This window comes from Rhodococcus opacus (assembly GCF_012396235.1).
Lineage (GTDB): Bacteria > Actinomycetota > Actinomycetes > Mycobacteriales > Mycobacteriaceae > Rhodococcus_F > Rhodococcus_F opacus.
This window is the reverse complement of record NZ_JAAXPA010000013.1, coordinates 1-57406: the sequence shown is the minus strand read 5'-3', so window position 1 is coordinate 57406 and position 57406 is coordinate 1. Positions and strand designations below refer to the sequence as shown.

At 67.7% G+C, this 57406-nt stretch carries 51 protein-coding genes and 2 riboswitches (1 of these 53 cut by a window edge); of the genes, 31 read left to right on the top strand and 20 right to left on the bottom strand.

What is annotated here, in order from left to right; translation table 11 throughout:
- A protein-coding gene (locus HGB39_RS18785; protein WP_064080136.1) for an AraC family transcriptional regulator crosses the window boundary here: on the top strand, positions 1 to 801 show its 3' portion. The gene continues 237 nt to the left of window position 1, outside the view; 801 of the gene's 1038 nt are visible here — the last part of the coding sequence; its start codon lies off the left edge, out of view; it ends in the stop codon at positions 799 to 801.
- A 7-nt stretch (positions 802 to 808) separates the two neighbouring features.
- Here the strand turns inward: HGB39_RS18785 and HGB39_RS18780 are convergent, their stop codons facing one another.
- The 3 genes from HGB39_RS18780 to HGB39_RS18770 form a co-directional block, all read right to left on the bottom strand.
- A complete protein-coding gene (locus tag HGB39_RS18780) occupies positions 809 to 1234 on the bottom strand; it encodes a VOC family protein (RefSeq protein ID WP_005255234.1) in 426 nt (141 codons plus the stop codon).
- A gap of 63 nt (positions 1235 to 1297) precedes the next feature.
- On the bottom strand, positions 1298 to 2341 hold the full coding sequence (locus HGB39_RS18775) for a zinc-binding dehydrogenase (protein WP_005571812.1): 1044 nt from the start codon (positions 2339 to 2341) through the stop codon (positions 1298 to 1300).
- A 79-nt stretch (positions 2342 to 2420) separates the two neighbouring features.
- The gene (locus HGB39_RS18770; RefSeq protein ID WP_005255230.1) at positions 2421 to 3068 is read right to left on the bottom strand and encodes a LysE family translocator; all 648 of its coding nucleotides are present in this window, start codon (positions 3066 to 3068) and stop codon (positions 2421 to 2423) included.
- A 145-nt stretch (positions 3069 to 3213) separates the two neighbouring features.
- On the opposite strand from HGB39_RS18770, the gene thpD reads away from it, so the two are divergent.
- From thpD to HGB39_RS18755, 3 genes are all read left to right on the top strand, one after another.
- On the top strand, positions 3214 to 4125 hold the full coding sequence (gene thpD / locus HGB39_RS18765) for an ectoine hydroxylase (RefSeq protein ID WP_005571809.1): 912 nt from the start codon (positions 3214 to 3216) through the stop codon (positions 4123 to 4125).
- A 169-nt stretch (positions 4126 to 4294) separates the two neighbouring features.
- The gene (locus HGB39_RS18760; protein WP_005571807.1) at positions 4295 to 6445 is read left to right on the top strand and encodes an MMPL family transporter; all 2151 of its coding nucleotides are present in this window, start codon (positions 4295 to 4297) and stop codon (positions 6443 to 6445) included.
- Positions 6446 to 6617: 172 nt separating this feature from the next.
- Positions 6618 to 7265: an alpha-ketoglutarate-dependent dioxygenase AlkB gene (locus HGB39_RS18755; RefSeq protein WP_005571806.1), complete on the top strand. Its 648-nt coding sequence runs from the start codon at positions 6618 to 6620 to the stop codon at positions 7263 to 7265.
- Here the strand turns inward: HGB39_RS18755 and HGB39_RS18750 are convergent, their stop codons facing one another.
- Entirely contained in the window at positions 7266 to 8354 is a 1089-nt protein-coding gene (locus HGB39_RS18750) for a 3-deoxy-7-phosphoheptulonate synthase (RefSeq protein ID WP_005571805.1), read from the bottom strand.
- Between the two features lie 282 nt (positions 8355 to 8636).
- On the opposite strand from HGB39_RS18750, the gene HGB39_RS18745 reads away from it, so the two are divergent.
- From HGB39_RS18745 to metE, 5 genes are all read left to right on the top strand, one after another.
- Positions 8637 to 9584, top strand: a complete 948-nt coding sequence (locus HGB39_RS18745; RefSeq protein ID WP_005571804.1) for an ABC transporter ATP-binding protein — start codon at positions 8637 to 8639, stop codon at positions 9582 to 9584.
- Positions 9584 to 10360, top strand: a complete 777-nt coding sequence (locus tag HGB39_RS18740) for an ABC transporter permease (protein WP_005571803.1) — start codon at positions 9584 to 9586, stop codon at positions 10358 to 10360. Before HGB39_RS18745 ends, HGB39_RS18740 begins: the two co-directional genes overlap by 1 nt.
- A gap of 19 nt (positions 10361 to 10379) precedes the next feature.
- On the top strand, positions 10380 to 11495 hold the full coding sequence (locus HGB39_RS39905; RefSeq protein WP_240482884.1) for a sensor histidine kinase: 1116 nt from the start codon (positions 10380 to 10382) through the stop codon (positions 11493 to 11495).
- On the top strand, positions 11492 to 12100 hold the full coding sequence (locus HGB39_RS18730; RefSeq protein WP_005255215.1) for a response regulator transcription factor: 609 nt from the start codon (positions 11492 to 11494) through the stop codon (positions 12098 to 12100). The genes HGB39_RS39905 and HGB39_RS18730 overlap by 4 nt, the downstream gene beginning before the upstream one ends.
- Positions 12101 to 12224: 124 nt before the next feature.
- Positions 12225 to 12432, top strand: a riboswitch (cobalamin riboswitch).
- Between the two features lie 127 nt (positions 12433 to 12559).
- On the top strand, positions 12560 to 14821 hold the full coding sequence (gene metE / locus HGB39_RS18725; protein ID WP_005571801.1) for a 5-methyltetrahydropteroyltriglutamate--homocysteine S-methyltransferase: 2262 nt from the start codon (positions 12560 to 12562) through the stop codon (positions 14819 to 14821).
- Positions 14822 to 14864: 43 nt separating this feature from the next.
- Here metE and HGB39_RS18720 read toward each other — a convergent pair whose 3' ends face one another.
- Positions 14865 to 15872, bottom strand: coding sequence for a helix-turn-helix transcriptional regulator (locus HGB39_RS18720; RefSeq protein WP_005571800.1), 1008 nt, complete (start codon positions 15870 to 15872; stop codon positions 14865 to 14867).
- 122 nt (positions 15873 to 15994) lie between these two features.
- Here HGB39_RS18720 and HGB39_RS18715 point away from each other — a divergent pair, with 122 nt between their 5' ends.
- From HGB39_RS18715 to HGB39_RS18695, 5 genes are read left to right on the top strand one after another with little or no spacing between them, the layout of a single operon-like run.
- Positions 15995 to 17434: a GntP family permease gene (locus HGB39_RS18715; RefSeq protein ID WP_005571798.1), complete on the top strand. Its 1440-nt coding sequence runs from the start codon at positions 15995 to 15997 to the stop codon at positions 17432 to 17434.
- 25 nt (positions 17435 to 17459) lie between these two features.
- Positions 17460 to 18713: a CaiB/BaiF CoA transferase family protein gene (locus HGB39_RS18710; protein ID WP_005255202.1), complete on the top strand. Its 1254-nt coding sequence runs from the start codon at positions 17460 to 17462 to the stop codon at positions 18711 to 18713.
- Complete coding sequence (locus tag HGB39_RS18705; RefSeq protein ID WP_005255200.1) at positions 18710 to 19648, top strand: hydroxymethylglutaryl-CoA lyase-like TIM-barrel protein; 939 nt, start codon at positions 18710 to 18712, stop codon at positions 19646 to 19648. The genes HGB39_RS18710 and HGB39_RS18705 overlap by 4 nt, the downstream gene beginning before the upstream one ends.
- The gene (locus tag HGB39_RS18700; RefSeq protein ID WP_005255198.1) at positions 19645 to 20640 is read left to right on the top strand and encodes a 2-hydroxyacid dehydrogenase; all 996 of its coding nucleotides are present in this window, start codon (positions 19645 to 19647) and stop codon (positions 20638 to 20640) included. Before HGB39_RS18705 ends, HGB39_RS18700 begins: the two co-directional genes overlap by 4 nt.
- On the top strand, positions 20637 to 21629 hold the full coding sequence (locus tag HGB39_RS18695; RefSeq protein WP_005571795.1) for a glycerate kinase: 993 nt from the start codon (positions 20637 to 20639) through the stop codon (positions 21627 to 21629). Before HGB39_RS18700 ends, HGB39_RS18695 begins: the two co-directional genes overlap by 4 nt.
- Here HGB39_RS18695 and HGB39_RS18690 read toward each other — a convergent pair.
- Entirely contained in the window at positions 21595 to 22380 is a 786-nt protein-coding gene (locus HGB39_RS18690) for an IclR family transcriptional regulator (RefSeq protein ID WP_005571793.1), read from the bottom strand. The two genes, HGB39_RS18695 and HGB39_RS18690, sit on opposite strands and share 35 nt — an antisense overlap.
- Positions 22381 to 22703: 323 nt before the next feature.
- Here HGB39_RS18690 and HGB39_RS18685 point away from each other — a divergent pair, with 323 nt between their 5' ends.
- Positions 22704 to 23171 (top strand): DIP1984 family protein, encoded by a 468-nt coding sequence (locus HGB39_RS18685; protein WP_005571792.1) that lies wholly within the window; start codon positions 22704 to 22706, stop codon positions 23169 to 23171.
- 262 nt (positions 23172 to 23433) lie between these two features.
- On the opposite strand, the gene HGB39_RS18680 is transcribed toward HGB39_RS18685, so the two are convergent.
- Both HGB39_RS18680 and HGB39_RS38185 read right to left on the bottom strand, forming a co-directional pair.
- Positions 23434 to 25860 carry an ATP-dependent Clp protease ATP-binding subunit gene (locus HGB39_RS18680; protein ID WP_043792739.1) on the bottom strand — a complete coding sequence of 809 codons (2427 nt, stop codon included), beginning with the start codon at positions 25858 to 25860 and terminating at the stop codon, positions 23434 to 23436.
- Positions 25861 to 26011: 151 nt separating this feature from the next.
- Positions 26012 to 26476, bottom strand: coding sequence for an arginase family protein (locus HGB39_RS38185; RefSeq protein ID WP_052024054.1), 465 nt, complete (start codon positions 26474 to 26476; stop codon positions 26012 to 26014).
- 319 nt (positions 26477 to 26795) lie between these two features.
- On the opposite strand from HGB39_RS38185, the gene HGB39_RS18670 reads away from it, so the two are divergent.
- On the top strand, positions 26796 to 28820 hold the full coding sequence (locus HGB39_RS18670; RefSeq protein ID WP_043792744.1) for an APC family permease: 2025 nt from the start codon (positions 26796 to 26798) through the stop codon (positions 28818 to 28820).
- On the opposite strand, the gene HGB39_RS18665 is transcribed toward HGB39_RS18670, so the two are convergent.
- Complete coding sequence (locus HGB39_RS18665) at positions 28789 to 30405, bottom strand: FAD-dependent monooxygenase (protein ID WP_005571788.1); 1617 nt, start codon at positions 30403 to 30405, stop codon at positions 28789 to 28791. The genes HGB39_RS18670 and HGB39_RS18665 overlap by 32 nt on opposite strands.
- Before the next feature lie 91 nt (positions 30406 to 30496).
- On the bottom strand, positions 30497 to 31261 hold the full coding sequence (locus HGB39_RS18660; RefSeq protein WP_005571787.1) for an ABC transporter permease: 765 nt from the start codon (positions 31259 to 31261) through the stop codon (positions 30497 to 30499).
- Positions 31262 to 31397: 136 nt separating this feature from the next.
- Between HGB39_RS18660 and HGB39_RS18655 the strand changes: the two genes are divergently transcribed.
- Positions 31398 to 33719: an ATP-binding cassette domain-containing protein gene (locus HGB39_RS18655; RefSeq protein ID WP_064080139.1), complete on the top strand. Its 2322-nt coding sequence runs from the start codon at positions 31398 to 31400 to the stop codon at positions 33717 to 33719.
- Between the two features lie 18 nt (positions 33720 to 33737).
- Here the strand turns inward: HGB39_RS18655 and HGB39_RS18650 are convergent, their stop codons facing one another.
- Positions 33738 to 34325 (bottom strand): carboxymuconolactone decarboxylase family protein, encoded by a 588-nt coding sequence (locus HGB39_RS18650; protein ID WP_005572703.1) that lies wholly within the window; start codon positions 34323 to 34325, stop codon positions 33738 to 33740.
- Between the two features lie 243 nt (positions 34326 to 34568).
- Between HGB39_RS18650 and HGB39_RS18645 the strand changes: the two genes are divergently transcribed.
- Both HGB39_RS18645 and HGB39_RS18640 read left to right on the top strand, forming a co-directional pair.
- Positions 34569 to 35504 carry an alpha/beta hydrolase gene (locus HGB39_RS18645; protein ID WP_005572704.1) on the top strand — a complete coding sequence of 312 codons (936 nt, stop codon included), beginning with the start codon at positions 34569 to 34571 and terminating at the stop codon, positions 35502 to 35504.
- A 6-nt stretch (positions 35505 to 35510) separates the two neighbouring features.
- Entirely contained in the window at positions 35511 to 37010 is a 1500-nt protein-coding gene (locus HGB39_RS18640; RefSeq protein WP_005572705.1) for an FAD-dependent oxidoreductase, read from the top strand.
- Positions 37011 to 37031: 21 nt separating this feature from the next.
- Here the strand turns inward: HGB39_RS18640 and HGB39_RS18635 are convergent, their stop codons facing one another.
- Positions 37032 to 37955: a LysR family transcriptional regulator gene (locus HGB39_RS18635; protein ID WP_005572706.1), complete on the bottom strand. Its 924-nt coding sequence runs from the start codon at positions 37953 to 37955 to the stop codon at positions 37032 to 37034.
- Positions 37956 to 38048: 93 nt separating this feature from the next.
- Here HGB39_RS18635 and HGB39_RS18630 point away from each other — a divergent pair, with 93 nt between their 5' ends.
- The 4 genes from HGB39_RS18630 (at position 38049) to HGB39_RS18615 (ending at position 42675) form a co-directional block, all read left to right on the top strand.
- Positions 38049 to 39413: an amidohydrolase family protein gene (locus HGB39_RS18630; protein ID WP_005572707.1), complete on the top strand. Its 1365-nt coding sequence runs from the start codon at positions 38049 to 38051 to the stop codon at positions 39411 to 39413.
- 146 nt (positions 39414 to 39559) lie between these two features.
- Positions 39560 to 40816, top strand: a complete 1257-nt coding sequence (locus HGB39_RS18625; protein ID WP_005572708.1) for an MFS transporter — start codon at positions 39560 to 39562, stop codon at positions 40814 to 40816.
- Positions 40817 to 40854: 38 nt separating this feature from the next.
- The gene (locus HGB39_RS18620) at positions 40855 to 41736 is read left to right on the top strand and encodes a fumarylacetoacetate hydrolase family protein (protein WP_005572709.1); all 882 of its coding nucleotides are present in this window, start codon (positions 40855 to 40857) and stop codon (positions 41734 to 41736) included.
- A gap of 12 nt (positions 41737 to 41748) precedes the next feature.
- Positions 41749 to 42675 (top strand): VOC family protein, encoded by a 927-nt coding sequence (locus HGB39_RS18615; RefSeq protein ID WP_005572710.1) that lies wholly within the window; start codon positions 41749 to 41751, stop codon positions 42673 to 42675.
- 27 nt (positions 42676 to 42702) lie between these two features.
- On the opposite strand, the gene HGB39_RS18610 is transcribed toward HGB39_RS18615, so the two are convergent.
- Positions 42703 to 42924: a hypothetical protein gene (locus tag HGB39_RS18610; protein ID WP_005255171.1), complete on the bottom strand. Its 222-nt coding sequence runs from the start codon at positions 42922 to 42924 to the stop codon at positions 42703 to 42705.
- 272 nt (positions 42925 to 43196) lie between these two features.
- Here HGB39_RS18610 and HGB39_RS18605 point away from each other — a divergent pair, with 272 nt between their 5' ends.
- Positions 43197 to 43601 carry a C40 family peptidase gene (locus HGB39_RS18605; protein WP_005572711.1) on the top strand — a complete coding sequence of 135 codons (405 nt, stop codon included), beginning with the start codon at positions 43197 to 43199 and terminating at the stop codon, positions 43599 to 43601.
- Between the two features lie 71 nt (positions 43602 to 43672).
- Here HGB39_RS18605 and HGB39_RS18600 read toward each other — a convergent pair whose 3' ends face one another.
- Positions 43673 to 44014, bottom strand: a complete 342-nt coding sequence (locus HGB39_RS18600; RefSeq protein WP_005255167.1) for a histone-like nucleoid-structuring protein Lsr2 — start codon at positions 44012 to 44014, stop codon at positions 43673 to 43675.
- Positions 44015 to 44154: 140 nt separating this feature from the next.
- Here HGB39_RS18600 and HGB39_RS18595 point away from each other — a divergent pair, with 140 nt between their 5' ends.
- A complete protein-coding gene (locus HGB39_RS18595; protein ID WP_005255166.1) occupies positions 44155 to 44340 on the top strand; it encodes a hypothetical protein in 186 nt (61 codons plus the stop codon).
- Position 44341: 1 nt separating this feature from the next.
- Here HGB39_RS18595 and HGB39_RS18590 read toward each other — a convergent pair whose 3' ends face one another.
- The 3 genes from HGB39_RS18590 to HGB39_RS18580 all read right to left on the bottom strand — a co-directional run bounded on the left by HGB39_RS18590 (position 44342) and on the right by HGB39_RS18580 (position 47933).
- Positions 44342 to 45751 carry a CitMHS family transporter gene (locus HGB39_RS18590; protein WP_005572712.1) on the bottom strand — a complete coding sequence of 470 codons (1410 nt, stop codon included), beginning with the start codon at positions 45749 to 45751 and terminating at the stop codon, positions 44342 to 44344.
- Between the two features lie 120 nt (positions 45752 to 45871).
- Positions 45872 to 47167, bottom strand: a complete 1296-nt coding sequence (locus HGB39_RS18585) for an LLM class flavin-dependent oxidoreductase (RefSeq protein WP_005572713.1) — start codon at positions 47165 to 47167, stop codon at positions 45872 to 45874.
- A gap of 1 nt (position 47168) precedes the next feature.
- On the bottom strand, positions 47169 to 47933 hold the full coding sequence (locus tag HGB39_RS18580; RefSeq protein ID WP_005572716.1) for a 3-oxoacyl-ACP reductase: 765 nt from the start codon (positions 47931 to 47933) through the stop codon (positions 47169 to 47171).
- A 48-nt stretch (positions 47934 to 47981) separates the two neighbouring features.
- A riboswitch (TPP riboswitch) is annotated at positions 47982 to 48086 on the bottom strand.
- Between the two features lie 72 nt (positions 48087 to 48158).
- Between HGB39_RS18580 and HGB39_RS18575 the strand changes: the two genes are divergently transcribed.
- Positions 48159 to 48611: a MarR family winged helix-turn-helix transcriptional regulator gene (locus HGB39_RS18575; protein WP_007301081.1), complete on the top strand. Its 453-nt coding sequence runs from the start codon at positions 48159 to 48161 to the stop codon at positions 48609 to 48611.
- Between the two features lie 2 nt (positions 48612 to 48613).
- Positions 48614 to 49036, top strand: a complete 423-nt coding sequence (locus HGB39_RS18570; RefSeq protein ID WP_005255157.1) for an organic hydroperoxide resistance protein — start codon at positions 48614 to 48616, stop codon at positions 49034 to 49036.
- A 21-nt stretch (positions 49037 to 49057) separates the two neighbouring features.
- On the opposite strand, the gene HGB39_RS18565 is transcribed toward HGB39_RS18570, so the two are convergent.
- The gene (locus tag HGB39_RS18565) at positions 49058 to 49936 is read right to left on the bottom strand and encodes an oxidoreductase (RefSeq protein ID WP_005572720.1); all 879 of its coding nucleotides are present in this window, start codon (positions 49934 to 49936) and stop codon (positions 49058 to 49060) included.
- Between the two features lie 40 nt (positions 49937 to 49976).
- Positions 49977 to 52019: a CocE/NonD family hydrolase gene (locus HGB39_RS18560; protein WP_267204521.1), complete on the bottom strand. Its 2043-nt coding sequence runs from the start codon at positions 52017 to 52019 to the stop codon at positions 49977 to 49979.
- 84 nt (positions 52020 to 52103) lie between these two features.
- Here HGB39_RS18560 and HGB39_RS18555 point away from each other — a divergent pair, with 84 nt between their 5' ends.
- From HGB39_RS18555 to HGB39_RS18545, 3 genes are read left to right on the top strand one after another with little or no spacing between them, the layout of a single operon-like run.
- The gene (locus tag HGB39_RS18555) at positions 52104 to 53060 is read left to right on the top strand and encodes a pseudouridine synthase (RefSeq protein ID WP_005572723.1); all 957 of its coding nucleotides are present in this window, start codon (positions 52104 to 52106) and stop codon (positions 53058 to 53060) included.
- A 45-nt stretch (positions 53061 to 53105) separates the two neighbouring features.
- A complete protein-coding gene (locus HGB39_RS18550) occupies positions 53106 to 54641 on the top strand; it encodes a CYTH and CHAD domain-containing protein (protein WP_005572724.1) in 1536 nt (511 codons plus the stop codon).
- 48 nt (positions 54642 to 54689) lie between these two features.
- Positions 54690 to 55574 (top strand): universal stress protein, encoded by an 885-nt coding sequence (locus HGB39_RS18545; RefSeq protein ID WP_005572725.1) that lies wholly within the window; start codon positions 54690 to 54692, stop codon positions 55572 to 55574.
- Between the two features lie 13 nt (positions 55575 to 55587).
- Here HGB39_RS18545 and HGB39_RS18540 read toward each other — a convergent pair whose 3' ends face one another.
- Positions 55588 to 56325, bottom strand: coding sequence for a VIT1/CCC1 transporter family protein (locus HGB39_RS18540; RefSeq protein ID WP_005572726.1), 738 nt, complete (start codon positions 56323 to 56325; stop codon positions 55588 to 55590).
- A 139-nt stretch (positions 56326 to 56464) separates the two neighbouring features.
- Between HGB39_RS18540 and HGB39_RS18535 the strand changes: the two genes are divergently transcribed.
- Positions 56465 to 57247 (top strand): SDR family NAD(P)-dependent oxidoreductase, encoded by a 783-nt coding sequence (locus HGB39_RS18535; RefSeq protein WP_005572727.1) that lies wholly within the window; start codon positions 56465 to 56467, stop codon positions 57245 to 57247.
- Positions 57248 to 57406 lie beyond the last annotated feature (159 nt).

Here is a 57406-nt window from a genome sequence, read left to right as displayed (position 1 = left end):
CGGCTCGTCTGCCTCGCGCTGATCCACACCGCGGATCTGTCCGCCGCTCTCGAGCGGATGGCCGACATCCTGCGCGCCCTGCCGTCGCTGCCCGCGCTGCACATCGGTCCCGGTGTCAACGGCGGAACCCGGATGACCATCGACATCCGCCCGGCCGCGGCCGAACGGTCCACCGAGGACGTGCAGTCGTCGCTCGAGGCGACGCGGGTGACCACCGATTTCCTGCTGATCCTGCTTCATCGTTTCGCGGCGTGGCTCGTGGGCAAGAGGGTCCGGTTGCTGGCAGTGGAACTGCCGTATCCGGCGCCGCTGCCGCACCTCGCCGAGAACTACGATCACATCTTCGGTGTCCCCGTGACATTCGATTCCGACATTCCCGCAGTCGAATTCGACAACGCCGTCATGCGGGCGCCCATCATCCAGACCGAGGAGACGCTCGAGGACTACCTCCGAGAGTCACCGACGCTGCTGATGTCGGAGCGTGACTACGACAGCACGGCGTCGGCGCAGGTGCGCCGGGTCCTCGAGCTGGGCATGAAAGGCCGGACGTCGACGGCCGAGGACATCGCGGAGATGCTGTCGATCAGCGTCCCCCACCTGCGCCGCCTGCTCCGGCAGGAGGGGACGTCGCTGAATCAGCTGCGCGAGGAAGTGCTCCGCGACGCCGCCGTGGCCGGGCTCCGACGAGGCGAGACCGTGGAGGACCTGTCGGCGCGACTCGGCTTCTCCGAGCCCAGCGCGTTCCGTCGCGCCTTCAAACGCTGGACCGGCAGCACCCCGAGTTCCTACCGCGGAGCGTGACAGCGCGTCAGCTGACGCAGAACTCGTTGCCCTCGGGGTCTGCCATCGTGACCCACTCGCTCGGTCCCTGGCGGCCGCGGTGCAGCACGGTGGCGCCGGACTGCTCCAGCTTCTCGGCGACCTCGTAGCGGGCGTCGCCGACCCTGATGTCCAGGTGGAGCCGGTTCTTCACCGTCTTCCGTTCGGGAACCAGCTGGAACAGCACGCGCGGGCGCTCCGGGTGCTCCGGATCGCGGATGGCCTGGCCCTCCCGCCAGACCAGGACACCCTCGAACTCCATGGTGTCGGACTCCTGCGCGTGGCCGGCCTGGACGAGCCCGCGGATGAACTCCTCGTTGCTCGGCTCCACCTCCCAGCCGAGCGTCTGCGCCCACCATTTGGCCAGGGTATGCGGGTTCTCCGAGTCCACTGTGACTTGAAATTCATATCCCATGGCCCGACGGTACAGCGGGGCACCGACAGGTCCCAGTGAGCCGAATCCCGGCACCTGCCGGTGTCAGGGTTTGACGAGGATCCGGATGGGGTCTCCCTCGTGGTTCGCGAGCTTCTCGATGCCCTTTGCGACGTCCTCGAGCGGGATGATCTCGCTGATCGACCGTGACAGGTCGAGGCGGCCACGGGACACCAGTTCGGCGAGGGTTTCGATGTCCACGTTCTTGTAGCCGAGGTGGCCGAGTACCTGCTTCTGGGACAGTCCGAACTGCGCGGTGGTGCCCACCGAGGCCTCCTGGGCGCTCAGCCCGACCGCCACGAGTCGGCCTCCCACCGTCAGGCAGTCGAGTGCCTGCTCGAACGTCACTGTCAGTCCGGCCGCGTCGAACGCGACGTCGAGCATCCGGCCGCCCGTCGCGTCGGCGACCTTCTCCTTCAGGTTCTCGTCCCGGGAGTCGAATGCGTAATCGGCCCCGAGCTCCAGGGCACGTTCCCGCACAGCGGGATTGATGTCGAACGCGATCACGGGGACAGCTCCGACCAGGCGCGCCAGCTGCACGATGTGGGTGCCGACTCCACCCACGCCCCACACGCCGACGGTCTCCCCGACCACCACCTTGCCGGTGCGCACGACCGCGCCGAACGGCGTCGACACCGCGTCGGCGAGGATGGCCGCCTGCTCGAACGGAACGTTGTCCGGGATGCGGGTCAGTCCCCCCGCCTGCGCCACCGTGTATTCGGCCCACGCGCCGTCGTAGGCGAACGCCATCAGCTGGATGCTCAGACAGTTCGTGAGGTCCCCGCGGCGGCAGTTGCGGCACGCAAAGCAGGGCCTGCCCGCGGACGGCACGACGCGGTCTCCCTCGGACCAGCCGGTCACTCCGGCACCGAGTTTCGCGATGGTGCCCGACGCCTCGTGGCCCTGCGTCACCTCGGGCAGGAGCGCGGGGAACGTGCCGTCGATCAGGCTCAGGTCGGAATGGCAGATGCCGCAGAACTCCACTTTGACGAGCACTTCACCGGGTCCGGGTTCCGGAATCGGAACATCTTCGACCGCAATGCTTTTCGTGTCGGCATGGAATCGCTGCGCCCGCATGGTCTCGGCCATCTCTCACCCTTCGTCGTCGTCGCTTCCGACGGTACCCGCGAAACATGCTCATGCGTGCATAATTCAGGCCACTGCCGGTTCAGACCGTCGCGGGCCGCGTCCGGTCGAGAGCGAGGTGAACGGCGAGGCCGCCGAGGACGCTTCCCATCACGAACTTCTGCGCACGCAGCCACACCGGGCGTCCGGACAGGAACGCCGCGACAGTTCCTGCGACGCAGACGATCAGCGCGTTCACGGTGAGCGCGACCACGATCTGCACGGTGCCCAGCAGCAGGCTCTGCAACCACACCGGCCCAGCGCCGGGGTGGACGAACTGCGGGATCAGCGCCAGGTACATCACCGCGATCTTCGGATTGAGCAGGTTGGTCGTGAGCCCCATCAGGAACAGCCGGGCGGACGAATCCCGGGGCAGCCCGCGGGCAGGCGCGAACGGCGCGTGCCCGCCGGGCCGCAACGCCTGCCACGCCAGCCAGCCCAGGTAGCACGCGCCCGCCAGCTTCAGCGCGGTGTACGCCTGCGGGACGGCGGAGAACACCGCCGAAATGCCCAGTGTCGCAGCAGCCAGATAGCACAGGAATCCGAGAGCGACCCCGGCCAGCGAGACCAGCCCCGCCGCCCTGCCCTGAGTGATGCTGCGCGAGACCAGATACACCATGTTCGGTCCCGGTGTGAGAACCATGCCGAGGGCGATCGCCGCCACTCCGAGTACCGCCGCCGAATCGATCATGCCCGTGACGATCCCACCGCGGCGACGCGCCGTCGCGGTCCAGTCCGGCCTCGGTGGACCTGTGTCCGGGTTGCATTCGTCGACGACCAGTGGGAACGTCGGAAGAGTAAAGCGTTGTCCAATCCGAAAGGGTGAAACACGAGTTATGCGTACGGCCGTAGCCGACAACTACCCCACGAGGGACCGCAACGAGTGCACGATGACCGTCCGCCAGGACCCGGTCACCTGGTCGGACCAGAAACGGGGTGATTCCCGCTCCGGTCCGCTCACCGCGAATCAGATTGCCGTCTACGACAAACGCGGATATCACTCCGCCGAGTCGATCATCCCACCACGCGACGTGTTCAACCTGGTCGACGAGATGACCCGCCTCGCCGGGACCGATACGCTGCGCGGCGACGGCCGGGTCGTGCGGGAGAACGGCGACGGCGCCGTCCGTTCCGTGTTCGACGTCCACCGTCTCAGCGACGTCGTCGACGAGATCATCCGCCGCCCCGAGGTGGTGGGTATCGCCCGGCAGATCCTCGGTTCGGACGTCTACGTCCACCAGTCGCGACTCAATTTCAAGCCCGGTTACTCCGGCGGCCCGTTCTACTGGCACTCCGACTTCGAGACCTGGCACGCCGAGGACGGCATGCCCACTCCTCGCGCCGCGAGTATCTCGATCGCGCTCACCGAGAACTACGGGCACAACGGCGGGCTGATGATCATGCCCGGATCTCACCGCGCGTTCGTGTCGTGCGCCGGCGAGACCCCCGAGGACTACTACAAGGAATCGCTGGTCAGCTACGTTCCACCCACGGGTTCGCCCGATCAGCCGACGCTCACCCGGATGGCGAACGAGTACGGCATCGACATGATGACCGGACCGGCCGGCTCCGCCACCGTGTTCGATTCCAACTGCATGCACGGTTCGAACGGCAACATCACGCCGTTCGCGCGTTCCAACCTCTTCATCGTGTTCAACAGTGTCGAGAACACCCTGACGGATCCGTTCTCGGCGCCCGCACCGCGCCCCGACTACCTCGGTAGCCGGGATTTCACCCCCTTGCGGTAACGAGCACCATGACGTACCGCGGCCCCGCTCCCTGACGTCGGAGCGGGGCCGCGGTCTGTCGATGCCGCGAAACCCGTAGCCTTCGCGCCGTCCTGCATGCGACGATGACTGGGCACGGTTCGACCGCCCGGCCGGGCGCCGGCCGAACCTTCATCTCCCGGAACGGGGAATGATGTTTGCCTACATCGCGCGCACTGTCGTCGCACACCCGTGGCAGGTCATCGCGACCTGGGTGGTCGCGGCAATAGCCGTCATCCTGTTCGCACCGAGTCTCGACGACTACACCACCGGCAACCAGCAGACGTTCCTGCCCAGTTCATTCGAGTCCTCCGAGGCGCAGGCCGTCGGAAACGAATACTTCCCGAGCCTGTCGGGCGCCACCGGCAGCCTGGTGGTGGTCCGCGCCGACGCCGCCCCGCTGTCACCCGCCGACCAGCAGACGGCGCTGAATCTCGCGACCACGCTTCAGAATTCGGCGATCCCGGGAGTCGTGAGCGTGCAGGGGTCGCCTGCGTCGCTGTCCGCCGACGGGAAGGCCGCCGCACTGCAGGTGGTGTTCGACGGACAACCCGGCGACGACCAGGTCAACGACGCCGTGCCGGTCATCCGGGGCGACGCCGAGCAGCAACTGAACGGCACCGGCCTGGTGAGCGGGCTGACCGGGAACGCGGCCATTCAGGTCGACACCACCGCCGCCTACGACAACGCCGACAAGGTCATCACGATCGCCACGGTGATCGTCATCCTCACCCTGCTCGGCCTGATCTTCCGCAGCCCCGTCATCGCCGTGCTGCCGGTTGTCGTGATCGGTGTGGTGCTGTCGGTGGTCACCGGACTGACCGCCGTGCTCGCCGATCTGTTCGACTTTCAGGTCAGCACGTCGCTGCAATCCATACTCGTGGTCGTCCTCTTTGGTGTCGGCACCGACTACATCGTCTTCCTGCTGTTCCGCTATCGCGAACGTCTCCGGCAGCAGGCCGCGGCGGGGTCCACCACCGACACCCATCGAGAGGCCCTCGTGTTCTCCACCGACGTCGTCGGGCGCGTCGTCGCGTCGTCGGCGCTCACGGTCATCGTCGCGTTCGCCGCCCTGCTACTGGCGAAACTCGGCTCGCTCACCACGCTCGCGCCGGGACTCATCGTCGCCGTGGCCGTCATGCTGGTGACGGCGTTGACGCTCATCCCCGCCGTGTTCACCGTGCTGGGCCGCCACCTGTTCTGGCCGCTCGGACCGGGGCACGACAGCCCCCACACCCCGTTCGCCTCGATCGGCGCCGCGATCGGGCGCCGGCCAGCCGTGTTCGCCGTCGCGATCGGCGTCGTGTTGATCGCGCTCGCCTCCTTCGCGTCCGGCTACAAGTCGACGTACAACACGCTGGGGGAACTGCCCTCCGACACGCCGTCACAGCAGGCCTTCGACACCCTCGATCAATCCTTTCCCGCGGGTGCGCTGAGCCCGACCCAGGTGTACGTCGTGGCTCCCGGACCGCTGGATCCCGCGTCGCTGACCCCGCTCGTCACCGCTCTCACGCAGGTGCCGGGCGTGTCCTCGGTCGCCCCGCCGCGACCCAGTCAGGACGGTCGAGCCGCGCTCGTCAACGTCGTACTCGCCGACGACCCCTACTCGAACGCGTCCCTCGACCTCGTCGAGGGACCGATCCGCGACGCCGCCCACGGAGCGGTCCCCGGCTCGGAAGTCGTTGTGGGAGGGCAGACATCCACGTTCGTCGACGTCCGCGCGCAACTCGCGGCGGATACGCGCCTCGTGTTCCCCGTCGCCGCAGTCGCCATCGCGCTGATTCTCGCCCTGCTCCTGCTCGCCGTGCTCGCCCCGCTCAACCTGCTGGTGTGCGTCGCACTCACGTTCGTCGCCACCCTCGGCGCCGTGGTGATCCTGTTTCTGCACGGCCTCGGCTACGACGGGATCGACTTCTCGATTCCGATCGTGCTGTACCTGTTCGTCGTCGCGATCGGCACCGACTACAACATCCTGCTGGCCTCGCGACTGCGCGAGGAATTCCGCAACGGGTACACCCCGCGTGAGTCCGCGCGGATCGCCGTCTCCAACGACGCCCCCACGGTGGCCGCCGCCGGCCTGATCCTGGCGCTGACCTTCGCTTCCCTGACCCTCACCGGACTGGCAAACCTCGCCGAACTCGGCTTCGGTGTCGCGATCGGTGTCGCCATCGCCGCCTTCGCGATGGCCCCGATGCTGGTACCGAGCCTGGCGGCACTCGAACGTCGCGCCTTCTGGTGGCCGAGCAGGCAGAAGGCGACCGTCGACACCGGCGACGACCGCGAGCCTGCGGTGCCGCGGTGACAACCGCCGCCGTTCCCCGGGCTTCCGTGCAGACGCACCACTTCTCCGCAGCCGCACTCCTTCCAGGGCCCGAAAAGTAGTGCGCGAACCAAGAAGGGGTGCGTCTGAGCGGCGACTGCCGCCTCGAGAAAAAAGTGGGAACATACGTTCGAATATCGGGTAGCATGGCGGCATGACTTCCGCGGATGCGCGGTATGCGCACCAGGCCTCACTGTTCGACGACGCGTCGTTCGGTGTCGAACTGGGCGCGCTCGGGTCGACGGTGCAGCGTCGCATGCTCACGGCGGGAGCGTGGGTCGACGTGCGGCCGGGGTGGCTGACCGGTTCCGACGAGCTGTTCACCACGCTCGCGGAGACGGTGCCGTGGAAGGCGGAGCGGCGCCAGATGTACGACCGGGTGGTCGACGTCCCACGCCTCGTCCGGTTCTACCCGGAGGGGGAGCCGCTCCCCGACCCGCTGCTGGTCGCGGCACGCGACGCCCTGAGCACGCATTACCTGCCCGAACTGGGCGAGAAGTTCGCCACTTCCGGACTCTGCTTCTACCGCGACAGCTCCGACAGCGTCGCCTGGCACGGCGACGACACCGGCCGGAGCCGCACCGAAGACACCATGGTCGCCATCCTCTCGCTCGGCGCCGCGCGTCCGCTGCTGCTGCGTCCGCGCGGCGGCGGGCACTCGATCCGGTACTCGCTCGGCCACGGTGACCTGCTGGTGATGGGTGGTTCCTGCCAGCGCACCTGGGTGCATTGCGTACCGAAGAGCACCCGCCCGCTCGGACCGCGGATCAGCGTGCAGTTCCGCACGAGAGGCGTGCGGTGATCACTTCCGACGTGCGGCCACTGCCTGCGCGAGACGGTCCAGCTGCGCCGCCGTCGTGTTCCAGTCGATGCACGCGTCGGTGATGGACTGGCCGTACGTGAGGTCCTCGGCCTTCCCGAGCGTGAGGTCCTGACGACCGGCTTCGATGAAGCTCTCCACCATCACACCGACGATCCCCTTCTCGCCCTCCTCGAGCCGCACCGCGATGTCGTTCAGCACGTCGACCTGCTTCTCGTGGTTCTTGCTGCTGTTGCCGTGGCTGGCATCGATGACGACCCGCTCCGGCAGACCGCCCTTGCGCAGCCGGGCGAGCGTGTCCGCCACCGTCTCCGCGTCGTAGTTCGGTCCGTCGCTGCCCCCGCGGAGGATGACGTGGCAGTCGGGGTTGCCGACCGTGCGGATCAGCGCGGCCTGCCCGTCGAGGTCGGTGCCGGGGAACACGTGGCTCGCCGCGGCGGCGCGGGTGCCGTCGACCGCCACCTGCACGTCCCCCTCCGTCGAGTTCTTGATCCCGACCGGCATCGACAGCGCGCTGCACAGCTGGCGGTGCACCTGGCTGGCGGCGGTGCGGGCACCGATCGCGCCGTACGTGACGAGGTCCGCGATGTACTGCGGCATGATCGGGTCGAGGAACTCGCAGCCGACCGGCAGGCCGAGCGAGGACACGTCGAGCAGCAGCTTGCGGCCCATGCGGATCCCGGTGTCGATGTCGAACGTGCCGTCCAGGTGCGGGTCGTTGAGCAGACCCTTCCAGCCGAGCGTGGTGCGCGGCTTCTCGAAGTAGACCCGCATCACGATGTGCAGGTCGTCGCGCAATTCCTCGGCCTTCGCGGCGAGTCTGCGGGCGTAGTCCATGGCGGCGTCCGGGTCGTGCACCGAGCACGGGCCCACCACGACGAGCAGTCGATCATCGTCGCCGTTCAGCACGTTCACCGTGTCGGCGCGGCCGGAGCGCACGGTCGCGGACGCGACGTCGTCAGGGGCGTGTTCGCGGCGCACGACCGACGGGGCCACCAGCGGGCTGATGCTCACGGTGCGCTGGTCGTCCAGCCGATCAGCGCTGGTAGTGGTGTCGAGGGTGACAGTCATGGGTTCGGGTTCCTGTTCTCAGGCCGGCCCTCGAAGACTGTGGAGATTCCCGCGAGCCGGTCTGTAATCCGGCTCTGGGGTGGAAGAAGTCAGCGCGTGGTTACGCCGACCGGCCCACCCGGGGCCGGCCTGCTAAACCAGAAATATGCGCGCTGCATGGCGCCCACAGTAACGGCTGCCCCCGATCGGCGCCACACCTACCCCTGGCCCCTGACATTTGTCACGGTGAGGTCGTGACGGACGTGTGGGGGTCGGCGGCCGTCGGGATCGCACGCTGATTGCATGACATCGACAGCGCTCCACACCTCCACGAAGGTCTCCGCGTCGCCGGCTCCGGCAGTCAGCCTGCGCGGCGTCCACAAGTACTTCGGTGACGTTCACGCCGTCCGGGGCCTGGACCTCGAGATCCGGGCAGGCGAGATCGTCGCGTTCCTCGGCCCCAACGGCGCCGGCAAGACCACCACCGTCGACATGGTCCTCGGATTGTCCCGCCCCACAGCCGGTGAGGTGTCCGTCTTCGGCACCGATCCGCGCACCGCGATCGCGCAGGGTCTGGTGTCGGCGGTCATGCAGACGGGCGGGCTGCTGAAGGAACTGACCGTCGAGGAGACCGTCCGGCTCACCGCGAGCCTGTTCGCCGACACTCGGCCGGTCGACGAGGTCCTCACCCGGGCCGGCATCGCCGATCTCGCAAACCGGTTGGTGGGCAAGTGTTCCGGAGGTCAGCAGCAGCGGCTGCGGTTCGCGATGGCACTGCTCTCCGATCCCGAGCTGCTGATCCTCGACGAGCCGACCACGGGCATGGACGTCGAGGGCAGGCGGGACTTCTGGTCGGCGATCCGCGCCGACGCGGACAGCGGCCGGACCGTCGTCTTCGCGACGCACTATCTCGAGGAGGCCGACGCCCACGCCGACCGGATCGTGCTGGTGCGCAAGGGAAAAGTGGTGGCCGACGGCACCGCTGCCGAGGTGAAGGCATTGGCCGCGGGACGCACGGTGCGCGCCCACTTCCCGGGCGCCGACAGGGAACAGCTGTTCGCGATTCCCGGCGCCGACAGCATCGAGGTGCGCGGTGACAGCGTCCTCGTCCACTCGACGGACACCGATGCCGTGGCCCGCCACCTCCTCACGCAGACGCCTGCCTGCGACCTCGAAATCGTCTCCCGAGGACTCGAAGACGCGTTCATCGCGCTCACCTCCGACGACTCCGCCACGGAAGGATCGAACTGATGACCACCCTCGCCGCACCCCGCCGCGTTCCCCCGCTCGGCGGCCTCAACACCACCCTCCTCGGACTCGAACTGCGCCGGCTGCTGCGCAATCGGCGCACGATGATCATCACTCTCGTCATGCCGGTCGTCTTCTTCCTCATCTTCGGCCTGAACCCCAGCTACTCGGGTGAGAGCGCGGGCAACGGGAACGTCTCGGCGTACGTGATGATCAGCATGGCGCTGTACGGCGCGATGATCGCGACGACGAGCGGCGGCGCGATGGTGTCGGTGGAACGGGCGTCGGGATGGAGCCGGCAGTTGCGGCTCACCCCCTTGTCCCCCGGGGTCTACATCTTCGTCAAGGTGCTCGTCGCGATGATGCTCGGGCTCGGGGCCGTCGGCGTCGTCTACCTCGTGGGCGCGTTCACGTCCGTCCGGATGGACACGTCCCTGTGGTTCGCGACGGCCCTGATCACCTGGCTCGGATCCGCAGTGTTCGCCGCGTTCGGCCTGTTCATGGGGTACCTGCTGCCGAGCGAGAACGTCATGCAGATCCTCGGCCCCGGGCTCGCCGTGCTCGGCTTCGCGGGCGGGCTGTTCATGCCGCTTCAGGACGGTTCGGTGTGGGCGTCGATCGCGCAGTTCATGCCCACGTACGGGCTGAGTCAGCTGGTGCACGCACCGCTCACCGGTGAGGCGATGCAGTGGACGTGGCTCCTCAACGTCGCGGTGTGGCTGGCGATCTTCGTCGGCGGTGCGGCGTGGCGTTTCCAGCGCGACACCGAGCGAGTGTGACGGCGGTATCGTGACTGCCGTGACCACCCCCGACGGCCCCGTCGTGACCAGGCGATGGGGCCGTTTCGGATTCATTTTCGCCGCCGCGTGGACGGTCTTCCTGTTCCAGCCGTTCCTCGACGGGTGGGCCGCCCGCGATCAGGTCCGGGGCTGGATCGGGATGATCGCCACGCTGGCATTCGCGGTGACGTACCTTGCGATGTTCCGGTGGTCGCATACCCGGCGCGCGCACAACGAGTTTCGGCCACCGCTGAACCAGGCGGTACCGCTCGTGTTGGCGTTGTTCGGGCTCGCAGCCGTCATGGTGGTCGCCGTCGGGTCGTCGGGGCTGTCCGCCGGCGTCTTCCTCGCCGTCTCCGCGGTCATGCTGTTCCCCGCGTGGCTCGGCGGGCTCACCGCGCTGACCGTCGCAGTTCTTGTGGAAGTGATCTCCACGGTGATGGACTGGGGGTCGGGCACCGGGCTCTCGCTGGGCGTGTGCGCGGCAGCATTCGCGATGTTCGGGGTGACCAAGCTGATCAACCGCAACATCGAATTGGTCCGGGAACGGGAAGCGAGCGAACGACTCGCGGTGCAGGAGGAACGCACCCGGATGGCCCGCGACCTCCACGACATCCTGGGGCACTCCCTCACCGTCATCACCGTCAAGGCCGAACTCGTGGGCCGGCTCCTCGACATCGACATCGACCGGGCCCGCACGGAAGTGGCTGACCTGGAACGCCTTTCCCGCGACGCGCTCGCGGACGTCCGGCAGGCCGTGCAGGGAATCCGGGGGCTGTCGCTTCCGGTGGAGATCGCCCGGGCCGGGGAAGCGTTGCGGTCGGCCGGAATCGAGGCCGAGCTGCCCAACAGCACCGAGTCGGTGCCCACCGGCCTGCGCGAGTTGTTCGCGTGGACGGTCCGCGAGGGTGTCACCAACGTGGTCCGGCACAGCGGCGCGACGCACTGCTCGGTCACGGTGGGCGAACGCGAGGTCACCGTCGTCGACGACGGCGCCGGCTGCGCCGAATCCGTGCACGGGAACGGGCTGGTGGGCCTGCGGGAGCGCGCCGCGGCCGCCGGAGCCCGGGTCGTCATCACCCATCCGCAACCGGGCGGGTTCTCGTTGCACGTGCTGAAGGAAGAGGTCCCGTGACGATCCGGCTGCTGCTCGCCGACGATCAGGCACTCGTCCGCGGTGCCCTCGCCGCCCTGCTCGACCTGGAGGCGGACCTGACGGTCGTCGCGGAGGTCGGGCGCGGCGACGAGGTCGTCGCGGCGGCGCGCGAGCACTCCCCCGACGTCGCGCTCCTCGACGTCGAAATGCCCGGCCTGGACGGGATCGCCGCGGCCACGGCACTGCGGACCGAGATGCCGCAGACCCGCGTCCTGATCGTGACGACGTTCGGTCGTCCCGGGTACCTGCGCAAGGCACTGCAGGCCGGTGCATCGGGGTTCGTCGTGAAGGACACCCCGGCCCGGCAGCTCGCCGACGCCGTCCGGCGTGTCCATGCCGGACTGCGCGTCGTCGACCCGGCTCTCGCCGCCGACAGTCTCGTCAGCGGGGAATCACCGCTCACCGACCGGGAGACCGACGTGCTGCGGGCGGCGCGGGACGGTGCGCCGGTCGCCTCGATCGCTGCCGCACTGTTCCTGTCGGCAGGCACGGTACGCAATCACCTGTCTTCGGCGATCGGCAAGACCGGCGCCAGCACCCGCGCCGAGGCCGTCCGCGCCGCGGAGTCGAACGGCTGGCTGTAGGCCCTCCGGGCTCGTGCGCCTTTTTGGTAGTTGGGGCTACCAAAAAGGCGCACGGGCCGAAGGCCTATGCTGGCCGGTGCAGCTGGTTCGCCCGGCACGGTCGTGAGGAGCCCCGAAGACCGCACCTGGCGTCGAAGCACGTCGGCCTCCCCGGAGTCCGCGTGTGAGAGGGAACCCGGTGATAATCCGGGACTGTCCCGCAGCGGTGAGCAGGAACGACCGCCGTCACCATGCACTGGGCAACCGCCTGGGAAGCGACGGCCACTAGGTCCGGTGTGATGTCACACCGGCTGCCTGCAAGTCCGAAGACCTGCCGACTGTGTCGGGCACGCCGTGCCCGACGGTTACCGCCTCGTGGATTGGGCGTGTAGACCTTCTCGCGCTGCAGCACGTCCCTGGGCTCGAGAGGTGTACCCGTTTGCCGGCGGTAGCCGTACCGCGTACGCAACTGGAGATACCGTGACATTTTCTTTCACCGCGACCGTGCTGGGCTCACCTCGCATCGGTCCGAATCGCGAACTGAAGAAGGCCGTCGAGTCGTACTGGGCAGGCCGCCTCGACGCCGAAGCGCTCGACGCGCTCGCCCGGGATCTGCGCCGTCAGACCTGGACGAGCCTGCGCGACGCCGGCCTCGACTCCGTGCCCGTCAACACGTTCTCGTACTACGACCATGTGCTGGACACCGCGGCGATGCTCGGCGCACTGCCCGACCGTGTCGCCGGCATCGAGAGCGACCTCGACCGCTACTTCGCCGCCGCCCGCGGCAACGACACGGTCGCCCCGCTCGAGATGACCAAATGGTTCGACACCAACTACCACTACCTGGTGCCGGAGATCTCCCCGACGACGACGTTCGCCCTCGACCCGTCGAAGGTGCTCCGCGAACTCGAAGAGGCACGTGCCCTGGACATTCCGGCCCGCCCGGTGGTGGTGGGTCCGGTCACGTTCCTGCTGCTGTCGAAGGCTGTCGGCTCGGACGCACCCCTCCTCGACCGCCTCGACGAACTCGTCCCGCTGTATGCGGACCTGCTCGGTCGGCTCGCCGACGCGGGCGCCGACTGGGTGCAGATCGACGAACCCGCGCTCGTCGCCGACCGCACACCGGAGGAGATCGCGGCGGCCAAGCGGGCCTACGACCGGTTGTCCGCGCTGGAGTCGCGACCGGCGATCCTCCTCGCGTCGTACTTCGGCAGTCTCGGTGACGCACTCCCCGCCATCGCCTCGACCGGTGTCGAGGGAATTGCGATCGACCTGGTCGCCGGATCCGACACTCTCGCCACCGTTCCCGATCTGACCCGCAAGCACGTCGTCGCCGGCGTCGTCGACGGACGCAACATCTGGCGCACCGACCTGGACGCGGCACTGGCGTCGCTCGGCACCCTGCTGGGCAGCACCGGTTCGCTCGCCGTCTCGACGTCGTGCTCGCTGCTGCACGTCCCGTACACGCTCGACGCGGAGACCGGACTCGGCAAGGCGCTGCGGTCGTGGCTGGCGTTCGGTACCGAGAAGGTCCGCGAGGTCGTCACCCTCGGCACCGCACTGACCAGCGGTCGTGAATCCGTCGAGGACGAGTTCGCGCTCGCCCGCGCGGCGGCGTCCACCCGCAGCACCGACAGGCGTCTGCACGACGCCACGGTCCGTGCCCGGCTGGACGCGCTCACCGCGTCCGATCCGGGGCGCAGTCCCGCCGCGGAACGTCGGGAAGCCCAGTCGGCGCTGTCGCTTCCGGTGCTGCCGACCACCACCATCGGCTCCTACCCGCAGACGACGCAGATCCGGGTCGCGCGCGCGGCGCGGCGCAAGGGTGAGATCGACGAGTCCGAGTACCTGAACCGGATGCGCGCCGAGGTCGCCGATGTGGTTGCGCTGCAGGAGAAGCTGGACCTCGACGTGCTGGTGCACGGCGAACCGGAACGCAACGACATGGTGCAGTACTTCGCCGAACAGTTGGACGGGTTCTTCGCGACGGACAACGGCTGGGTGCAGTCGTACGGCAGCCGCTGCGTCCGCCCGCCGATCCTGTACGGCGACGTGCGACGCAGCAACCCGATGACCGTCGAATGGATCACGTACGCGCAGTCACTCACGCAGCGTCCGGTGAAGGGCATGCTCACCGGTCCGGTGACGATCCTGGCGTGGTCGTTCGTGCGCGACGACCAGCCGTTGGCCGACTCGGCCAACCAGGTGGCGCTGGCCATCCGCGACGAAACGGTGGACCTGCAGGGCGCGGGCATCCGGATCGTCCAGGTGGACGAGCCCGCGCTGCGCGAACTGCTGCCCCTGCGGGCCGCGGATCAGCCGGCGTACCTCGACTGGTCGGTCGGGGCGTTCCGTCTCGCGACGTCCGGGGTCTCGGACTCGACGCAGATCCACACCCACCTCTGCTATTCGGAGTTCGGTGAGGTCATCGAGGCCATCGCGAGGCTCGACGCCGACGTCACCTCCATCGAGGCCGCGCGCTCGCACATGGAGGTCCTCGACGACCTCAACGCCGTCGGCTTCGATCTCGGCGTCGGCCCGGGCGTGTACGACATCCACTCGCCGCGGGTGCCCGGTGTCGAGGAGATCGCGGCGTCGCTGCGGGAGGCGCTGAAGGCGGTGCCGGTGGAACGGCTGTGGGTCAACCCCGACTGCGGTCTGAAGACCCGTGGTCCCGCCGAGGTCGAGGCGTCGCTGCGCAACCTCGTCGACGCGGCGAAGCTGGTCCGCGCGGAGCTGTAGGCGGCTCCGCCGCCCGTGAGTGGTTGAGGAGTCTCTGGACTCGTCAACCACTCACGGGGCCGAAGGCCCTGCTCTGCGACGGATTCTCACCGAACCGGCGACGGTAGGCGGCCGCGAAGAGGCCGAGGTTGACGTATCCCCACGCGCCGGCGATCGAGGCGACGGTCTCGCCCGGCGATGCGGTGAGCAGTTCCTCCCGGATGCCCTGGAGGCGCTGCTCACGCACGTACTCGGCCGGGGTGGTGTTCAGGTATTTCCGGAACGACCCGGACAGGGTGCGGACGCTGACACCCACCGCGTCGGCGATGTCGGAAGCGGTCGGCAGTTCGCGGGCGTACTCCCGGATGTATTGGACGGCGTGCCGCACATAGCCGGGCGCCGCCGGGCCGGTGGACCTGTCCGGGTCCACTCCGGCGCGAGCCGCCCATTCGGTGAGCAGGTGCCCGACCAGCAACTCCTGCAGGTTGAGTCCGATGCGCCCCTCGGTGGCGTGCCCCGGTAGCTCTCCCGTCGTCCGCATCGCGTAAGCGAGCAGCGCCTGCCAGCCGGATCCGCCGCCGCCGATGGCGCATTTGCGTTGCCATAGAAGATCTCCGGGGTCGAATCCCCACCAGCGCACAGCCGTGTCCGTGAGCAACGCATGGGGAACGGTGAGATTGAGCTGGACGTGGTCGGGCGAGAACTCGACGAGGTAGTCGACGCGACTGCAGTCGGCGACGAACGTGTCACCTGCCGGTGTGTCCGCGGTGGCGTCGTGGTCGAGGTGGTGCCGGGCGTTGCCCCGGATGGTCGTGAGAACGAGCGCGTTTCCTGCGTCGGACGAGAAGTCGCCGACCGAGACGGGGATTCCGTAGGAGAACCGGGTGACGGTGATGTCGCCGATCTTCGTGGAGTACATGCTCGACCGGGGTGACAGCCCGACACCGAGCGGACGCACGACGTAGGGCATGTACACGCGGTCGGACCAGAGTTGGATCTCGCTCCAGTCCTCCGACGCTCTGCGCTCGGCGGCCGTCGGCCGTCCCACCGCAAACGGATCCAGCACGACCATGCGTCGAGTATTCCACCCGCACGAGGCCGAAGGCCCATTGCTTATATCGTGAGTGTGTGCTCATAATATGGGTGTACCTGTGACGCCAGTCACTACCCCGCCTCCTCGATAAGGACGCGCACATGTCAGACGTAGCAATCCTGATCAACACCACGGTCGCCGTCGCGGCGGTCGTTCTGATGATCGTGCGTTTCAAGTTCAACCCAGTGGTGTCACTGGTCGTCGGATCCGCCTACCTCGGACTCACGACGGGACTCGGCACGGCCGAAACGGTGGAAGTCATCAGCACCGGTTTCGGCGACATCATGGCCGAAGTGGGACTTCTGATCGCCTTCGGCGTCCTGGTGGGCGCCATGTTGAAAGAAATGGGCGCGATCCAGCGCCTGGTCGGAACACTTCTGCGGGTGTTCGGGCCGAAACGAATGCCCTATGCGATGTCGCTGACGATCGCGACGTTGCTGCAGTCCATCTTCCTCGACGTCCTGCTCGTCATCTCCGCCCCGCTCGCCCGCAACCTCGCACCGAAGGTCGGCCGGGTCGGGACCGCACGCATGGCCACCGCCCTCGCCATCGGCCTGGAGTGCGGCATCGTGCTGATGGTTCCCGGTGTCGGCGCCCTCGCCCTCGCCGGACTTCTCGGTGTGCCGCTCGGCAAGATGCTGATCTTCGGCTTGATCCTGGTGATCCCGACCGTGGCGATCTCCGTCGCGATCATGTCGTTCCTGTTCACCCGCGGTTGGTGGAACCCGGAGAAGGACGAGGAGCACTTCCATCAGACGGTCGTCGACGACGAAGAGGACCAGTGGACCGACGGCGGCAGCGGCGGGACCACCCCTCGGCCCGATGCCGGCGGACGCGTCGCCCAGGCGCAACGCACCGCGACCGTCACCGAGGTCACGGCCGAGCGCGCGGCGCACGACCGCCCCCTGATCCTGCTCCTCGCTCCGCTGCTCGTCTCCCTCCTGCTCATCGCGACCGGCGCGATCCTGGACATCGCCGAGATCAGCAATCCGGTCGTGTCGTTCGTGTCCGAGCCGCTCATCGCGCTGCTGATCGGACTGATCGGCACCAGCTTCGTCGGACGGCTCAGCATCGGCCAGCACCGCGTCCAGAAGGCGATCGCCAGCGGTTTCAGCGAGAGCGGCCAGATCCTCATCCTCACCGGCGTCGGCGGGTCCCTCGCCGCGACCATCGCCGCGGCCGGTCTCGGCGACATCCTCGGCAAGTACTTCACCGCCAATCACGCCGCTCCGCTGCTGATGGTGTGGGTGATCGCCGCCGTCCTGCACGTCGCCGTCGGCTCGGTGACCATCTCCGCGATCACCGCCGCGGGCGTCCTCGCCCCCATCGCACCGACCCTCGGCCTCGACCCCGTCCTCATCGCCCTCGCCGCCGGCGCCGGCTCCCTGTTCGCGGTGCATGTCACCAGCAACACGTTCTGGCTGCTGCAGTCCTTGATGGGTCAGACCACACGAGGCACGCTGAAGACGTGTTCGGTGGGAGTATCGGTGGCATCGGTCGTCGCAATACTGCTCGTCCTGCCCATGAGCCTCGTTCTCTGAGCGTCACTATCAGTTAAGGATCACCATGTTCTCCGACAACACCATTCGGCCCCTCGACGGGGTTCGGGTACTCGAGCTGGGCAACTACATCGCCGCCCCGACCGCGGGCCGGATGCTTGCCGACTTCGGGGCCGAGGTCATCAAGGTGGAGCGCCCGAAGACCGGCGACGAACTGCGCAACTGGCGGCTCTACTCCGGCGACACCTCGATGCTGTACCGCACGATCAACCGCAACAAGAAGTCGATCGTGCTGGACCTGCGCACCGAGGAAGGCAGGCAGCTCGTCCTGGACCTCGCCGCCAAGTGCGACATCCTGCTGGAGAACTTCCGGCCCGGCACCCTGGAGAAGTGGGGCATCGGACCGGACGCGTTGAACGCGGCCAATCCGGACCTGGTGATCACCCGCATCTCGGCGTTCGGGCAGACCGGGCCGATGTCGCAGCGCCCGGGGTTCGCCGCGGTCGCGGAGGCCGCGGGCGGATTCCGTGAACTCGTCGGCGACCCGGACCGGCCACCGGTGCGGGTGGGGGTGTCGATCGGTGACTCGATCGCCGGCCTCTACGCGGCGTTCGGGGCGGTGATGGCCCTGTTCCAGCGTGAGGCCGCGAAGGTCGCCGGAACCCAGGGTCCGTCCCTGCCGCATCGGATCATCGACGTCGCACTCAACGAATCGATCCTGTCGATGATGGAATCGCTGATTCCCGACTACCTCGCGTACGGCATCAAACGCGAACGCGTCGGCGGCCGGATGGAGGGTATAGCCCCGTCGAACGCGTACATCTGCAGCGACGGCGACAGCATCATCATCGCCGGCAACAGTGACGCCATCTTCCAGCGCTACATGGACACCATCGGCCGCCCCGACCTCGGCGCCGACCCGGATCTGTCCACCAACGCCGGACGGTGGGCGCGCCGCGACGAACTGGACGCGGCGATCGGTGAGTGGACGATCCAGCACTCGCGCGAGGAGGCGCTGAAGGTCCTCGATGCGGCGGGGGTGCCGTCGGGTCCGATCAACACCGCCGCCGACATCTGCAGCGACGAGCAGTACGCGGCCCGCAACATGATTCAGCAGTTCACCGTCGACACCGGTGAGGCCGAGCCGAAGCAGGTCGGATTCCCCGGCATCGTCCCGGTGATCGGCGGCAAGTCACTGCCCATCCGCAGTGTCGGACCGGACCTCGGCGAGCACACCCGCGAGGTCCTCGAAACAGTGCTCGGCAAGACCCCGGAACAGATCGACTCCATCGTCAACGACACAGTAGGTGGCCTCTCATGACGCAGTCCTTCGAATCACGCGCCCTGCTCCGCGACGTCACCCTGCGCGACGGATTGCAGTTGACGGGCAAGATGCTGTCCACCGCCCGGAAGCTCGAGATCGCCCGGCGGCTCCTCGAACTCGGCGTGCCCGCGCTCGAGATCGGGTCGATGGCCCGTCCCGACCTCGTCCCGCCGATGGCGAACACCGTCGAGGTGATCTCGGAGCTGACCGCGGAGGAACTGGACCACTGCTGGGTGTGGGTGGCGACGCCCCGGCACGTGGAGAAGGCCGCCGCCGCAGGCGCACGCCATTTCCAGTACTGCTTCTCCGCCTCCGATTCCCACAACCAGGCGAACATCGGACGTTCCACCGAGGACAGCCTCGCCGCGATGCCCGCCGCGATCGAACTCGCGCAGGAGGTCGGCGGCAGCATCCAACTGTGCATCGCGACGTCGTTCACCTGCCCGTTCGAGGGCCGGGTGCCGGAGCAGCGGGTGATCGACATCGCCAACGATCCGCGCGCCCACGGCGCCGTCGACGTCGTCGTCTGCGACACCCTCGGCCAGGCCGTTCCCGCCGAGGTGTACTCGCTCGTCTCCCGGGTACGGCTCGAAACCCCGCAGCGGGGCATCGTCTTCCACGGCCACGACACCTGGGGGCTGGGGGTCGCGAACAGTCTCGCCGCGGTCGCGGCCGGCGCCATGACCGTCGACGGCGCCCTCGGCGGACTCGGCGGCTGCCCGTTCGCACCCGGCGCCAGCGGCAACACCGCCAGCGAGGATCTGCTGTTCGCCACCCGCCCGGACTGGCTGAACCCCACCACATTCGGATCGCTCGTGGAACTGTCCGAGAAGACGCTCGCCGAACTCGGCGAAGCCAACCGGTCCAAGGCCGCGCAGGGCGCACGCTCCAATGCCACCGCGTTCGAGTGGGTCATCGGCGGCGGCCGATGAGCGGCGCCCGGTTCTACGTCACCACTCCGATCCCCGAACCCGCTCTCACGCTGCTGCGCGCTGCGGGCAGCGTCGATGTCCCCGACGAGCTTCCGGACGCTGCCCGGCTGCGGGAGGTCTGCGTGTCCGGCGACTACGACGTGGTGGTGTCCCAGCTTCGCGACACGTTCGACGCCGACCTCCTGGCCGTCGCGAAGATCCGCGGGATCTCCAACTACGCGGTCGGGTTCAACAACGTCGACATCGGTGCGGCCACCGCGAACTCGATACTCGTCGGCAACACACCCGGTGTGCTCACCGACGCCACCGCCGACGTCGCGATGCTGCTGATCATGGCCACTGCCCGCCGCGCCGTGGAGGCCGACACGTTCGTTCGCGCCGGGCGGTTCACCGGATGGGAACCGAACCTGCTCCTCGGCCAGGATGTTTCGGGACGCACGCTCGGTCTCGCCGGGTTCGGGCGGATCGCGCGGGCGACCGCGAAACGGGCACTGGCCTTCGGCATGCAGGTGCAGTTCTGCCCCCGGCCTCCCGGCGACCGGCCGGTGACGGACGAGGAGCTCGGGGAGTTCGCCGGACTCGTCACCCACACCGACTGGAACTCCCTCGTCGCCACCAGCGACTACCTGTCGCTGCACGTCCCCCTCAACGCGCAGACCCGCCACCTGGTCGATGCGGGCGTGCTGACGGCGATGAAACCCTCCGCGATCCTGATCAACACGGCCCGCGGTCCCGTCGTCGACGAAACCGCCCTCGTCGCCGCCCTGAAGTCCGGGGAGATCGCCGGGGCCGGGCTGGACGTCTACGAGGACGAACCCGCGCTCGCCCCGGGACTCGCGGAACAGTCGAACACGGTGCTGCTCCCCCACCTCGGCAGTGCCACGGTGTCGGTGCGCGCCGAGATGGCGAGGCTGTGCGCCGAGAACGCTGTGGCCATGGCGCAGAACCGGATTCCCCCGCATCCGGTCAACCCGGAAGCGTGGAACTCATGACGGTTCTGATCGCCCCCGACAGTTTCAAGGGCACCTACACCGCAGGCGAGGTCGCCGACGCCGTCGCCGGCGGGGTCGAGTCGTCCGGCGGTGCCCCGATCAGGCTGCCGGTCGCCGACGGCGGCGAGGGCACCCTCGACGTTCTCACCGTCCCCCTCGGACTGCGTCCGGTCACCACCTGCGCCCGCAACCCCTGGGGCAGCCCGTGCCGGCCGACGTACGGACTGTCCGACGACGGGACCGCGGTCATCGAGATCGCCGCAGCCTCCGGGATCACCACGCCACACGACGGCCCCCGCGACCCGATCACCGCCACCACCTACGGCACCGGGATGCTCGTCGCCGATGCCGCCCGGCGCGGTGCCCGGCACATCGTCGTCGCGGCCGGCGGGTCCGCCACCACGGACGGCGGCACCGGGGCCATCGCCGCCATCGAGGCGGGCGGCGGACTCCGGGGCGCCGCCGTCACCGTGCTGACCGACGTCACCACCCGGTACGTCGACGCCGCCCGAGTGTTCGGACCGCAGAAGGGCGCCGACGCGGGCGCCGTGCAGGTCCTCACGCGGCAACTCGAGGCGAAGGCGCGGGCTCTGCCCCGCGACCCGTCGAGTGTCGACGGGACCGGTGCGGCAGGCGGGTTCTCCGGCGGGATGTGGGCGCGGTACGGCGCCGAACTACGCTCGGGCGCCGAGTACATCCTCGACGTGACCGGCTTCGACACCCTGGCCGCGGACGCGTCGGCGATCGTCGTCGGCGAGGGCAGGCTCGACGGGCAGACGAAGGCGGGCAAGATCATCTCCGTGATCCTCGCCCGCGCGGGCACCACCCCGGTGTACGCCGTCGTCGGCTCCGTCGGCGACGATCTCGGCGACTACCGGTCCCGGTTCGCCGGCGTCCTCGTCGCCACGGACGCCGTGGCCATGCACGAAGCCGGCCGCGCGATCGCGGCGCAGCTCATGACGGGTAGCGGCCACCCAGCGTCCGGGTGACCTGCTCGGCGCTGCCGACGAGCAGATCCACCCATTTCTCGCACTGCTCGCGTGGCATGCGCAGTGTCGGCCCGCTGATCGCCAAGGCACCGATCACGTCGGCGGACGAATCGAACACGGGCGCAGCCAATCCCGAGGCGCTGTCCTCCCGCTCCCCCGCGGTGATGGCGTACCCGTCGGCCTTGGCCTGGTGGATCAGTTCGCGCAGCACCGCGGTGTCGGTGACGGTGCCCTCGGTCATCGGCTCGATCGGGCCGGCGAGGACCTGTTCGGTGAGGTCCGGGTTCCAGGCGAGCAACACCCGGCCCGCCGAACCCGCGGGCAGGGGGACGATCTTCCCGACGTACATGTTCCGGCGCAGCGCGTGCTCGGTCTCCGCGATGGCCACACACACGCGGTAGCCCTGCTCGACCCGGAAGAAGCTGGCGGTCTCGCCGGTGGCGTCGCGGATCTCCTTCAGCACCGGCGTCACGACAGTCAGCACGTCGAGTCCCTTGGTGGCCGTCGCGGCCCAGAACGCCATCTTCACGCCGATCCGGATCTGGTCGCCGGTCCGGTCGAGGAATTCCTGCGCCACCAGGTTGCTGACCAGCCGTTGGACCGTCGACGTCGGCAGACCCGTCGCCTGATGGATCTCGCCCAGCGTCATCGACGGCCGCGACAGGCTGAACGCATCGAGGATCTCCGTGATCTTGCTCAGCACCAGCAACGGTTGGTGCTTGGAGGTCAATTCGCCGTCTTCCGCTCGCATGCCCTCGACGATAGTCGCCCTCACCAGCACGTGAGTGCCAACGAACGGCGGAACACACTTCGGCACTCACCTGGGGCGAATTGACTGTCGCCACACGGGCGGGGATGTGGTACCTATTGAAGATGCTCGAATTCGACTCGACGAAAGGCGCATGAGCGCCCACCGAGACATCTCTCCGGCACAACGGTTCGGGGAATTCACCCGCGCGTTCGACGCGCCTCGCTCGGCATCCCGGCGGTGCCGCGACCCCTCCACCCCCGGACGGGCACTTCGTGGTCCCCTATTTGTGATGCCCTACAACGACTTCGAGAAAGGAGGTAACCGTGAAGTTGGCTGAGGCACTGGCCGAACGTGGCGATCTGACGCGTCGGGTGGAGCACCTCAAGTCGCGCATCCTCACGAATGCGCGTCATCAGGAGGGCGAGTCGCCGGCGGAGGACGCCGCGGCGCTCCTCGTCGAACTCGAGAAGGTCCTGGACCGCCTGGAGGTCCTCGTCCGAAGAATCAATCGAACGAATACCGCTGCGCCACTGGGCGACGCGAGCATCACGGACGCACTGGCCCGCCGGGACATGCTGCGCATCCGGCACCGGGTGGTGTCCGCCGCCGCGGATGCCGCCTCCGGTCGTGAGCAGGATCGATACGGTAGGCAACTCCGCTCCGAACTCGTCTTCGTCGCGGCATTGCCCGTCCGGGATCTCCGGCGGACGGCAGACGATCTCGCCCGGCAGATCCGGGAAATCGATCTGCAAGTGCAGAAGGAGAATTGGGAAGTCGAGTTGCTCGACTGAACAGGCTGGGTAGTAGGTAACCGCCTCGGAAGCGAGCACACACCGCAAGTCGACGGTAATTCGGCTCTTCTCCGGCGTGGAGGGCAAACGCTCCGGGCACACACCCGGATCACACTGCAGCCCTGCACACCGCACAGGTGACAGTGCACGACGCACAGCTCATCACCGGGTGCTGATCCGAGACGGCGAGGGCGGGCAAGGGCTACCCACACACGTGAGTGGCAGAGCGTGCCGAAGCACACTCTGCCACTCACGTCGGGGATCAGCCGACTACGAGGTCCAACTCGTCGTCGGACACTCCGACCGCGATGCTGCCACCCTCGACGAGGACGTCGTCGAGCAGCAGATCGGCGATCCGGTCGTCGACAGCCCGTTGGATCGACCGGCGCAACGGTCGCGCCCCGAACTCGGGCTGGTGTCCGTGCTCGGCAATCCAGTCAACCGCGTCCTCGCTGAACGAGATCTCGATGCCCTTGGACTGCAGCCGCTTCCGGCTGTCGTCCAGCAGCAGGTCGGTGATCCGGTGCAGCTGCTCGGTGTCGAGCTTGCGGAAGATCACGATCTCGTCGATCCGGTTCAGGAACTCCGGACGCATCGACTCGCGCAGCCGGCCCATCACCCGATCCCGCAGCGGCTTCTCCGAAGCCTCGGCGTCACCGGTGCTGAAGCCCAGCGCACCCGACTTGCTGGAGATGATGTCGGATCCCAGGTTGCTGGTCATGATCAGAACGGTGTTCTTGAAATCCACCGTCCGGCCCTGACCGTCCGTGAGCCGACCGTCGTCGAGCACCTGCAGCAGCGTGTTGAACACGTCGGGGTGTGCCTTCTCGATCTCGTCGAGCAGGATCACCGAGTACGGGTTCCGGCGGACCTGCTCGGTGAGCTGTCCCGCCTCCCCGTATCCGACGTAGCCGGGAGGGGCACCGACGAGCCGGCTGACCGTGTGACGTTCACCGAACTCGCTCATGTCGAGTCGAAGCATCTTGTTCTCGTCACCGAACAGCGTGGCGGCCAGCGCCTTCGCCAGTTCGGTCTTGCCGACACCGGTCGGTCCGAGGAACAGGAAGCTACCCACGGGACGATCCGGATCGTTCATGCCGGTGCGGCTGCGGCGCACCGCCCGGGCGATGGCCCGCACGGCGTCGTCCTGGCCGATGACACGACGATGCAGTTCGTCCTCGAGCCGGCGGAGGCGTTCCTTCTCCTCCTCGGTCATCTGGCTGGCCGGGATTCCGGTGGCCCGCGACACGACCTCGGCGATCTGCTCGGCAGTCACCTCGGGCGTCACGTCGTTCGTGCCGACCGCCTTCCCCTCGATCCGGGCCTGGACCTCCATCGTCTCGTCCCGCAGTCGCGAAGCCTTCTCGTACTGCTCGTCGGCGACGGCCTGTTCCTTGGCCTGCTCGAGTTCCGCGAGCTTCGCCCGCAGAGCCTCGACATCGACGCTCGGCATCCGCAGCCGCAACCGGGCTCCGGCCTGATCGATCAGGTCGATCGCCTTGTCCGGCAGGAAGCGGTCACCGATGTAGCGGGCCGACAGCTCGACGGCCGCCGTGATCGCCTCGTCCGTGTAGCGGACGCCGTGATGCTCCTCGTACCGGTCACGCAGACCGGACAGGATCGCCACCGCATCGTCGACACTCGGCTCCGCCACCGTCACCGGCTGGAAACGGCGTTCGAGCGCCGGGTCCTTCTCGATGTGCTTGCGGTACTCGTCGAGCGTCGTCGCACCGACGATGTGCAGCTCACCGCGGGCGAGCTTCGGCTTGAGGATGTTGCCCGCATCCATCGCGCCGTCGGCGCCGCCACCGGCACCGGCGATGGAGTGGACCTCGTCGATGAAGACGATCAGCTCGTCCGAGTGGGCCGAGATCTCGTCGATCACCTTGTTGAGGCGTTCCTCGAAGTCGCCGCGGTACCGGGTGCCCGACACCATGCTCGACAGGTCGAGCTGGACGATGCGCTTGCCCGTCAGGCGGTCGGGGACGTCGCCGTCGACGATGCGCTGGGCCAGGCCCTCGACGACCGCCGTCTTGCCGACGCCGGCCTCACCGACCAGCACGGGGTTGTTCTTGGTGCGGCGCGACAGGATTTCGATTGTCTGCTCGATCTCGTCGGCGCGCCCGATCACCGGGTCGACTCCGCCGCCGCGTGCGCGTTCGGTGAGGTCGAAGCCGTACTTGTCGAGTGTGGGGGTCCCCGAGTTCGAGGACTCCTCCTCCACCGATCCACCCTGCACGGCGGTCTGCAGGCGCTCCGGGGTGATTCCCTCGGACGCGAGCAGGCGTCCGGCGGCGTGGTCCTGATCCGCGGCGAGCGCCAGGAAGAGGTGCTCGGGATCGATGTAGGTGGACCCGAGGGCGCGCGCGAGTTGGTGCGCCTCGAGCAGCGCCGTCTTCAGCGCGCCGCTCAGTGCGGGTGTTGCAAAGCCTGACGTGTCACGGCTCTGAGGCAGACGCAGTTCGACGGCATCGGCTACGGCCGACGTGTCGGCGCCTGCGCGGCGCATCAGAGAAGTGACGGGTTCGTGTTCTGTCATGACGCGCAGAACGTGGAGTGCATCGAGTTCCGCATCGCCACGACCTGCGGCGAAACGGGCAGCAGCAGCCATGAGCTCCTGGGTGGAGCGACTCATGAGCCGACTGATATCGATGCGACCTGGGCCCTCCGGCCCGAAGAATGCTGGCATTCCTCAGCCTCCTATAAGTTGAGCGTTACTCACTCAACTAACGTGCCAACCCTGCGATCAATTCCCAAGTGGGATGGATGTGAGCTCGATCACGAAAGTCTGTGGCGGTGCCGACCCAGTCCAACGACGACAGGAACCCGGATCTTCCCGCTCACGGCAGGGTGCGTCCGAGAAGGTCGAGCACTCGGGTCGCCTGGTCGCCGGTGGGATCGGGATCGGGGCGGAAGTCGGCGACGCTGACTCCCACGAGTCGAGGCGACCGCGCCAGTGGCGCGACCACGTCGGCGAGTTGATCCCAGTCGAGGCCTCCCGGCTGGGGGTACGTCACCGCATTGAGCGACTCGGGGTCCAGCACATCCAGGTCGAGGTGCAACCAGACCCCGGTGCCTCTGCCGGCCAGCCATGCGGCAGCCTGCCGACCTGCGGCGACGGCGTCACGCACGACGGCCGGCGCGTCGATGCGGCGCAAGTCGGATGGCAACCGGACCAGTTCGGCGGCGGACGCCGCGTCCAGGCCCTCGGTGCGATGACCGATCAGAACGGTGTCGCTCGCCCCCACCATCGGGGGCGTCCCGGCCAGCGTGATCAATGCCTCGGCGCCGACTCCGGTGAGCACCGCAAGCTCCGCCGCCGACCACCAGCGGTCGCCGGCCCGGCAGGTCCGTCATCGCGACCGCCAGATCGTCCGCCAACGCGTGAGCGGCCCGCACCGTCTCGGACAGTGCGATCACGCCCGTCCGTTCGTCCCGGTCGGTGCGGTCGATCACGGTCGCGGCGTCGCCGACATCCCGGCCGGAGCAATCCCACGGTGCACCCAGCATGAACCAGCCGGCAGCGTCCATTCCGCCATGCGCTCCGCACCCGTGCGCCTTTTCGGTAGCGGGAACAACCGGAAAGGCGCACGGGCGCGAAGCGCCTGGTTCTACGCTGAACTGGTGGTGGCTCTCGTTCGAGCGGTCCGGCGGCTGGCTCTGGGACGCCCGCTGCGCAGCGACGACCTCGGCGAGCAGTTACTGACCAAGCGACTGGCGCTGCCGATCTTCGCCTCCGACCCTCTGTCGTCCGTGGCGTACGCGACGCAGGAGATCCTGCTGATCCTGTCCCTGGGCGGTCTCGCGTACTTCTACCTGACGCCGTATCTGGCGATCGGGGTCGTCGTACTTCTCGCCGTGGTCGCCCTGTCCTACCGCCAGGTGGTGTACGCCTATCCCAGTGGGGGCGGCTCGTACGAGGTGGCCACCAAGAACCTCGGTCCGTCCGCGGGGCTGACGGTGGCATCGGCACTGCTCATCGACTACGTCATGACGGTGGCGGTGTCGGTGTCGGCCGGCGTCGACAATCTCATCTCCGCCGTGCCCGCGCTGAACACGCACCGGGTGGCGCTGGCCGTGGCGTTCGTCGTGCTGCTGACTGTGATGAACCTGCGCGGGATCCGCGAATCCGGGACGACGTTCGCCTTCCCGACGTACGGGTTCATCGCCGGGGTGATGATCCTGATCGTGACGGGATTCGTCCGCGTCGCGGCCGGCTCGACACCCGTCGCCGAAAGTGCCGGGTACACCATCGAACCGGAACTGTCCGGGCTGACCGGTCTGGCCCTCGTGTTCTTCGCGCTGCGCGCGTTCTCGTCCGGATGTACCGCGCTGACGGGTGTCGAGGCGATCTCCAACGGGGTGCCTGCGTTCCGTAAACCCAAGAGCGCCAACGCCGCAAAGACACTCATGGCGATGGCGGCGACGGCCATCGTGATGTTCGCGGGAATCACGGCGCTGGCCATCGTCACCAAGGTGCACGTCGCGGTGAACCCGTGCGATCTGATCGGGTTCGCCGGAAACTGCGAGACCGATCCGCAGCGCACCGTCATCGCCCAGATCGCGGCGGCCGTGTTCGGCGGCACCACCAACATCGGCTTCTTCTATGTCCAGGCCACGACCGTGCTGATCCTCGTCCTCGCCGCGAACACCGCCTACAACGGTTTCCCGCTGCTCGCCTCGGTGCTCGGCCGCGACCGCTACCTCCCCGTCCAGCTGAACACTCGCGGCGACCGGCTGGCGTTCAGCAACGGCATCGTGCTTCTCGCCGTCACGGCGGGTGGATTGATCGTCCTGTTCGACGCGTCCGTCACCCACCTCATCCAGCTGTACATCCTCGGCGTGTTCACGTCCTTCACTCTCAGCCAGGCGGGCATGGTCCGGCACTGGAACAGTGTGCTGGCAACCGAATCCGACGCCCGCGAACGTCGTCGCATCCACGGCCGGCGGGCCCTCAACGGCACCGGCGCCGTCCTCACCGGCACCGTTCTGATCATCGTCACGATCACGAAGTTCACCCAGGGTGCCTATCTCGTAGTCATCGCCATGCCGATCCTGTTCTTCCTGATGCGCGGGGTGCGGCGGCACTACGACCGGATCGCGGCGCTTCTCGTCGTCGACGAGGACAGCTTCACCCTGCCCTCCCAGGTGCACACCATCGTGCTGGTGTCGGTGCTCAACAAACCCACCGCGCGGGCCCTGGCCTACGCCCGCGCCACCCATCCGACGACGCTCGAGGCGGTCACCGTGCTCAGCGCCAACACCGGAGAACTGCAGCGGGACTGGGAGAAGTACGAGGTTCCGGTGCCGCTGAAAGTCCTCGAATCGCCGTACCGTGAAGTCACCACCCCCATCGTGGGGTACGTGAAATCCGTCCGGAAGCGGATCCCGGACGGCGTGGTCACCATCTTCATCCCCGAGTACGTGGTGGGCCACTGGTGGGAACACCTGCTGCACAACCAGAGTGCGCTGCGCCTCAAGGGGAGGTTGCTGTTCACGTCCGGGGTGATGGTCACGAGCGTGCCGTGGCTGCTGGATTCGGCCACCCGGGCCGGATCGCCGCTCGGCAAGCCGGCGCCGGGCGACATCCGGCGTGGGCTCCCGCCCGCCGCCGAGCTCAGCGGAAAGTCGACTTCAGGTACTCCGTGAGACCGTCGACCGCGACCGGACTCTGCCGGAATCCCAGATAGCCGTCCGGACGGACGACGAACGCGGCGGAACCCTCCGCGCCGTACGCGTGCGCGAACTCGCCGTCGCGGTCCCGGACGAGGGGAAGCACCGTTTCCCCGACATCGGCGGAAGGCGACGCGACGAGGTACGTGTCGACGAGTCCCTGGGTCGCCGCCTCCACGGACGTCGCCGCGGCCTCGAGCAGTTCCAGCCCGCGCGCGTCGACCGATTCGTCGGCGTACAGCAGCAACGTGTGGTTCCGTCCTGCGAGGAGAGTGAACAGCCGGAGGGGAAACGCGACCGCGGCACGGGTCAGCCCACGGGCGTCCGGTGCGCGGCTGCCGGGCGTGAGCGCCGCATTCGACTCCGGCTGGGCGACGATCGGACTGTCCGCGTAGCTGATGAGGAGTTGAGCTTCGCGTCGGATCACGTAGTCGGGATCCGACGACCCCGCCCCAATTCCCTCCCGGGCGCTCCGCACGGTGCGTCCCACCACCTCCTCGCCGACGGGCCGCCGTTCTGCGTCGTAACTGTCCAGCAGATCGGAGGCCGCGGCACCGGACACGGCCAGCGCGACCTTCCACGCCAGGTTGTGGGCGTCCTGGATGCCGGTGTTCATGCCCTGCGCGCCGGTCGGCGGATGAATGTGGGCGGCGTCGCCCGCGACGAACACCCTTCCGCGCCCGTACGAGTCGACGATGCGGTGGCTGATCCGGAAGACGGAGGACCAGCGGAGGTTCGACGCCCGCGTCGGTTCGGGCGACAGGCGGTCGAGCACGGCCTGGATGTGGCTCAGCTCCGGTTTCGGTCCCGCTTCGAAGCCGTGCGCGATCTTGTCGGCCGCCGGGGTGCCGGTGCCGGCGAGGTCGCTGGGCACCAGCATCGACATCCGGTAGCGCCGGCGCCCGGGTAGCGGAATGCACACGAGCAGATCGTCGGTCTCGCCGTCCGTCTGATGCATCGACCGGATTCCGTAGCCACGTGGCATGGACCAGTCGACCTCGACGTCGCCGAGCATGTACTGCTCGACGAACGCACCGCCTTCGAAGGTGAGGCCGAGGCCCTTGCGGACGACGCTGTGGGCGCCGTCGCAGCCGAGAAGATACTGGGTTCGAACGGTGTCGTCGCCGTCCGCGCCGGTGACCGTGGCGACGACGCCGTCGTCGTCCTGCTCGAACGCCGTCAGTTTCGTACCTCGTTCGATCGTGGTTCCGAACGTGGCCAGGTATTCGGTGAGGATGCGTTCGGTCTCGTACTGGGGCAGACCGATGAATTCGAACGGGACGTCGGCCGGTAACGCCAACTCCAGACGGGCGACCTCGTCGCCGTTGACGTACACGATCTGCCCGCGCATCTGGATCGCCGCGTCCAGGATGTGCCGCAGCACACCCATGCTCTCGAACACCTCGAGGCTGCGCGGTTGGATCCCCACCGCCTTCGCGTACTGCGGTGGCTCGAGCAGGGGATCGATGATGCGGCAGGCGACACCTCGCCTGCGCAGTTCGATCGCCGCCGTCAGACCGACCGGACCAGCTCCGACCACCAATACCTCGGGATGCACCACAAGACACCGCCTCGTCAGCAGGGACCGACCACCGACCAGTATGCGGGACCGACGATGTAGTTGACCGGCGTTCGGGCCAGACCCCGATCCTTCACGTTCGCGCGGTGTGGAGTCTCGGCCGGTGAACGGCTTCCCGGGCCACCAGTTCGATCGTCACGGCCACCGCACACGTCTGCGCGAGCAGCAGCCCTACGAGGACGAGGATCTGGACCGCCCCGGCCTGGACGGCGGAACCGCTCGCGAGAAGCACCCCGACGAACGCCCCCGGCAAGGTGACCAGCCCGACGGTCCGGGTCTGATCGAGTCCCGGGAGCAACGCGTCCGAGGCCGCGGACCGGATCACTTCCATGCGGGCATCGCGGACGCCGAGTCCGAGGCTGAGCCCCGCCTCGACCTCACCCCACCGTTGTTCGACCGCATCGAGCGCGCGTCGCGCGGCGAGGGAGGTGGCCGTCATCGCACCGCCGAGCACGATTCCGCCGACGGGAACGATTGCGACACCTTCGAGCGGAACCACCCGGCTGACCAGCATCAACGGCACGACGATACCCACACCCGCAGCGAGGGACAGCGCCAGCCACGCGGCCGAACGCCCGGCTCTCGCGCGCCGAGCGGACGTTCCCACCGCCGCCGCGAACATCACGGCCAACACGAGGATCGAGGACCACAGATGCGCGAGAGCCGCGGCCAGGATGAGGGACACCGCGGCGAGCTGGGCGGCGCCGCGAATCGCCGCGGCCGGCACGACGAGTGGGCTGCCGAGGTTAGTGACGCGGTAGACAACCGCCGCGCACACGACCATCACGGTGCACAGCACAGCCAGTCCGACACCGGGATTCGCCAAGGACGTACTCACCCGGCTCAGTGTTCCTCACTTCCTGGCCGCGGGAATACCGAGAGTGACCGTTATGCCGACGAATCCCGGGCCGTGCATGCGACCATGGATGGAGTCGACGCTCTACGCCCGATGACGCTGACCGGAGGCCGTGGCGATGGACGACCGGGCGAACACAGCGCACCCGCGGGTCGTGGTCGAGACCGAACACGGCCGGACGAGCTACGGCGCGGGCAAGGCCGTCCGCATCGGCCGGGATCCGCAGCTGGAGATCACGATCGTCGATCCGGTGGTGTCGCGCGAGCATGCACGGCTCACCTGGGACGAGGGATGGCAGCTGGTCGACTCCGGCAGCAAGAACGGAATCTACGTCGACGGTGCGCGCCGAGAAAAGGTCTCCGTCACGAACCCCGTCGTCGTCCGCCTGGGTGACGCGGCCGAGGGGCCGGCCGTGCGGATCTCGGTCGAGGACCCGGACGCCACGCGACAGGACGTGGGCGCTCGATGGGACGAATCGACGATCGGCGTAGGCGCCCCGAGCGCTCCGCCCCCGACCCCGCACGAGGCGGTCCCGAAAGGATCCCTCACGGTGGGACGGTCGCCCGACAACGACATCGTCGTCCGGGACGTGCTGGCCTCACGCCATCACGCCATCGTCCACAACGTGACGTCCGGCCTCGAGATCGACGACCTGGGGAGCGTCAACGGAACGTTCGTCGGAGGCATCCGGGTGTCGCGCGCGCAGCTGACCGACGGCGACGTCGTCACGATCGGCAACACCGATTTCAGCGTGCAGGAAGGCAGGCTCGTTCCACGGCAGGCGGTGGCTCCGACCGCAGGCGGACTGCGGGTGGACGGCGTCGGACTCACCATCGAAGGCGGGCGTCGGCTGCTCGAGGACGTCACGTTCACTGCCCAGCCCGGCAGTCTCACCGCGGTGATCGGCCCCTCCGGCGCGGGAAAGACCACGGTGGCCACCATCATCTCCGGTTCGGAACGCCCCACGGAAGGTGTGGTCGAGTTCGAGGGCCGCAGCGTGCACGCCGAATACCAGGTGCTGCGCTCCCGCATCGGAATGGTCCCCCAGGACGACGTCGTGCACCGGCAGTTGACGATCCGGCAGGCGCTCGGCTACGCCGCGGAGCTGAGGCTGCCGCCGGACACCAGCCGGACCGACCGCGAGGAGGTGATAGAGACCGTGCTCGACGAGCTGCAGCTGTCCGAACACGCCGACACAAGGGTCGATCGGCTGTCCGGCGGACAGCGCAAACGCGCGTCCGTCGCGATGGAGTTGCTCACCGGCCCGTCCCTGCTCATCCTCGACGAACCGACGTCGGGCCTCGACCCTGCGCTCGACCGGCAAATCATGGCGACGTTGCGCCGCCTCGCCGATTCGGGCCGCGTCGTCGTCATCGTCACACATTCGCTGTCGTACCTCGAGATGTGCGATCAGGTCCTGCTCCTCGCACCGGGCGGCAAGACCGCCTACGTGGGCCCACCGGACAAGGTCGGGGCCGCGCTGGGCAGCACCGATTGGGCCGACATCTTCGCCCGCGTCGCGGCCGACCCCGACGGGGTGTTCGCCGAGTACCGCGCCACCCGCCCCGCCGTAGAGGTGCCACCACCGAGCCCGCCCGGACCTCTCGGCAGTCCCGCGCACACGTCGCGGCGCAAGCAGCTGAGCACCGTCGTCCGCCGGCAGGCGCGGCTGATCCGCGCCGACCGGGGGTACCTGATCTTCCTGTCCCTTCTCCCGTTCGTGCTCGGCGGCCTGGCCGTGCTCGTGCCCGGCGACACCGGATTCGGTCCGTCGGGCCTCGACGAATCCGGTGAACTCACCCAGATCCTGGTCGTGCTGATCCTCGGCGCCGCCTTCATGGGTTGCTCACTGACCATCCGCGATCTGGTCGGTGAGCGCATGATCTATCACCGCGAACGCGCCGCCGGGCTTCTGCCGTCCGCCTACCTGACGGCGAAGATCGTCGTCTTCTGCGCCGCCGCGATCGTGCAGTCGGTGATCATGGTGATGATCGTGTTCGTGGGCAAGGGCTTTCCGGGCCGGGGCAGCGTGATCCCCTCCGGTTCCGTCGAATTGATCGTGGACATCGCCGTCACCACCTGCTCCTGCGTCCTCGTCGGATTGGCGTTGTCGTCGGTGGCACGCTCGAACGAGCAGGTGATGCCGATGCTGGTGGTCACGATCATGGTGCAGTTGGTGATGTGCGGAGGATTGATCACGATCACCGGACGCGCCGTGCTCGAACAGGTGTCGTGGCTCTTCCCGTCCCGCTGGGGGTTCGCGGCCGCCGCCTCGACAGTGGACCTGCGCACGAACGCCACGGGCACCGAACCCGACACGCTCTGGCAGCACACCGCATCGTGGTGGCTGCTCAACATCGCCATGCTGGTGCTCATCAGTTGCGTGCTCGCGGTCGTCACCTACAGCCGGCTCCGGCTGCGCCGTCCCCGCCGGCGCTGAAACAGATGCTGCGGTGTTCTACTCGTCTTCGAGACCCGCCGGTGCGCCGACGCCGAACACATTCATCATCTGAGACAGGGTCCGGTAATAGCCGACCAGGACCACGAGTTCGAGCAATGCCGAGTGACCGAGGCCGGCTTCGAAACGACGAAAGTGCTCGTCTCCGAGGGTGTCGGCGCCCGCGAGCAGACGACGGCACACGTCGTACGCAGCCTGTTCGGTGGTGTCTTCGGAACGGAACTCGCCGCTCCGAAGTGCCGTCGTCTCTTCGGCGCTCAACCCGACGGCGTGTCCGACCCGTTCGTGGGCATAGCGTTCGAATTCGCTCTCCGTTGCGGCAGCGACCGTGAGTATCGCGATTTCTCTGATCCGGGCGGTCATCGCCGTCCGATAGCGCACCGCACTCCCGAGTTCCTGCAGCGCAGAACCGAGTCCGGGCACGTGCAACATCAACCCGAAGGGGCCGTTGAGCCTGCCCTCGTCATCCTGAAGCGCGAACAGCTGGGGCCCCTGTGCGCGCGGACCCGTCACGATGCTGTCGTACAACGCCTTCTGCTCGACGTCCAACTCGGCCGGTCTCAGGGTTTTGATCCGTGAATCTGCCATGGAATTACCATCTTTCAAGAAGAGTAGGCCTGTGAGGGGCGATGATGAGACAGAGTATCCCCGCGCCGGGGGCCCCGTAGTTCTCCGCCGACCCCGAATCACACCCCGAACTGACGCTATTCGTCCGATGGATCTCCCCCATACAGAACAGCCGATTCCCGAATACTGCCTGATCCGCCACCCTTGAGCCACGGGCCACCCCGATGAGTGGATCCCGCGACCAGACGAAGAGGTGACGGCAACGTGACAACCCCGGTCGGGCAGTCCGCCCGATACGAGATCCAATCCTGTCCCGACATCGAGTTCGGGCGTCCCGACGGGCACATCCTCCGGCTCGATCTGTCTCTGCCGATCGGCGTTGCCGCCCCCGCCGTCGTCCTCTACCTGCACGGCGGTGGTTGGATGATCGGATCTCGCAAGAGTCATGCCGCACGGGCGGAGCGGCTCGCGCGGCACGGATTTGCTGTCGCGAGCATCGACTACCGCCCCTCCACTGTGGCTCCCTTCCCCGCCCAGATCCTCGACATCGTGACCGCGATCGAGTGGCTGAAAGGTCCCGGACAAGCCTTCGGTATCGACGCGAATCGTGTCGCGCTCTGGGGCGCATCGGCAGGTGCCCATCTCGCGCTTCTGGCCACCGCCGCTCCGGCGATTCGGCGGGCACCGCACGACGTGCCGGGTCCACCCGTGCAGGCCGCTGTCGGCTACTTCGGATGTTACGACCTCACCTCCCACGGCGACCTCGACCGCCCGGACACCGGCTCGCCGATACCTCGGGAGATCCTCGAGCAGGACTGGCCGTCAGGTGTCCCCGCACCGCCGTCATCTCGCTACCTGAGGGCCCGATTACTGGGCGTCGACGAGTCGGCGATGAGCGATCGTGACCTCGCCGCCATCAGCCCGTTCGCGAGGGCGCACGACATCCACGTGCCGGTCTTCCTGCTCCACGGAACACGCGACTCGGTCACGTCGGTGCAGCAGAGCCTGCGGATGGCACAGGAACTTCGACGCCGCGGGGAGACGGTGCGCCTGCGCCTTCTCGAGGGCGCCAACCACGAGGACTCCGCGTTCGACACGGACGCCACGATCGCCGACGTCGCCGCGTTCCTGCACGAACACCTGGGCGGGCCCTGCCACACACCCCCGCTTCCCCACAATGCCGTACAACAAGGAGAGTGATTCGAAATGACCGCTCGAGTAATAGTCGTCGGCGGCGGACCGTCGGGTCTGACGGTCGCGACCGAACTGGCCCGGGCCGGAGTCGAAGTTGTCGTCCTCGAACGTCGAACGCAGCCGGTGCAGTCGCGGGCCGGAACCGTTCTGCCGAGGGTTCTCGAGCTTCTCGATTCTCGAGGCCTGGCGCAGAAGTTCATCGACCGCGCCGCGACCATTCGGTCCAATCCGCTGATTCCCGTGCATATCTGGGCGGGAATGCAACCCGTGGAATGGCGTCACCTCGAATCGAGGTTCGGGTTTCGGCTGGTTCTGCCCCAGAATCACACCGAGGAACTGTTGCTCGAGGAAGCGCTCCGTCTCGGTGTCGTGGTCAGGCACGGGGTGACTGTCGAATCCGTCGTCCAGCAGTCGACCGCCGTGACCGTGACCGCGGCGGCCGAGGGCGGACCCGTGAGGCTGTCAGCCGATTATCTGGTCGGCGCGGACGGCGGGCGGAGTATCGTGCGGTCGCAGCTCGGTCTCGGTTTCGAGGGCCACGGGCCGACATTCACCGGAATCGTGGCAGACCTGAGGATGGATCGGCCCTGGCCCGAAGCGCGGCGGATGATCGACAACGACAAGGGCTGGGTCACCTCGTTTCCGTTCGGTGAGAACGAGTCCATCACCCGGTTCAACATCGTGCACGCCGAGCGCAGGCACGCTTCTGCGTCGGAGCCGGTCACGGCCGACGAGGTTCGCCGATGCCTCACCGATGTTCTGGAGAAGGACCTGCCGTTCGACGATCTGGTGTGGGCGTCCCGTTTCACCGATTCGCTCAGAATCGCAACGAAATTCCAGCAGGGTCGAGTGTTCCTCGTCGGCGAATCGGCGCGCATCCACTATCCCGCCAGCGGCGTCGGGATGAACTTCTGCATCCAGGATGCGTTCAACCTCGGGTGGAAGCTTGCCGCGGTCATCAATGAACACGCAGGACCGGCGCTCTTGGAAACCTACGAGGCCGAACGCCGCCCGGTGGCGGAAGCACTGTTGCGCAGTGTCGCGGCGCAGTGTTCGGTCCAGTTCGACTTCACACCGGAGGGCGTGGCGTTCAAGCGGATGTTCGAACGCGATCTGTTGCCCATTCCGGAGGTCAATCGCCGAATCGGACTCGAACTCAACGGATTGTCGTTCCCCTACTCTGCTGAGTCGCACCAACACCTGATGGTCGGATACCGCTGTCCCGACCTGGATCTCGTCACCGCGACCGGTCCGATGAGGATGGGTGAAATGCTGCGCGATTCCGCTGTCGTCCTCGTCGACGCCACCGGGGCGGGCACCTACGCGGACCTCGATCTGCAGGGCGCGCCGGTTCGCACACACACCGGACACATCGTGCTGGCACCCGCCGGGCTGGGCGACGTCAAGAGCCTGCTGGTCAGGCCGGACGGATACATCGCCTGGGCCAGCGCCGACGCCCCCGCACGCGAGGACGCACAGCTGGCGATCAAGCGGTGCCTCGCCGTCGAATGACATGCCGGGAGGGTCCGGCACTCACTCGAGTGACTTCACGAGTTGCGCTCTGAGCCAGCGGTGTTCGGGATCCGCGTTGTACATCGGGTGCCACCACAGCGCATGGTTCAGTGGGGCGAGATTCAACGGGAAGTCGACCGACCGGATTCCCATTCCGCCGCTCATCCGGGCCGCCAATCGCTCCGGCAGAAGGGCGATACGATCGGTGTGGGCGACGAAATACGGCAGAGCCAGATAGTTCTCGCCGACAACCTGCACGTACGGTTCGACTCCCTGAGCCCTGACCTGATGCAGCGGTGTCGTCGCGGCGTGGGGATGCGTCTGAAACACAGCCCACGGGTATTCGGTGAGCTGGTCCAGCCGTATTGCGTCCCCGACGTGCTCGTTGTCCTCGGCCACCACGCAGACCCACCGGTCGGAGAAGAGGTCGACCGAGGGCAGGTCGCTGACGAAGCCACGGGGTACGACCAGGGCATCGGCGGTACGGAGACTGTCCGATGCGCGGTCGACGATCTCCGGTCGCAACTGGACGAAGTTGATGCGCAGGTGCGGAGCCTGCGCCAGCAGATCGCGGGTGATGGTGTCGCCGACGGCGGCGAGCATGTAGTCGGACATGATCAGGGTGAACTCGCGGCTGGACCGTTCGATCTCGATGCCCGGCTCGGCGTCGAGCACTCGATCGACTGCGGAGATCGCCACCGTCGTGCGCTCGACCAGGCTGCGGGCGAGCGGCGTGAGTTGATACGAGTTGCCGACCCGCGCCAGTAGCGGATCCCCGAAGTACCTCCGAAGCCGTGCGAGCGCCGCACTCATTGCCGGCTGGCTCAGGCCGACCTCGATCGCCGCGCGGCTCACACTCCGCTCGCGCAGGAGCGCGTCCAAAGACACGATGAGGTTGAGGTCCAGCTTGGCGCGATGACCGGAGATCCGCTGTATCGAGCTCATGGATACAAACTATAGGCAACCCGGCGTTCCCAAATAACCGCGGGAAAATGAGACTGAGGACAGTCAATCTGCCTCTCTCCGAACAGGACACTCATGGACCCGAGTCATGCCCGCCCACGCCGCACACTCCTCCGCGGAGCAACGGTCGTCAGCGTCGATCCGGCCATCGGAAACGTCGACCGAGCCGACATCCTGATCAGCGACGATCTGATCGCCGGAATCGACGTGAGGATCGACGTCGAACCGGGCGTCGAGGTCGTCGACGTCGACGGCATGATCGCGCTTCCCGGCTTCGTCGACACTCACCGCCACACCTGGCAGAGCGTCATGCGGCACGGGTACGCCGAACTCGATCCCCTCCAGTACTTCGACGAAATGCTCAGGGGAATCGGGGCGGCGTACGAGCCCGAGGACGTCAGGGTCGGTAACCTCCTCGGCGCGGTCTCGGCGCTGAGTGCAGGCACGACCACCCTCTTCGACTGGTCCCACATCCAGAACTCGCCCGAGCATTCCGACGCTGCCGTCGCCGGTCTGCGCGAGTCGGGTATCCGTGCCGTCTTCGGCCACGGATGGCCCCTGCAGGGCGACGGCCGGTGGACCGAGAACAGCACGCTCACCCACCCGGCCGACATCGAACGGCTGCAGAAGGAGCACTTCGCCGACCCCGGCGGACTCGTGACGTTGGCGATGGCGGCCAGAGGCCCCGAGATGGCAGCGCCCGGGGTATGGCAGGCCGACCTCGCCCTCGCGCGCGACCTGGGCATCCGCACGTCGGTGCATGCCGGTGCGTACGCGCACAACGAACCGGTCCACGCCGTGGCGCAGTACGACAACGCGGGCCTTCTCGCCGACGACCTGACGTTCGTGCACTGCTGCCGCTCCTCCGACGCCGAACTCGCGATGATCGCCGACGCCGGTGCCACCGTGTCGATCGGCGTGCACTGCGAGCTCAACTCACAAGGCATCGGCGACATCCCCCTCGACCGCATGCTCGCCGCCGGTGTACGACCGAGCCTCAGCGGGGATACCGAAACCAAATGCAGCGGAGACATGTTCACGCAGATGCGAATGCTCTTCGGCTACCACCGTTCGTGGATGGGCGGTGGGCACAGCTCCGTCACCGCCGATCGGGCGCAGCTGTTCCTGCACGATGTGCTGGCATTCGCCACCATCGAGGGGGCGAGAGCGGTCGGGCAGGGCGATCGCATCGGCTCGCTCACTCCCGGCAAGCAGGCCGACATCATCCTGGTGCGTGCAACCGACCTGAACCTGGTGCCCGTACTCGATCCGATGGCGTCCGTGGTCCTCGCCGCTCATGAAGGCAATGTCGAGTCGGTGCTCATCGGCGGGCGATTCGTCAAGCGCGGCGGAGTCGTGCTCGGGTGTGATCCGTCCGCTCTCGTGAGCGCGGCGGAGGCATCGCAACGACGGATCCTGGGAAGACGCGCCGGCCGCTAGCACTCGTGTGCGCGTGACCCCCCCGTCCGAACAGGGTGTATTCACCGCACGAATTCCCTCCATCAGGTGTTGCCGCTTCCCGGATAACCCGAGAACAGGAACAGTGATGGTCATCACCACCGCAACAAAGGAGCAAGGCATTGACCATGTCACGCGGGGACGAATTCCGGCGCGGGTGGCCGACTCTGTCAGCGGCCGCCGTGGGTGTCGGCACCGGGGTATCCGGGCTCGCCATCTACTCGGCGGGTCTGTTCACCGGCGATCTCGGTAGGGAGATCGGCCTCAGCGCCGCAATGTACGGGCTGTCCATCACCTTGCTGACCTTCGGGATGGCACTCGCCGCCCCCGTCGTCGGCTACGCCGTCGACAAGTTCGGAGTCAAGGCCCCGACGATTGCCGGAGCACTGTGCCTGGCAACCGGATTCACCGCACTGGGAACGGTCGTGCACTCGGTGCCGGCCTACATGACAGCGATGGCGTTGATCGGATTCTTCGGTGCAAGTTCCGGACCGATTGCCTTCACTCGGGCGGTGAGCAGCTGGTTCGACCGCGCCAGGGGCCTCGCGCTCGGCATCACGATGATGGGAATGGGACTCTCCGGCGCCATCATTCCGGTCGCCATCGGACGCGTCATCGAACTCGAAGGATGGCGGCTCGGCTACCTCACGTTGGCCTGCATTGCGCTCGCCGGGACCCTTCCCACCGTCTTCCTCCTGAAGGTCGCACCCCGAAGCGTAAGTACGCCGGGCACGGCCGGACGGTCGGCCGACGACGGTGACGACTTCGCCACCATCCGTCGGAACCCGCTCTACTGGCGGCTGATTCTCACATTCGGCCTGATGTCGGTCGCCTTCACCGGCCTCGTCCCCTACCTGGTCCCTATGCTTCGGCAGTACGGGATGAGCGTCGGCGGTGCGGCATCGATCGCATCGATCATGGGACTCGCGGTCATCCTGAGCCGACTGGTGATCGGACTGCTCATCGACATCCTCCGGCCTACCGCGGTCGCGGCCTCGCTCTGCCTGCTGTGCGCCACCGGCGTCGTGCTGTTCGCAGTCGGCGGAGTCGGATTCGCCCCCGTCCTGGCCTTTACGCTGGGGTGCATGCTCGGCGCCGAGCTGGACATGGTGGGCTACTTCACGTCGCGGTACTTCGGACTCGCCGCCTTCGGAAAGGCCTATGCAGGCCCCTATATGGCGTTCGTCCTCGGAGGCGGTATCGCGCCCCTGTGGGTCGGTGCCGTGGTGGACCGAACAGGAAGCTACACCGCAGTCCTCTACGTCGTCGCCGCGCTGACGGTGCTGTGCGCCGTCGCCTTCCTGGCCCTGCCGTCCCCGCGCCGGGTCACCCCCGCCCCTTCCGATACGAGGCCGACACCCGCCTCCGTCAACGCAGATCTCTGACCACACATAACAGACACCGCTCCAGGAGAACCACTTTCATGCGTATCGCCAACATCGACGACCGTGCCGCCCTCGTCATCGGAGCCGAGGGGGCCGAGCGGGGCGTCGACCTCGCTCACGCCTCCCGTGGCCGGTTCGGCCCCGACCTGCCCGCCGTCTATCAGGCTTGGGACGATGTCACCGCCTGGGCCACCGACCAGGACCTCTCGGCCCTGGCCGACGACAGCTTCCCGATCGACCGGTCCCTGCTGGGTGCACCGTCACCGGCTCCCCGGCAGGTGTTCGCGGTCGGGCTGAACTACCACGCGCACGCCGCCGAATCCGGTTTCGAATCCCCCACCCATGTGCCGCCGGTGTTCACCAAGTACTCCTCCAGCTTCACCGGCCCCGACACCGACGTCGTGGTTCCCGCCGGCGGCAACGTCGACTGGGAGATCGAACTCGTCGCCGTCATCGGCCGCGACACCACCAACATCGACGAGGCCGACGCCTGGTCCCACGTCGCCGGCCTCACCGCCGGACAGGACATCTCCGAACGGATCACCCAGACCCGTGGTCCCGCACCGCAATTCGGGCTCGGAAAATCGTTCGCCGGTTTCTCTCCGCAAGGTCCGTGGCTGGTCACCTCGGACGAGTTCACCGACCCCGACGACCTCGAACTCGGCTGCACCATCGACGGTGAACAAGTGCAGAAGGGCCGCACCCGCGACCTGATCTTCCCGGTCTCGAAGCTGATCGCCACCCTCTCCCGCACCGTGACCCTCTATCCGGGTGATGTCATCTTCACCGGCACCCCCGCCGGCGTCGGCGTCGGCCGCGACCCGCAACGGTTCCTGCAGGCCGGCGAGAAACTCGACAGCTGGATCGACGGCATCGGCACACTTCATCAGCGTTTCGTCGCCGACCCCGACGCGAAGTAGAGGACACCGATCATGGCACTGCACGGACTGGGCAAGGTCACCGTCGGCGTCCCCAACGTCGACGACACCATCGCCTACTACATCGAATTCGGCCTCGAGCACCGCGGGAACGGGGTGTTCGCCACCCGCAACGGCGGCGAACAACTCCACATCGTGCACGCCCCGACCCGGCGGCTGGTCGAATTGACCGTCGCCGCCGACGACCCGGACGACATCACCGCCATCACTTCACGGCTGACCGGGCTCGGTGTGGCGATCGAGCAGAACGGCACGTCCGTCAGTGCCGTCGAACCGGTCACCGGCACGATCGTCAGGGTGGCGGTCCGGCCCCGGATCGTCATCGAGCCCGCGGTGTTGCCGACGCCGTACAACGGGCCTGGGCGCATCGACCGCTGGGGGCGGGCCCCGTTCCTCACCCGCACCGAGCCGGTGCGCCCCCGCAAACTCGGGCACGCGGTGATCGGGTCCACCGACCTCCAGACCACGATGCAATTCTTCACCGAGGGTCTCGGATTCAAGGTCAGCGACTACATGGGCGACAAGGCCGCGTTCCTGCGCTGCTCCGCCGAGCACCACAACGTGCTCGTCATGGCCGCACCGGTGAACTTCCTGCATCACACCAGCTGGCAGGTCGACGACATCGACGAGGTCGGCCGCGGCGCCCACGCGATGCTCGAGAACAACCCCGAACGCCACATCTGGGGTCTCGGACGGCACTATGCCGGCGCGAACTTCTTCTGGTACCTCAAGGACCCGGCGGGGAACTTCTCCGAGTACTACTCCGACATGGACACCGTCCCCGAGGACGAACTCTGGTCACCGGAAGTGCTCCACAGCCTGCAAGGTCTGTACGCCTGGGGGCCACCGCCGCCCCCGTCGTTCCTCGAACCGGACGACCTCGCCGCCTTGATGACCGGAGCACACTCCACCACGGGGTGACGAGCGGGTAGAACGATTCGGTGTCGGCTAGATCAGTTCGACGACGGTCCCCAGGTCGTGCACATGCTCGCTGTCCGCCGGCCCGGCGGCCGGCGTGATGTCACCACGTGCCGTGAGTGCCATCGATCTCGCCTCGCCCGCGGCGAAGGCGACCGGTACCGCCACGGCAACGGACAGGAGGGCAGCTCCCGCGTCGAACACCAAGCGTGCGACACCGAAAGCACAGTTCGCCGATTCTCGGATCGTCATCGTCCGCCTTCCTTCATCCCAGTCCACAGGACGTAGCGGACCACTCCCTTTGACCTGACAGTTACCCGATCGACGTTACGAGGGGCCCGCACTACTCGCGAGTACCAAACCGACCAGATCGAATGGTTTACCCGGCGGCCGTCGAATCCGCAGAGAAGACAGGCACGTATCCGGGTAATTCGGCCGATGCGCCCGGATCGCGCCGGGAACACCCTGTAATCGGACGTCTCGACGACGCGACACCACACCGAGCGCACTGGAGTAACGACGGCATGAACCCACACACCGGGAATCACGGATATCACCTGGTTCACACGCTCCGCCGGCCTCCGGTGCGGCCGGGACGCCACGCACTGCATGCCGCCGCATCCAGAATCGGAATCCCGTGCATCCGCGGCGCCGGCGACCACCGCGCCTTCGACAGCTCCGGGCTCGTTCAATGGGCGTACAAACAGGCCGGTGTAGCCGTTCCGCGCACCACCTACGAGCAACTACGACACGGGACCGCCGTGGACGAGAGCGACCTGCAACCCGGTGACGTCGTCCTCTTCTACGGGGGCGGCCACGCGGGGATCTATGCAGGGAACGACACAGTCGTCCACGCACCCGCTCCGGGACGGCCGGTCACGCGAGTAGCCATGAACTCCATGTCATTTCACGCAGCGCGCCGATACTGACGACCGATTACAGCCTCCAGCCGACCTGAACAGGGCGGCTGGAGGCGCCGACCATCCGCGACACCGTTGACTCAGTGAGCGGCGTTGTACGCTTCCTCGATCTCGGCAGGAATACGTCCACGCGTGGACAACTCATACCCCTGCGACGTCGCCCATTCTCGAATTTCCTTTGCCTGGCTCCGTCCCTGCGACGGTGCCACTGCAGGAGTCGACCGACGCTTTCTTCCACCGACCCGAGTTGCATGCTCGATGTAGTAGTCGAGAGTCTTGTGGAATTCCCTGGCGTTCTTGACCTTCAGATCGATCTCGTAGTCGACGCCGTCGACAGAGAACGGAATGGTCTCCCCCTTACCGTTCTTGATCGGAGTTCCGTCGATGTCGTCGATGCGTTCGACAACAACTTTGCGCGCCACAGTCCCACTCCTTCATCGTCGATAACCCGGGGAACACTACGTCGAAGTATTGTTCACCTGCCAATCCCCGACGGAGTTTTCGAATTGCAGACCCGGGTCCGTCTGATTGGAGAACCCTGCCGGCGGGGTATTCGTCGGACATGACACCGAAGGACGCATCCGGACCGAAGACCACGACCACCGACAGCGGCGCCCCGGGCGCGGACAAGGACGTGATGTCCGATCCGGCCGAGGACGACAAGAGTTCGGGCGCCGACTGGAGCGGCGAAGGTGGCGCGACCCCTGAGGGCCCCGCCACCGACACCGACACCGACACCGAGGACTAGGTCACCAGGGGATCTGGCCGAGGACCACACCGATCACCAGCATCGACAGCGACACCAGCGCCGCGCGCCACAGCACCTTCTTGTGATGGTCCGCCAGCGGGACACCCGCCAGGGTCACGAGCAGGAGGATGGCCGGGACGAGGGGGCTCTGCATGTGGAACGTCTGGCCGGTGATGGATGCGCGGGCCATCTCGACCGGCTCGATGCCGTACGTGGCCGCCGTCTCGGCGAGCACGGGCATGATGCCGAAGTAGAAGGCGTCGTTGCTCATGAAGAACGTGAACGGCAGGCTCAGGATGCCCGTGATGACGGCCAGGTGCGGTCCGAGCGAGGCCGGGATGATTTCGAGCAGCCACTGCGCCATGGCCTCGACCATTCCGGTGCCCTGGAATACGCCGGTGAGCACGGCCGCGGCGAACACCATCGCGACCACGGAGACGATGCTCGACGAGTGGCGGGTGATCGCTTCCTGCTGTTCCTTGACCCGCGGGAAGTTCACCGTCAGCGCGATCGATGCGGCAACCATGAACAGGACCGGAATAGGCAGTACGTCCATCACGAGCACGACGAGGAGCGCCACCGTCACGAGCGCGTTGAACCACAGCAGCTTCGGCCGCAGCGTGGGCCGCTGGGGGTCGAGACCGTCGACGAAGCCCTGGCCGTCGTCCGATCCGGCGTCGCCGGAGCCGCCACCCGTTCGGGGTGCGTCACCATTGCCCCCGGATCCGGATCCGGTCACGGACCGCCGGAGGCCGGAGCCTGCGGAGACGAGGAGACGCTCGTCGGTGAGTTCGAGCGTTCCGATGCGGCGGCGTTCGCTGTAGCCCAGCTGCACGGCGAACAGCAGCACGACGAGCAGTCCGACCACCAGCGACGGGATCATCGGCACGAACACGTCCGACGGTGAGATTCCCAGCGCCGCGGCTGCCCGGACCGTCGGTCCACCCCACGGGACGATGTTCATCGCGCCGTTCGCGAGGCCGGCGACCACCGTCAGAACCACGGGGCTGACCTTCAGCTTCATGTACAGCGGCAGCAGTGCGGACGTCACGATGATGAACGTCGTGGATCCGTCACCGTCCAGCGACACCACCATCGCGAGCACCGCGGTGCCGACGACGAGCCGCATGGGGTCGTTGCGGACGAGCCGGAGGATGAGTTTCACCAGCGGGTCGAACAAGCCGACGTCGATCATGATCCCGAAGAAGATGATCGCGAAGAACAGCAAGGCGGCCGTCGGTGCCAGCGCCTTGATCCCGTCGGTGATCATGTCGCCGATGCCGAGGCCGGCCCCGGCCGCGATCCCGAATGCGACCGGGACGGCGATCAACCCGACCACGGGAGTGGCCCGTTTGGACATGATCAAGAACATGAACACGGCCACCATCAGAAAGCCGAGTGCTACCAGCATTGCCACTCCTCGTCCGAACTCGCGTCGTGGTGTGATCGCGATAACAGCCAGTGTCGGGGGGAGGGACGCTCACAGTCACTGTTGCGTACTTAGAGAAGGTTGTGTTCTTTGTGGTGGCAACTACGGGCGCCCCCGGAGATGGTCGCGCAGAGTGTCTGTCTCATACTCCGCGCGGAACAGTCCACGCTTCTGCAGGACGGGGATCACCTCGTCGACGAAGTCGGCGAGGCCGTTCGGGTAGAGCGGCGGCATCAGGTTGAAGCCATCGGCCCCGCCGCGGCGGAACCACACCTCGATCTCGTCGGCGATCGATTCCGGGGTTCCGATCATGGTGCAGTGGCCGCCACCGGCCGCCAACGTGCCCAGCAGCGACCGCACGGTGGGACGGTCCTTGTCGATGATCCGCAGGATCGTGTCGTACCGGCCCTGCGGCCCGGTGAACTCCGACAGTGGCGGCAGCGCGGGAACCGGTGCGTCCAATTCCCAGGCACTGCAGTCCTGCTGGACGAACATCGACAACTGCGCCAGCGACTGTTCGACGGGCAGAAGCGCGTCGAGTTCCGCCTTCTTCCGCCGGGCCTCCGCACCGGTCGAGCCGACATAGGTCACCAGACCGGGCATCACGACCACCGCGTCGGCGTCGCGGCCCGCCGCACGGATGCGCCGCTTCACGTCGCCGTAGTAGCTCTGCGCGGCCGTGAGGTCGTAGGCGACGGCGTAGATGCCCTCGGCGCACCGGGCGGCCAGGTCGCGGCCCTGATCGGACGCGCCGGCCTGGAACAGCACGGGACGACCCTGCGGCGAATGCGGCACGTTCAGCGGACCGTCCACGAGGAAATGCTTTCCCCGATGCTCGACCGGCTTCACCTTGGCCGGGTCCGCGAAGATGCCCTCACGGTCGAGCACGAGCGCGTCGGGCTCCCACGAATCCCACAGAGCAAGTGCCACGTCGACGAACTCCGCGGCGCGCGAATAGCGTTCGTCGTGCGGCGGCATCGCCTCGAGTCCGTGGTTGCGCGCTTCGGCGTCGAACATGGACGTCACCACGTTCCAGCCGGCACGGCCGCCGCTGATGTGGTCGAGCGACGCCAGCATCCGGGCGGCGTGGAACGGTGTGTAGAACGTGGTGGACACCGTCGTCACGAGTCCGACCCGCTCCGTCGCCCGCGCCATCGCGGACAGCGCGGTGAGCGGTTCGAGGAACCACATGCCTCCGGATGCGGGGTCGCGCACCGAATGCCCGTCCGCGAAGAACACCGCGTCGAGGCATCCGCGCTCCGCGGTCTGCGCCAACTCCTCGTAGTAGGCGATGTCGCAGAGGCGCTCCACCTGGGACGAGGGGTGCCGCCACGCGGCGCCGTGGTGCCCGCAGCTGTAGAGGAACGCGTTGAAGTGCAGTTGCCGGGCGTCGCTCATGTCAGTCCTTGACCAGTCCGCCGTCGACGACGAGGTTCTGGCCGGTCACCGCACGCGACCACGGGGACGCGAAGAACAGCACCGCGTCGGCGAACTCGTCCGGCGTGGTGACCCGCTGCAGCGGGGTGCTCGCCGCGATGAGGTCGAACACCTCGTCGGGAGTGGCGGCGCTCGCGTCGGTGGTGCGGAGCAGCCCGCCCGACACCATGTTGACGGTGATGCCGTCGGGACCGAGGTCGGCCGCGAGCGTGCGGGTCAGCGACAACGCCGCGGCCTTGGCGGCCGTGTAGTCGTGGTACGGGACGACGGGGTTCTGGAACAGGTTGGTTCCGATGTTCACGATCCGGCCGAACCCGAGCGAACGCATGCCCGGCAGCGCGGCCTGCGTCGTGTGCAGGGTCGCCTTCACGCTGCCACGCAGCTGCGAGTCGAAGGCATCCCACGTGATGACGTCCGCCTTGTCGCGTGCGTCGCCGTTGAAGGAGAAGTCGGCGAGCGCGTTGTTGATCACCGTGGTCACCGGTGAGCCGAAGTGTTCTTCCGCCGCGGAGAACAGCGCCGCCACCTGTCCGGCGTCCGTGACGTCGGCCCGGAGCGCGACCGCACGGTCCGCGCCCAGGGAGGTCGCGAGTTCTTCGGCCGCCTCCCGGCTGTTCCGGTAGTTCACGATCACCCGCGCGTTCTGCGCCGCGAACGACCGCACGATGGCGGCGCCGAGGCCCCGCCCACCGCCGGTCACCAGGACGATCTGCTTGTCGAGCTGCATGCTGTCACCTTCCGTTCGGTCGGCGACGAGACATCGGATGAGCGCATACGGCCGTCTCCGCGACATCCCTTCGCCGGCATTACCCAGTTCAGGTTCGACGGGTCTGTTCTCAGCCGTCCGGCTCGTCGCCGGGCAGCACCCCGTGTCACTGGCCAACAGTGTAAGCGCAATCACCGATTCCAGTTCTTGGTTGTGCACAACCTAGTTGTGTGCAACTATTCAGGGGTGACCGACAACCTCACCCTCGACCGCCAGGTGTGCTTCGCCCTGTACTCGGCTTCCCGGGCCATGACGGCGAGATACCGGTCGATGCTCGACTCGTTGGGAGTGACCTACCCGCAGTACCTCGTGCTGTTGGTGCTCTGGGAACGGGACGGCCGCGGAGTACGTGAGATCTGCGACGCCCTCGACCTCGACACCGGCACGCTGTCGCCACTGCTCAAGCGGCTCGAAACCCTGGGCCTGGTCGAACGCCGGCGCTCCTCGGCCGACGAGCGCCGGGTCGGGATCCACCTCACCGAGAAGGGTGCGGCCCTCCGCGCCGCCGCGGAGGGCATCCCCGCCGAACTCGCCGACTCGACGGGAATGGAGATCGACGAACTCGTCGCCCTCCGGGACACACTGTCGCGTCTCACCGAATCACTCCACAGCTTCACCACCCCTACAGGAGAGAAGTAACCATGAAGATCGTCTACACCGCCGAAGCCCTCGCGACCGGAGAAGGCCGCAACGGCCACGCCCGCACGTCCGACGGCAAGCTCGACCTGAACCTCGCGATCCCCACCGAGATGGGCGGGTCCGGCGACGGCACCAACCCCGAGCAGTTGTTCGCCGCCGGATACGCGGCATGCTTCCACTCCGCGCTCCAGCTGGTCGGCCGTCAGGCGAAGGCGAACGTCGCCGACTCGGCCGTCGGCGCCCGCGTCGGCATCGGCCCGACGGACAGCGGCGGATTCGGTCTCGCCGTCACCCTCGAGGTTTCCCTGCCCCACCTGCCGCGCGCCGAGGCGCTCGAGCTGACCGAGAAGGCACACCAGGTGTGCCCCTACTCCAACGCCACCCGCGGCAACATCGACGTCACCCTCGAGGTCACCGAAGACTGAGCAACCCTGACGGGCGTCGCGTCACCCGAACTTGAACTCGACGCCCGTCAGGTCCTCCGACAGCGCCCACAGCGCCCGCGCGGTGTGCTCGTCCCGCGACTTCTTGTTGGAGCCCACCACCTTCGGATGGCCACGCTGCTCGAACAGGCCGTCCGGCCCGATGTAGCTGCCACCGATCACATCGGGTGCCGTTGCCGCGTACAGCATCGGCAGCGCCCCCATCTCCGCCGACTGCGCGAAGATCCGGTTGCCGACGGCCATCAGCTTGTCCTGCACCGACTCGGTGTGGGCCTGCAGATTGGTCGACGCGTAACCGGGGTGCGCGGCCACCGCTTTCACGGGTGACCCCGCCGCCGACAGCCTGCGCTGCAACTCGTATGTGAACAGCAGATTCGCGAGTTTCGACTGCCCGTACGCGCTCCAGCGGTTGTACTTGCGGCGCTCCCAGTTGAGGTCGTCGAGGTGAATCGTTCCCGCCTGATGTGCCGCACTCGACATCGTGGCGACCCGATCGGTGATCCTGTCGAGCAGCAGGCCGGTCAATGCGAAGTGCCCGAGATGATTTGTGCCGATCTGCATTTCGAATCCGTCGGCGGTCTTGCGCTGCGGAACCGCCATCACGCCCGCGTTGTTCACGAGAACGTCGACGGACTCGACGCCGGCGGCGAACTCGCGCACCGAGGCGAGGTCGGACAGATCGAGGCGGCGCACCTCGGCGTTGTCACCGATCGACCGTGCGACGACCTCCCCCTTGTGGGTGTTGCGGCAGGCCAGCACGACGTGCGCCCCCGCCTTGCCCAGGGCCCGCGCGGCCACCTCCCCCAGACCACTGTTGGCGCCCGTGACGACGAACGTGCGGCCGCTCTGATCGACGATGTCCGAAGCTGTCCACTTGGTCATGGCGTCAACCCTACGGATCTCGGGACGTGGCGTGCACCTTTCACCACGCCTGCGCTCCGACCAGCGGCAGATTGACGAAACTCGGCCGATCCGGGGACAACGCGACGTGCTGCGGCTTCAGTTGACTGTCGGCCAGAATCGGTCCGAGCGGCAGGTACCGGGGGACGCTGCCCGCGTACACGTCGACGCGCAGCCGGTGCCCCGGCGCGAGGACGGCGTCGGTGGGCACGAAGTTGATGTCCACCGGTGTCACTTCACCCGGCACCAGCGGCTGACGTGCGTCCACCGTCAGATAGTGGTGCGGTTCGGTGTAGTCGCCGTTCGCCGACTTGGTGCTCTTCGAATCGTCCACGGCCCGCATGGAAGCGGTGAGCGCACCATTGGTGAGCGGGGTCGACGTGCCGTCCGGTGCGACGTCGTTCAGTGTCACCGCCCAGAATCCGTCCGGGGCGTCGAGCACGGTTTCGAGGTGCAGATTGACCGGACCCGACAGCTCGGTCGGCTGCGTGACGGGGGCGCTGGTGAACGTCAGCCCCTCGGCCTCGGCGAACCGGGAGTCCTTGCTGCACACCGATCCGAAGACGACGGCAGCTCCTGCGGTGCCCTGTGCGCCGTCGCGGGAACAGAGCCCGCGGAGGCCGGGTGCGACGGTGAGTCGTGCTGCGTCGCCGGGTTTCGCCGACACCAGGCTGCCGTCGTGGGCGGCGTGCCCGGCGGTGCCACTGGGGGCACCCGACAGGTACATCCGCTGGTAGTCGACACCGGCCCGCGGGAACTGATCGGTGGTGGTCCAGCCGTTGCCCTGCTGGTACAGCGTGACCGGGCCGTACTCGTCGATGCCGTTGTCGATGCCCTTCAGCCACTTGTCGAACCAGGCGCGTTCGAGGACGTCGAGTCGTGGCGGCGCACCCTGTTCGCCGAAGCCGCCACCGAATGAGATGTGGTAGGCGTCGCTCATGATCAGCTGCTTCTCACCGGCAGGCAGCGGGACGTCGTTGTAGACCCGCGGCTCGCTGTTCGCGAAGATGTCGTGCCACGCGCCGTAGAGCATCGTCGGCACCTCGATGTTCGCGGCCTGCGCCTTCCGCTCCTCGTAGAACTGGCCGTCCTGCGCCACCCGCAGCGTGCCGGGGTCGAGACCGTTGATGTCCGGCGCGGTCATGGCCTCGATCAGTGCGGGGAACAGCGTCAGCGGATCCCGCAACCGATCCTGCAGCCACCGCTGGTCGAAGCGCCCCTGCGCAAGGGCCTGGATGTCGGGAACGAACTTGAGACCGTTGACCAGTGACAGCCACAGCGGCATGAATCCCACGCCGAGACCACCGCCCGTTCCGACGATGTCGCGGAGCAGATCGTTGCCCGGTTCGGTCGGGAAGATCGCCTTCAACGCCGGCGGCTGATGCCCCGCGGCCTGCAGCGAATTGATTCCCGAGTACGACACCCCCGCCATGCCGACCTTGCCGTCGGACCATCCCTGCTTGCTCATCCAGTCGATGATCTCGACGGAGTCCTGCTGCTCGAGCGGACCGAGTGCCTGCCATTCCCCTTGAGAGAAGCCGGTGCCCCGCGCATCGACGACCACCTGGGTGTACCCGTTCCGGACGAGGTCGCGGTTGATGCCGAAGACGCGCATGCCGCCACCGGTGAGCACCTTGACCGCTTCCCCGACGCCGTCGAACGGTGTTCCGGCGAGATCGAAGGAGTTCACCAGGTCGACGACGGTGTCCTCGAGCCCCGGCACCGCGAACACGGAATCGACGAGGTTGCCGACCAGCTTCGTGTACGGCGTGACGTTGAGGACCGACGGCATCCTGGTGTCGATCGGGTTGCCGGAGGCGTCCGCGGGGCGATAGACGTTGGCCTTCAGCACCGTTCCGTCGCTCATGGTGATGGGGACGTCCCAGTCGATCGCGATCACCGGGTACTCGGGCGGCGCGTCGACCGCGGCGTTCCACGCGGCCCCCGCCGCCCCGCCCGTCGGATCCGCCGACGCCGTCACCGTGGGCACCACCGCGAGCCCCACCCCCACCGCCAGAGCGACTGCCACCACACCCGGTCGAAACGCCCATCGACGCACGATCACCACGAACCCCCGTGAAATCCTCCGATGACGCGCCTCAGCGACCAGTCAGGGTGGCCCGCGTCACAAACTTACCGGATAGTAACCATGAGTCCCCCCGCGGTCAACGGCGGATTTCCGCAGCCTGTCGTCTACCGTGACGGGGTGCCCGACGCCCCACTTCCCGTCCGCGACGGCCTCAACCCGACGCGGCTGAGGATGCCGGACGACGGCTCGTGGCCCACCGTGCTCGAGTACCTGGTCGCGCGTTTCCCGCACGACGAGACGCGCCTCCGCGAGAAGGTGGCCACCGCGGAAGTCGTCGACGAGCGCGGGCAGCCGATCACCGACTCCACCCCGTTCGCACCCCGAAGATTCGTGTACCTGTACCGGGATCCGCCAGTCGAGACACGGGTGCCGTTCGAGATCGAGATCCTCCACCGCGACGAGAACCTCCTCGTCGTGGACAAACCCCACTTCCTGGCCAGCACCCCACGCGGCGCGTACATCGCCGAGTCGGCGCTGGTCCGGTTGCGCAGAGACCTCGACCTCCCGGAACTGACACCCGCGCACCGGCTCGACCGGTTGACCGCCGGGGTGCTGATCTTCACGGTGCGGCGTGAGGTCCGGCGCGACTACCAGTCGCTGTTCGACCAGCGCCGGGTGGTCAAGGAGTACGAGGCGGTCGCGCGTTACGACCCCGATCTCCCGCTACCCGCCACCGTCCGCAGTCGAATCGTCAAGGAGCGAGGCGTCCTGAAGGCGTACGAGGTGGACGGTCCCGCCAACAGCGAGAGCCGCATCGAACTCCTCGAGGTCCACGGCGACGCGGCCCGGTACCGGCTGCTGCCGCACACCGGCAAGACGCACCAGTTGCGGCTGCACATGAGTTCGCTGGGCATCCCGATCCACGGCGACAACTTCTATCCCGACTTCTACGACGTTGCCGCCGACGACTATTCGACGCCGCTGCGGCTGCTGGCCCGGTCCGTCGAATTCGTCGACCCCCACTCCGGCGTCACGCGACGCTTCGCGAGCGTCCGGAGCCTCGACTGGCCGAAGTGACCTCGGCTTCTTTCCCCCGGGCCGGTCAGACGGAAGGATGGGGACATGAGTACCGCGACGTCCGTCTCCGAAGTGGAACGCAAGTACGAGGCCGGTTCGGAGCAGCAGATACCCAGCCTCTCGGGATTGCCCGGTGTGGACGGTGAACCGCGGCGCGACACCGTTCAGCTGTCCGCCCTGTACTACGACACCGGCGAACTTCTGCTGCTGCGCGCCGGAATCACCCTCCGCCGCCGGGAAGGCGGCGACGACGCCGGCTGGCATCTGAAGATCCCGGCAGGCGCGGACGAGCGAACCGAGTTGCAGTTGGCGCCCGACGCCGAGCTCCCCGAGACGGAAGTGCCCCGGGAATTCGCGGAACTGCTCACTGCCGTCACCCGCGGCGCCGCCCTGAACCCGGTCGCTCTCATCAGCACCGATCGCGAACGGCAGCGGCTCGTGGACGCGGCGGGGACGACGCTCGCCGAGGTCGTCTCGGACGTCGTGATCGCCGCCGTCCCCGAGAAGGGCACCGGATCCGACGAGCGGGTGTGGCGCGAGATCGAAGTGGAGCTCGCGGCCGGAGACCGAAACCTGTTCGACGCCATCGACTCCCGGCTGACGGACGCCGGGATAGCTCGGTCGGACGCGCCGTCGAAGTTGCGGCGGGCGCTCGGCGACGCGGTGACCGGCACCCCGCGCCCCGCGCGCAGGACGAAGGGGTCCACTCCCCGGACACTGCTGCTGGAGTATCTGGCGGCGCAGAAGGATTCTCTCGTGACGGCCGACCTCGGCGTGCGGCGCGACCTCGAGGAGTCCGTCCACGACCTCCGGGTCTCGGCCCGGCGCATCCGGAGTGTCCTCCAGGTGTACGGGTCCAGCCTGCGCGATCAGGAAACCGTCGACGAGTTGATCGTCGAACTCCGCTGGGTCGGTCAGGCCCTCGGCTCGGCGCGGGACACCGAGGTGCAGTGGAGCCGGCTCGTGGACCGGCTGGGTGGCGCCGAGGAAATACCCGACCGCGAGGTCGTGCGTGCGCGCCTCGACGAGTACTTCTCGGGACTCGCCGCGACGGCCCGGCCCGCAGCACTGGCCGCCCTGAACTCCCGGCGCTACCTCGACCTGCTCGCCGGACTCGATACGTTCCTGGTCGCCGTCGAGGCGTCCGGGGACGGTGGCCCGTCGAAGAAGGCCGTGGCGAAATCCCTGCGCACCTTGTCGAAGTCCGTCCACAAGCGCGTGCGGAAGGCGGCGTCCGCGACCACCCGGGCCGAGCGCGACGCACGGACACACCGGGCGCGCAAGCGCGCCAAGCGAATGCGCTATGCGATCGAGGCGACGCGGTCGCTGACACCGAAGGCGTCCGACCGCGCTCAGACGAAATTCAAGGGCTTTCAGGACGTGCTCGGCGAGTACCAGGACGCCGTCGTCGCACGGGACCACATCCTCGCGATGGTCGCGGAGGATCAGCACTCCGCCGAGTCGAGCCTGGGCCTCGGAATGCTCTTGCAGCGTGAGCTCGATCGCGGCGATACCCTGACGCCGCTCGTGAAACCCGAGTGGAAGACCGCGAGGAAGGCGGCCCGAAAAGTCTGGAAGTAGGGCACAGTCGGGGAGTACCCCCAACAGCGTGAGCGAAGGGAGCCAGACGTGAGCACACCCGCCAGTCATTCCGTCGTCGTCGGCCTGGACGGATCCGACGCCTCCACCGCCGCCGCCCTGTGGGGCGCCGCAGTCGCGTCGAAGTGGGGTGCCACGCTGTCGCTCGTGCACGCACTGCCGCAGGACGGCCCGCTGTACAGCCCCGCTGCGATCATGCTGGAGTCGCAGTTCCTCAGTCAGCTGCGCGAGGACGGCGAGGCCATCATCGGGACGGCGAAGCGGCTACTGGGACCGAAGTTCCCCGGTCTGGAGATCGAGACGACCATCAGTCCCGGTCCCGCGGGCACCGCACTGCTCGAGGCCGCCGACTGGGCGCGGTTGATCGTGCTCGGATCCACGGGAACGGGAGCGATCCGTTCGGTGCTGCTCGGCTCGACGGCGCTGCACGTCGTCAACCGCGCACCCTGCCCGGTGACCGTTCTCCGGGGTGAAGTCACCACACCCGACCAGCGTCCGGTGGTGGTCGGGGTCGACGGAAGCGACCTCAGCCGCGACGCCGTGGCCCACGCATTCGAATTCGCGTCGTTCTTCGAGGCGCCGCTGACCGCCGTCCACACGTGGCAGGGCTCCCCCACGCTCGGCGCGGGCGGCACCGGCATGCTCGTCGACTGGGACGCCGTGAAGCAGGAAGAGGAGGCGCTGCTGTCCGAGGGCCTCGCGGGCGAGTCGGAACGATACCCGGACGTGTCCGTGACGAGGGTGGCCGAGCAGGGTGCCGCAGCCGACGTCATCCTGCGGCATGCAGGGGACGCCCAGCTCATCGTCGTCGGCAGCCACGGCCGGGGACCGTGGCTCGGCGCGCTGATGGGCTCGACGAGCCAGAATCTGCTCCACCACGCGAAATGTCCGGTCATGATCTGCCGGAGCGAGTGACTGTCGCCCGAAGCTAGGCGATGCCCGTTCCCACCAGCTGGCCGATGCCGTACGTGACGATCATCGCGAGTGCCCCGCCCAGCACGACGCGGAGCACTGCCCGGGTGCGCTGTGCGCCGCCGAGAGCCGCGCTGACGGTGCCCGTGAGGGCCAGCGCGACCAGCACGGCGAAGAACGCCACCGGAATGCGCAGGTGCACAGGCGGTACGAGGATCGCCAGCAGCGGGACGAGGGCGCCGAGCGTGAAGGACAGCGCCGAGGATCCCGCAGCCTGCCAGGGGTTGGTCAGGTCGTCCGGGTCGATGCCCAGTTCGATGTCCACGTGGGCGGCGAACGCATCGTGGTCGGTGAGTTCGCGCGCGACCGTCCGGGCGGTGTCGCCACTCAGCCCCTTGGCCTCGTACATCGCGACGAGTTCCTCGAACTCGACGTCGGGGGTTTCGGTGAGTTCGCGGCGTTCCTTCGACAAAAGAGCGCGTTCGGTGTCGCGCTGGGTGCTCACCGAGACGTACTCGCCCAGGGCCATCGACACCGCCCCGGCCGCGAGACCCGCGAATCCGGCGGTGAAGATCGCCGATCGTTCGGTGGTGGCCGCGGCCACCCCGACCACCAGGCCGGCGGTCGACACGATGCCGTCGTTGGCGCCGAGAACGCCGGCCCGCAACCAGTTGAGGCGGCTCGCCAGACTCGGTGCGTGCGGCTCGTCGGGATGCCGCGAGGGCTCGGCCCGCTCGGCGTTCTCTGCTGACATGCGTTCAGGCTAAGACGAAAAGGCCTGGTCGGATAGCCAGGCTAGGCTGCGCTCGGCCGGGGTGAACTGTTCCCCACCCACCGAAACCAAGCAGTTGCTAGGTTAGGGGCGCTCGTTCCTCACACGCTTGGAGTTCCTCATGGCGACACCCGCCACCAGCACCCCCCGACGTCGCTGCGCCGCACTGGTCACGGGCGGCACCGGCGGCATCGGCTCGGCCATCGCACGGCAACTCGCGACCCTCGGCCACGACGTGGCCATCACCTACCGATCCAACGCCGACGTCGCCGCGGACCTCGTCGGCGAACTGGAAAGCCGCGGCGTCGGAGCGCAGGCGTTCTCCGCCGACCTCACCGACCAGCCCCGCGTCGCGAGTGTCGTGACACAGACCATCGAACACTTCGGCGGCCTCGGCGTCCTCGTTCACGCCGCGGGACCGCACATTCCGATGATCCACCTGTCCGAGATCGCTCCCCGGGACTACGCCGAGCACCTCGAACAGGAAGCGGTGGCCTTCTTCACCGTCGTCAAGGCCGCCCTCCCCGCGCTGCGGGAAGCGTCCGGTTCCGTCGTCGCGGTCACGACCGCGGCCACCAGCCGATATCCGGTGCGCGACGGACTGTCGCCGGGCACCAAGGGTGCGATCGAACAGCTGGTCAAGGGATTCGCCGCCGAGGAGGGCCGCTACGGCGTCCGCTTCAATTCGGTGGGCCCGGGAATGCTCACCGACGGCATGGCCGAGCGGCTGATCAACTCCGAAGAACTCGATCAGCGCGCACTCGACGCCGCCATGAGCCGGATACCGCTACGCCGGTTCGGCACCGCCGCGGACGTCGCCGAGGCGGTCTGCTTCCTCGCGAGCGACCGGGCGGGTTTCGTCACCGGACAGAAACTCGACGTCGACGGCGGATACACGGTGTGATCACCGGCCATGTGTAATGGACGCGTATGACTGACGCCCAAGACACCCGCCCGACGCCCCGCAGGCGTCGAGTCGAATGGGTGATCGGCGGCCTGCTCGTCGTCGTGCTCGCGGTGGAAATCGTCCTCATCTGGCCGGACCTCTCCGAGAGCGTCCAGA

What these genes read in the sequence shown, in the direction of transcription:
- HGB39_RS18780 (WP_005255234.1), bottom strand. Translation starts at nt 1,234, where the DNA reads ATGGGATATGAATTTCAAGTCACAGTGGACTCGGAGAACCCGCATACC.
- HGB39_RS18775 (WP_005571812.1), bottom strand. Translation starts at nt 2,341, where the DNA reads ATGGCCGAGACCATGCGGGCGCAGCGATTCCATGCCGACACGAAAAGC.
- HGB39_RS18770 (WP_005255230.1), bottom strand. Translation starts at nt 3,068, where the DNA reads ATGATCGATTCGGCGGCGGTACTCGGAGTGGCGGCGATCGCCCTCGGC.
- thpD (WP_005571809.1), top strand. Translation starts at nt 3,214, where the DNA reads ATGCGTACGGCCGTAGCCGACAACTACCCCACGAGGGACCGCAACGAG.
- HGB39_RS18760 (WP_005571807.1), top strand. Translation starts at nt 4,295, where the DNA reads ATGATGTTTGCCTACATCGCGCGCACTGTCGTCGCACACCCGTGGCAG.
- HGB39_RS18755 (WP_005571806.1), top strand. Translation starts at nt 6,618, where the DNA reads ATGACTTCCGCGGATGCGCGGTATGCGCACCAGGCCTCACTGTTCGAC.
- HGB39_RS18750 (WP_005571805.1), bottom strand. Translation starts at nt 8,354, where the DNA reads ATGACTGTCACCCTCGACACCACTACCAGCGCTGATCGGCTGGACGAC.
- HGB39_RS18745 (WP_005571804.1), top strand. Translation starts at nt 8,637, where the DNA reads ATGACATCGACAGCGCTCCACACCTCCACGAAGGTCTCCGCGTCGCCG.
- HGB39_RS18740 (WP_005571803.1), top strand. Translation starts at nt 9,584, where the DNA reads ATGACCACCCTCGCCGCACCCCGCCGCGTTCCCCCGCTCGGCGGCCTC.
- HGB39_RS18720 (WP_005571800.1), bottom strand. Translation starts at nt 15,872, where the DNA reads ATGGTCGTGCTGGATCCGTTTGCGGTGGGACGGCCGACGGCCGCCGAG.
- HGB39_RS18715 (WP_005571798.1), top strand. Translation starts at nt 15,995, where the DNA reads ATGTCAGACGTAGCAATCCTGATCAACACCACGGTCGCCGTCGCGGCG.
- HGB39_RS18710 (WP_005255202.1), top strand. Translation starts at nt 17,460, where the DNA reads ATGTTCTCCGACAACACCATTCGGCCCCTCGACGGGGTTCGGGTACTC.
- HGB39_RS18705 (WP_005255200.1), top strand. Translation starts at nt 18,710, where the DNA reads ATGACGCAGTCCTTCGAATCACGCGCCCTGCTCCGCGACGTCACCCTG.
- HGB39_RS18700 (WP_005255198.1), top strand. Translation starts at nt 19,645, where the DNA reads ATGAGCGGCGCCCGGTTCTACGTCACCACTCCGATCCCCGAACCCGCT.
- HGB39_RS18695 (WP_005571795.1), top strand. Translation starts at nt 20,637, where the DNA reads ATGACGGTTCTGATCGCCCCCGACAGTTTCAAGGGCACCTACACCGCA.
- HGB39_RS18690 (WP_005571793.1), bottom strand. Translation starts at nt 22,380, where the DNA reads ATGCGAGCGGAAGACGGCGAATTGACCTCCAAGCACCAACCGTTGCTG.
- HGB39_RS18680 (WP_043792739.1), bottom strand. Translation starts at nt 25,860, where the DNA reads ATGCCAGCATTCTTCGGGCCGGAGGGCCCAGGTCGCATCGATATCAGT.
- HGB39_RS18655 (WP_064080139.1), top strand. Translation starts at nt 31,398, where the DNA reads ATGGACGACCGGGCGAACACAGCGCACCCGCGGGTCGTGGTCGAGACC.
- HGB39_RS18650 (WP_005572703.1), bottom strand. Translation starts at nt 34,325, where the DNA reads ATGGCAGATTCACGGATCAAAACCCTGAGACCGGCCGAGTTGGACGTC.
- HGB39_RS18640 (WP_005572705.1), top strand. Translation starts at nt 35,511, where the DNA reads ATGACCGCTCGAGTAATAGTCGTCGGCGGCGGACCGTCGGGTCTGACG.
- HGB39_RS18635 (WP_005572706.1), bottom strand. Translation starts at nt 37,955, where the DNA reads ATGAGCTCGATACAGCGGATCTCCGGTCATCGCGCCAAGCTGGACCTC.
- HGB39_RS18630 (WP_005572707.1), top strand. Translation starts at nt 38,049, where the DNA reads ATGGACCCGAGTCATGCCCGCCCACGCCGCACACTCCTCCGCGGAGCA.
- HGB39_RS18625 (WP_005572708.1), top strand. Translation starts at nt 39,560, where the DNA reads ATGTCACGCGGGGACGAATTCCGGCGCGGGTGGCCGACTCTGTCAGCG.
- HGB39_RS18620 (WP_005572709.1), top strand. Translation starts at nt 40,855, where the DNA reads ATGCGTATCGCCAACATCGACGACCGTGCCGCCCTCGTCATCGGAGCC.
- HGB39_RS18615 (WP_005572710.1), top strand. Translation starts at nt 41,749, where the DNA reads ATGGCACTGCACGGACTGGGCAAGGTCACCGTCGGCGTCCCCAACGTC.
- HGB39_RS18610 (WP_005255171.1), bottom strand. Translation starts at nt 42,924, where the DNA reads ATGACGATCCGAGAATCGGCGAACTGTGCTTTCGGTGTCGCACGCTTG.
- HGB39_RS18605 (WP_005572711.1), top strand. Translation starts at nt 43,197, where the DNA reads ATGAACCCACACACCGGGAATCACGGATATCACCTGGTTCACACGCTC.
- HGB39_RS18595 (WP_005255166.1), top strand. Translation starts at nt 44,155, where the DNA reads ATGACACCGAAGGACGCATCCGGACCGAAGACCACGACCACCGACAGC.
- HGB39_RS18590 (WP_005572712.1), bottom strand. Translation starts at nt 45,751, where the DNA reads ATGCTGGTAGCACTCGGCTTTCTGATGGTGGCCGTGTTCATGTTCTTG.
- HGB39_RS18585 (WP_005572713.1), bottom strand. Translation starts at nt 47,167, where the DNA reads ATGAGCGACGCCCGGCAACTGCACTTCAACGCGTTCCTCTACAGCTGC.
- HGB39_RS18580 (WP_005572716.1), bottom strand. Translation starts at nt 47,933, where the DNA reads ATGCAGCTCGACAAGCAGATCGTCCTGGTGACCGGCGGTGGGCGGGGC.
- HGB39_RS18570 (WP_005255157.1), top strand. Translation starts at nt 48,614, where the DNA reads ATGAAGATCGTCTACACCGCCGAAGCCCTCGCGACCGGAGAAGGCCGC.
- HGB39_RS18565 (WP_005572720.1), bottom strand. Translation starts at nt 49,936, where the DNA reads ATGACCAAGTGGACAGCTTCGGACATCGTCGATCAGAGCGGCCGCACG.
- HGB39_RS18555 (WP_005572723.1), top strand. Translation starts at nt 52,104, where the DNA reads ATGAGTCCCCCCGCGGTCAACGGCGGATTTCCGCAGCCTGTCGTCTAC.
- HGB39_RS18550 (WP_005572724.1), top strand. Translation starts at nt 53,106, where the DNA reads ATGAGTACCGCGACGTCCGTCTCCGAAGTGGAACGCAAGTACGAGGCC.
- HGB39_RS18540 (WP_005572726.1), bottom strand. Translation starts at nt 56,325, where the DNA reads ATGTCAGCAGAGAACGCCGAGCGGGCCGAGCCCTCGCGGCATCCCGAC.
- HGB39_RS18535 (WP_005572727.1), top strand. Translation starts at nt 56,465, where the DNA reads ATGGCGACACCCGCCACCAGCACCCCCCGACGTCGCTGCGCCGCACTG.